Annotated in this window: 31 protein-coding genes, 1 tRNA gene, 2 pseudogenes and 1 riboswitch (2 of these 35 cut by a window edge); of the genes and pseudogenes, 23 read left to right on the top strand and 11 right to left on the bottom strand. The window is 44.2% G+C overall.

Translation table 11 applies throughout. The annotated features are described in order from the left end of the window. Positions 1-1166: the 3' portion of a methyl-accepting chemotaxis protein gene (locus AC0OMA_RS10290; protein ID WP_181219333.1), read on the top strand. The gene continues 520 nt to the left of window position 1, outside the view; only the last 1166 of its 1686 coding nucleotides appear in the window; the start codon falls outside the window, past its left edge; the stop codon is at positions 1164-1166. Between the two features lie 112 nt (positions 1167-1278). Here the strand turns inward: AC0OMA_RS10290 and AC0OMA_RS10285 are convergent, their stop codons facing one another. Both AC0OMA_RS10285 and AC0OMA_RS10280 read right to left on the bottom strand, forming a co-directional pair. After that, positions 1279-1572: a YozQ family protein gene (locus tag AC0OMA_RS10285; RefSeq protein ID WP_014477001.1), complete on the bottom strand. Its 294-nt coding sequence runs from the start codon at positions 1570-1572 to the stop codon at positions 1279-1281. A 43-nt stretch (positions 1573-1615) separates the two neighbouring features. Then, the gene (locus AC0OMA_RS10280; RefSeq protein ID WP_015483307.1) at positions 1616-1738 is read right to left on the bottom strand and encodes a hypothetical protein; all 123 of its coding nucleotides are present in this window, start codon (positions 1736-1738) and stop codon (positions 1616-1618) included. Positions 1739-1806: 68 nt separating this feature from the next. Between AC0OMA_RS10280 and AC0OMA_RS10275 the strand changes: the two are divergent. After that, a pseudogene (locus AC0OMA_RS10275) lies at positions 1807-1933 on the top strand (hypothetical protein). A gap of 68 nt (positions 1934-2001) precedes the next feature. Continuing rightward, positions 2002-2407 (top strand): annotated as a pseudogene (locus tag AC0OMA_RS10270) (UPF0715 family protein). Positions 2408-2809: 402 nt separating this feature from the next. On the opposite strand, the gene AC0OMA_RS10265 reads toward AC0OMA_RS10270, so the two are convergent. Further along, a complete protein-coding gene (locus AC0OMA_RS10265) occupies positions 2810-3103 on the bottom strand; it encodes a hypothetical protein (RefSeq protein ID WP_181219329.1) in 294 nt (97 codons plus the stop codon). A 66-nt stretch (positions 3104-3169) separates the two neighbouring features. Next, positions 3170-5212 (bottom strand): molybdopterin oxidoreductase family protein, encoded by a 2043-nt coding sequence (locus AC0OMA_RS10260; RefSeq protein ID WP_181219327.1) that lies wholly within the window; start codon positions 5210-5212, stop codon positions 3170-3172. A gap of 147 nt (positions 5213-5359) precedes the next feature. After that, positions 5360-5451, top strand: a riboswitch (SAM riboswitch). An 83-nt stretch (positions 5452-5534) separates the two neighbouring features. Between AC0OMA_RS10260 and AC0OMA_RS10255 the strand changes: the two genes are divergently transcribed. The 3 genes from AC0OMA_RS10255 to AC0OMA_RS10245 all read left to right on the top strand — a co-directional run bounded on the left by AC0OMA_RS10255 (position 5535) and on the right by AC0OMA_RS10245 (position 9392). Further along, entirely contained in the window at positions 5535-6569 is a 1035-nt protein-coding gene (locus tag AC0OMA_RS10255; RefSeq protein WP_015383812.1) for a 2-hydroxyacid dehydrogenase, read from the top strand. A 17-nt stretch (positions 6570-6586) separates the two neighbouring features. After that, positions 6587-8050 carry an FGGY-family carbohydrate kinase gene (locus tag AC0OMA_RS10250; RefSeq protein ID WP_015383811.1) on the top strand — a complete coding sequence of 488 codons (1464 nt, stop codon included), beginning with the start codon at positions 6587-6589 and terminating at the stop codon, positions 8048-8050. A 97-nt stretch (positions 8051-8147) separates the two neighbouring features. Next, positions 8148-9392, top strand: a complete 1245-nt coding sequence (locus AC0OMA_RS10245; protein WP_015383810.1) for an MFS transporter — start codon at positions 8148-8150, stop codon at positions 9390-9392. A gap of 78 nt (positions 9393-9470) precedes the next feature. Here AC0OMA_RS10245 and AC0OMA_RS10240 read toward each other — a convergent pair whose 3' ends face one another. The 3 genes from AC0OMA_RS10240 to AC0OMA_RS10230 form a co-directional block, all read right to left on the bottom strand. After that, entirely contained in the window at positions 9471-10004 is a 534-nt protein-coding gene (locus tag AC0OMA_RS10240; RefSeq protein ID WP_015483304.1) for a GNAT family N-acetyltransferase, read from the bottom strand. A 43-nt stretch (positions 10005-10047) separates the two neighbouring features. Next, the gene (locus AC0OMA_RS10235; protein WP_015383808.1) at positions 10048-10818 is read right to left on the bottom strand and encodes a hypothetical protein; all 771 of its coding nucleotides are present in this window, start codon (positions 10816-10818) and stop codon (positions 10048-10050) included. Between the two features lie 66 nt (positions 10819-10884). Then, positions 10885-11193 carry a DUF948 domain-containing protein gene (locus AC0OMA_RS10230; protein ID WP_015483303.1) on the bottom strand — a complete coding sequence of 103 codons (309 nt, stop codon included), beginning with the start codon at positions 11191-11193 and terminating at the stop codon, positions 10885-10887. A 150-nt stretch (positions 11194-11343) separates the two neighbouring features. On the opposite strand from AC0OMA_RS10230, the gene AC0OMA_RS10225 reads away from it, so the two are divergent. The 4 genes from AC0OMA_RS10225 (at position 11344) to proB (ending at position 14879) form a co-directional block, all read left to right on the top strand. Further along, a complete protein-coding gene (locus tag AC0OMA_RS10225; RefSeq protein WP_015483302.1) occupies positions 11344-12060 on the top strand; it encodes a 3-ketoacyl-ACP reductase in 717 nt (238 codons plus the stop codon). Between the two features lie 297 nt (positions 12061-12357). Beyond that, entirely contained in the window at positions 12358-12726 is a 369-nt protein-coding gene (gene rtp, locus AC0OMA_RS10220; RefSeq protein ID WP_003220337.1) for a replication termination protein, read from the top strand. 147 nt (positions 12727-12873) lie between these two features. Further along, positions 12874-13767, top strand: coding sequence for a pyrroline-5-carboxylate reductase (proC, locus tag AC0OMA_RS10215; RefSeq protein WP_010886524.1), 894 nt, complete (start codon positions 12874-12876; stop codon positions 13765-13767). Further along, the gene (gene proB / locus AC0OMA_RS10210; RefSeq protein WP_015383806.1) at positions 13764-14879 is read left to right on the top strand and encodes a glutamate 5-kinase; all 1116 of its coding nucleotides are present in this window, start codon (positions 13764-13766) and stop codon (positions 14877-14879) included. The genes proC and proB overlap by 4 nt, the downstream gene beginning before the upstream one ends. A 50-nt stretch (positions 14880-14929) precedes the next feature. On the opposite strand, the gene gltC is transcribed toward proB, so the two are convergent. Continuing rightward, complete coding sequence (gene gltC / locus AC0OMA_RS10205; protein WP_004399246.1) at positions 14930-15832, bottom strand: glutamate biosynthesis transcriptional regulator GltC; 903 nt, start codon at positions 15830-15832, stop codon at positions 14930-14932. Positions 15833-15978: 146 nt separating this feature from the next. On the opposite strand from gltC, the gene gltB reads away from it, so the two are divergent. Then, positions 15979-20541 carry a glutamate synthase large subunit gene (gene gltB, locus AC0OMA_RS10200; RefSeq protein ID WP_474222096.1) on the top strand — a complete coding sequence of 1521 codons (4563 nt, stop codon included), beginning with the start codon at positions 15979-15981 and terminating at the stop codon, positions 20539-20541. Between the two features lie 16 nt (positions 20542-20557). After that, a complete protein-coding gene (gltD, locus tag AC0OMA_RS10195; protein WP_014476983.1) occupies positions 20558-22039 on the top strand; it encodes a glutamate synthase small subunit in 1482 nt (493 codons plus the stop codon). Between the two features lie 57 nt (positions 22040-22096). Here gltD and AC0OMA_RS10190 read toward each other — a convergent pair whose 3' ends face one another. Next, positions 22097-23086: a zinc-binding dehydrogenase gene (locus AC0OMA_RS10190; protein ID WP_047182699.1), complete on the bottom strand. Its 990-nt coding sequence runs from the start codon at positions 23084-23086 to the stop codon at positions 22097-22099. A 128-nt stretch (positions 23087-23214) separates the two neighbouring features. Here AC0OMA_RS10190 and yofA point away from each other — a divergent pair, with 128 nt between their 5' ends. Then, positions 23215-24072, top strand: a complete 858-nt coding sequence (gene yofA, locus AC0OMA_RS10185) for a LysR family transcriptional regulator YofA (protein WP_047182698.1) — start codon at positions 23215-23217, stop codon at positions 24070-24072. A 163-nt stretch (positions 24073-24235) separates the two neighbouring features. Here the strand turns inward: yofA and ggt are convergent, their stop codons facing one another. Further along, complete coding sequence (gene ggt / locus AC0OMA_RS10180; RefSeq protein WP_322839638.1) at positions 24236-25999, bottom strand: gamma-glutamyltransferase; 1764 nt, start codon at positions 25997-25999, stop codon at positions 24236-24238. A gap of 184 nt (positions 26000-26183) precedes the next feature. On the opposite strand from ggt, the gene AC0OMA_RS10175 reads away from it, so the two are divergent. From AC0OMA_RS10175 to AC0OMA_RS10165, 3 genes are all read left to right on the top strand, one after another. Beyond that, the gene (locus AC0OMA_RS10175; protein ID WP_015383799.1) at positions 26184-26414 is read left to right on the top strand and encodes an excisionase family DNA-binding protein; all 231 of its coding nucleotides are present in this window, start codon (positions 26184-26186) and stop codon (positions 26412-26414) included. A gap of 316 nt (positions 26415-26730) precedes the next feature. Then, the gene (locus tag AC0OMA_RS10170) at positions 26731-27276 is read left to right on the top strand and encodes a site-specific integrase (RefSeq protein WP_003231473.1); all 546 of its coding nucleotides are present in this window, start codon (positions 26731-26733) and stop codon (positions 27274-27276) included. Positions 27277-27328: 52 nt separating this feature from the next. Continuing rightward, positions 27329-27401, top strand: a tRNA-Arg gene (locus AC0OMA_RS10165). A gap of 93 nt (positions 27402-27494) precedes the next feature. Here AC0OMA_RS10165 and iseA read toward each other — a convergent pair. Then, positions 27495-28040: a DL-endopeptidase inhibitor IseA gene (iseA, locus tag AC0OMA_RS10160; RefSeq protein ID WP_014479968.1), complete on the bottom strand. Its 546-nt coding sequence runs from the start codon at positions 28038-28040 to the stop codon at positions 27495-27497. 285 nt (positions 28041-28325) lie between these two features. On the opposite strand from iseA, the gene AC0OMA_RS10155 reads away from it, so the two are divergent. From AC0OMA_RS10155 to ppsD, 7 genes are all read left to right on the top strand, one after another. Beyond that, positions 28326-29717 (top strand): MATE family efflux transporter, encoded by a 1392-nt coding sequence (locus tag AC0OMA_RS10155; protein ID WP_004399508.1) that lies wholly within the window; start codon positions 28326-28328, stop codon positions 29715-29717. Between the two features lie 133 nt (positions 29718-29850). Further along, the gene (gene galM / locus AC0OMA_RS10150) at positions 29851-30828 is read left to right on the top strand and encodes an aldose 1-epimerase (protein ID WP_047182695.1); all 978 of its coding nucleotides are present in this window, start codon (positions 29851-29853) and stop codon (positions 30826-30828) included. 33 nt (positions 30829-30861) lie between these two features. Continuing rightward, positions 30862-32337, top strand: a complete 1476-nt coding sequence (dacB, locus tag AC0OMA_RS10145) for a D-alanyl-D-alanine carboxypeptidase/D-alanyl-D-alanine endopeptidase (RefSeq protein ID WP_474222093.1) — start codon at positions 30862-30864, stop codon at positions 32335-32337. Between the two features lie 381 nt (positions 32338-32718). Then, a complete protein-coding gene (gene ppsA / locus AC0OMA_RS10140) occupies positions 32719-40404 on the top strand; it encodes a plipastatin non-ribosomal peptide synthetase PpsA (protein WP_474222092.1) in 7686 nt (2561 codons plus the stop codon). Positions 40405-40428: 24 nt separating this feature from the next. Further along, a complete protein-coding gene (gene ppsB / locus AC0OMA_RS10135; protein ID WP_474222091.1) occupies positions 40429-48111 on the top strand; it encodes a plipastatin non-ribosomal peptide synthetase PpsB in 7683 nt (2560 codons plus the stop codon). 16 nt (positions 48112-48127) lie between these two features. Beyond that, positions 48128-55795 carry a plipastatin non-ribosomal peptide synthetase PpsC gene (gene ppsC, locus AC0OMA_RS10130; RefSeq protein WP_474222090.1) on the top strand — a complete coding sequence of 2556 codons (7668 nt, stop codon included), beginning with the start codon at positions 48128-48130 and terminating at the stop codon, positions 55793-55795. Positions 55796-55820: 25 nt separating this feature from the next. Further along, positions 55821-57671 carry the 5' end (the start) of a plipastatin non-ribosomal peptide synthetase PpsD gene (ppsD, locus tag AC0OMA_RS10125; RefSeq protein ID WP_474222089.1) on the top strand. 8961 nt of this gene lie beyond the right edge of the window, so 1851 of the gene's 10812 nt are visible here — the first part of the coding sequence; it begins with the start codon at positions 55821-55823; the stop codon falls past the right edge of the window.

Raw genomic sequence — 57671 nt, 5'->3', positions numbered from 1 at the left:
ATGGGAAAATGAGTCAATGGCTCATCATCATTGTCACCGGGATATCAGTTATATTAGGCGTTGTTTTAAGCATAATGCTGTTAAAGTCCATAATGGTGCCCCTAAGAAGTATAAATAAGCAGCTGGAGGAAATTGCACACGGCGACGCTGATTTAACCAAAAAAGTCATTGTGAAAAATAAAGATGAATTTGGCCAGCTTGCCCAATCGTTTAATTCTTTTACTCATTCATTAACTCAAATTGTGAAGCAGATCAGCAGCTCATCTGAACAAGTTGCTGCTTCCTCCGAAGAATTATCGGCAAGCGCAGAAGAATCGAAATCAACATCTGAACATATTTCCCGAGCCATGCAGATGGCTGCCGAAAGCAATGTGAAGCAAAGCTCAATGACAGAAAAGAGTGCGGAATCCATTACTGAATTATTAGACAGTATATCATCTGTTGCTTCAAATACAGGGAACATAGTGGATCTTTCTTCTTCGATGAGAGACAAGGCTGAAATAGGCTCTAAGTCCGTCAACAAGATGTTAGATCAGATGAAATTCATTGATAAGTCTGTAGATTCAGCCGGCAATGGATTGCAAACATTGGTAGCGAGCACAGCAGAAATCAGCGATATCTCTTCGCTTATCACGACGATTTCAGAGCAGACAAATTTGTTGGCACTAAATGCAGCGATCGAGGCGGCCAGAGCCGGAGAGCAAGGAAAAGGATTTGCTGTGGTGGCAGAAGAAGTTCGGAAGTTGGCGGATGAAACAAATAAATCTGCAAACCACATCCAATCGGTGGTAGCGACCATCCAAAATGAATCGATAGAAACGGTAAATAATATTAAGGTTGTTCAAGAAAATGTGAGCTCAGGCATTGTTCTTTCTCAAGAGGCAACAGGAAATTTCAATGAAATACTGAACCTTGTGGAACAGGTCACTTCTCAAATACAAGAAGTCGCAGCGGCAACTCAACAGCTTACATCAGGCGTCGAAGTGATTCAGCACACAGTTCATACATTGGCCGTTGGAACAAAAGAAACGTCTGCAAATACAGAAGCGGTTGCAAATTCATCACAGGAACAGCTTCATTCAATGGGGGAAATCTCCTATGCCGCAGAATCTCTATCTCAGTTGGCAGAAGAACTTCAAACCGTCATTAATCGTTTTAAATATTAAACAGGCTACTTACGTGCAACCTCCATCCTATTCGGTGGGGGTTTGCTACTTTTACTGTGGTGTTTCTAAAAACAGAGCTAACTGACCTTTTAAGTTAGCTCCGTTTGTATGGCTAGTCCAAATTTTGATCGATCGTCCCTTCAAAATAGTCATCGCTGACCTGTTCATGAGTTTCAGCCAATCCTTTTTCTAATTGCGTGCTTCCTTTATAATCTGAGGGCTCAAAGTATTTCCCGGCAACATCTGTTGTGTCATTTTTGTTTTCTTTGTTATGAGTTTGTGTTTCAGTGTTTACACTTTCTGTCTCAGTATTGCTGCTTATAGATTGCTGAAAATCATATTCCTTGTCTAATGAAGAAAATCTTTTATAATCATCAGGTCTGTCGGCTCCATTTTTTTGAGTCACTTTTCTTCCTCCAGATTATTGATATTTTAGTGCGGGTAAGAACTTATTTCGTTCTTTTAGGCTCAGAACCATGTTTTTTAGGATTATCTGCTTTAAAAGCTGTTTCAGTCTCATGGTCATTTCTCATTTGTTCAATACTTGAATTTTGAATTCCCTTTTTACTCATTGGTTTCACTCCTTTACGAAAAGTGTTGAATATCAACTCTTCTTATTTTGTCTGTTGATCAGGTATTCATGCACTTTTTTCATTCGCGCTTTGGCCAATCAGGAGAGGCATTTTCATGCCAGTCGTATTATTTAATAAAAAGTCGTATTTTTGAAACTTTTTATCATCGCATTGTTGGGGAAGACATCTCGATAAAAGAAATACAAAGGTTGTGAATTTATACTAACAGCACTGTGAATAAATCAAACAAGGGGGATGAAAAAATGAAAAAAAGCGCATCATATTATTTAATGACATTAGGGCTATCCAGCCTTACATTTGGTTTGTTTTTAGGGTTTTATTCTTTCGTTATGTATGGCGATATGATAATTGCATTGTTTACGGCAGCAATTGCTTTGTTATACGGTTTTGTGGTGTATGGCCTTTTTGCTGTTCTGCTTCAAATGAAGTTGCAGAAAAAAAGCGAGAACATTCAATGTCATGTACCTATTGATTTACAGTGTGGTTTCATTTATCGCAGCTTTCCTGTTTTTTGTTATCAATGAACCTGCATCAATAGCATGGACATTGCAATCGTACTTTTATTATATGTTAAGTGTTGCAACTGCAGTGATTTACTGGTTATGGGATTCTCTGATCCTTTATAAACGTACAGGTTCCAGTATATAGGCTAAATTTTACCAATCGGAGAAATATGGAGGTTCAATAAAAATTCAGGGTATTGCACTAACATTGCTGCGTGAATCTAAAAGCTTTAGGTTTCATATTTTTTTAAAAAAATCCTCCGCCGCGGATAAAGGCGCAGTATGGGGACACAATGAGAGCACACATTCAAACCGAATAGGTTTTCTAAGTGTTTTACGATACATACGTTCATCAAGAACATCACGTCATCAATGGAATATAAAAACTATTGTTGTGGAACGGGCATCTCGAGCCGTTTGAGGAAAGAACATAGATGGTGGTTTATCGTTTTATCAGCGCTTATGGAACAAAGTTTTGGTGGCGGTCAATCCATACAGCTAAACAGAGGAGAGCGTGACAATGAATCTCGCTCTCCTCAGATTTGTTTTATTCACCCTGATGTTTTTCAACTAATGTGAATGTCCAATCTTTTAACATATGTTTCTGTACATATTTTTTTCCGTTTATTTCGATGTAAGGCAGGTCTGCCATGTCTCCAGCTAACTGTTTTGCTTCAGACGTTGTTATTCCTAAAAAAAGTCCGATGTAAAAGTAAATATCCCGTTCTTTTATAAGCAAGATATCATTTTGTTCATTACCTTTTGTATGGTTCATCTGCTTTAAGCCTTCACCGATAAAATATCCAGCCAAAGCAATACCAATTCCTAAAAAAACGTCCATGTGTATGCCTCCATTATGTCGATGTTATGTTATACGGGCTTGGCATACTCCGGGTTTCATTATTTTTCAAACCTTTTCAATCTGTACACGGCCTGAAAAAAAGGTGGCGCCGCCGCCCATATCGGACAATCGGTCTGGGGTTAGCGCGTTTACAAGCTGTTTTTTTCCTTGTTCATCCGCCCATAATCCTTGGCTGACAACGACACCTGGCAGTACTTGTTCTCCAACTGCAGCGGTCAGCTGGCATTCTCCCCGGCTGTTCCAAATTCGTACAGGTGCCCCATCAACGATTCCGTGTTCTTCAGCATCTTTTGTGTTGATAAAGAGCTTTGGCGTCTTTTCAAGTTTGATGTGTTTTTCATTATTGGAAAATGTTGAGTTTAAGAAATTATGGTTTGGCCCCGGAACATACATAAACGGATGTTCATTATCGGTTACAAGAGGTGTATATGTCGGTAAAGCCGGGAAGCCGTCTTGTTTCATTTGTTCTGAATATAATTCTATTTTTCCGCTTGGCGTTGGAAGTTCGCCCGGAAACAGTGGCTTTTCGCGTTTCGCTTTCATAAATGAATGCTTAGCAAGTGCATCGTAATCAATCTCTGCCAAATGCGGATTATCTGGATGGTCAAGCGCCTGGCGGATTAATTCTTCATCTGAATCTTTAAGCTCCTGGTCTGTGAATCCCATTGCTTCAGCCAGTAATCGGAACACCTCAGTGTTAGACTTGCTTTCCCCATATCTCTTGATCACCGGCTGCTGAAGCTGAATGTAATGGTGCCAGTAGGAGGTGTAAAAATCAGTATTTTCAAAAGCGGATGTTGCAGGCAGTACAATGTCCGCATATGCAGCCGTTTCCGTTAAAAACAAATCATGAACCACAGTAAACAAGTCTTCCCGCAGCAAGCCCTGTCTGACCTTGTTTGCTTCCGGCGCAACGACGGCCGGGTTTGTTCCGTAAATAAAAAGAGAGCGAATCGGCGGGTCTGTTTCCAAAAGCACCTTGCCAAGCTGATTCATATTAAACGAACTCGGTGTGCGCCCTTGCAATAAGTCGGGCCGCTGCAAGGCATTTGTGTTATATTCTAAAATTCCGCTGTTATGCTTAATTGCGCCGCCCCCTGTGTGCAGCCATTGGCCGGTGATCGCCGGAAGACAGGCAATCGTCCTTACAATCATCCCGCCGTTATCGTGATGCTGGGGTCCGTTTCCGATTCTGATAAAAGAAGGGGAGGTTTCCCCGTACATTTTTGCCAGTCGGTAAATATCTTTGGTACTGACACCGGTGATCATCGACACCTTTTCAGGATCATATTGTTTCACGTGTTCACGGAGCTCTTCATAGCCAACCGTGTACTCGGACAGAAATGCTTCATCATGAAGGTTTTCTTTAAATAAAATGTGCATGATGCCAAGAGCAAGTGCACTGTCGGTTCCAGGCTTTATTGGAATAAACCAATCTGCGAGACGTCCTGTTTGATTTTTATGCACATCGATCACTACAATTTTGGCACCTTGTTTTCGCGCTTTTTGGGCGATTGTAATTTGGTGCATGTTTGTGCTGACCGCATTGATTCCCCAAAAAATAAATAGTTTTGTATGAATAGTTTCCTCAGGATCGATTCCCGCGCTTATGCCCATTGTATATTTATAGCCTTCAGATCCCGCTTTGCTGCAAATCGTCCGTTCAAGCTGGCTTGACCCCATGCGGTAAAAAAAGCGGCGGTCCATTCCTTCAGCTGTCAATTTCCCCATGTTTCCGTAAAAGCTGTAAGGAAGTATGCTTTCAGCTCCCTCTTCATCAATCAGCTGTTTCCAGCGGGAGGTGATCGTATCGATTGCCTCTTCCCAGGAAATCGGTTCAAATATCGCTTGGCCTTTCGCACCTGTTCGTTTGAGCGGTGTAGTCAGCCGCTTTTCATCATAGATGCGCTCCGTCATATTCCGGACTTTGTTGCATATGTTTCCAGCTGTGACAGGATGATCAGGGTCTCCTTGCACTTTTACGATTTTCCCGTCTTTTTTATGTATTAACAATCCGCACTGGTCCGGGCAGTCCAGCGAGCAAACGGATTTGAAAATGCCGTTTTGTTGTGTGGCAAAAGATTTCATGGCCCAGTTCCTCTCTCTAGTTAGATATTTTGTAAGAATTATAACATTTCCGATGATAACGTCAATTCTGAAAAAAGAGATTGACATCAATATGAGACTTCTTTATGATAAACGTATTCTTTATTCTGAAAATTACATACTCAACATTTTCTATCCAGAGAGGTGGAGGGACTGGCCCTATGAAACCTCGGCAACATTATTGTGCCAATTCCAGCAAGCGACAGCTTGAAAGATAGGAAAGCAAGGTTTATACCGGCGTCTGCCTGTAACAGAGCGCGCCTATATATGAATCTCTTTCCATCTTCGGAAAGAGATTTTTTTTATGAAAAATACGATGAAAAGGATGTTTTGCACCATGACGGTTTTGGTTACAGCACCGTACAACGAAGAAGGACGAAAAGAGCTAGAAAACTTGTTTGGCTCAGTTGCTTATCAATCTTGGAAGGAACAAGGCCGGGCATATCGGGAAGATGAACTCATTCAGCTGCTAAAAGCAACAAATGCGACAGGCTTGATTACTGAGCTTGATCAGGTAACAGACAGCGTATTTGCTTCTGTTCCCGAACTTTCATTTGCCGGTGTTTGCAGGGGAATGCCCTCCAATGTGGATGTGGCAGCTGCCTCAAAAAGAGGCATACCTGTTTTTTATACACCAGGGCGGAATGCACAAGCCGTTGCTGAAATGTTTATTGGAAATGTGATTACCTTTCTCCGCCATACCAGCGTCTCGAATCAATGGCTGAAGGATGGAAAGTGGGACAGTGATTACCTACAGGCTTATGTCAAATTTAAAGGAAATGAATTATCAGGAAAAACGGTTGGCATGATTGGGTTCGGGGCGGTTGGTCAAAGGATTGCAAAACTGCTGACTGCATTTGACTGTAAAATAAAGTATTACGATCCATACATTCAAGACGATCATCCGCTGTATGAAAAAGTATCTCTTAAAACGGTGTTTTCAGACAGTGATATCGTTTCTGTCCATCTGCCTCGTACTGAGGAAACACTTGGACTTATTGATCGGAAGTATTTTGATCTGATGAAAGAGAGTGCGATTTTCGTCAACACTTCAAGAGCAGTTGTTGTAAACCGTGAAGATCTTTTATCTGTATTAAAAGAACATAAAATCAGAGGTGCGATATTAGACGTTTTTTATCATGAACCTCCAGAGGAATCAGATTATGAATTGATTTCATTGCCTAATGTTCTGGCAACACCGCATCTCGCTGGAGCAACATTTGAAGTGGAGGATCATCACGTGACGATACTGAATGAAGCCCTCAAAAAGTGGAAGGGTGAAAAAACTCTTAATATTCCGACAGTGTATAACAAGGACGAACTGAAAACAGGGGGATAAGAAAGGAGGCTAAGAGAATGAAAAAACAAAAAGGCTATCTCGTTTTTGATATTGGCACAGGCAATGCGAGGGTAGCGGTCGTGAGTGTAACTGGCAGTGTTCTAACAGTTGAACGGGAGGACATTGTGTATTCCACAGAGACGCTTTACCCGGACAGCCGTTATTTTTCTCCTCAGGTGCTGTGGAAGCAGGTGATGAATTTGGCAAAACGTGCGCTATCCCGTTCGCATGATATTGACATCATTGGTTTGACATCGACGAGCCAAAGACAGGGAATTGTTCTGATCGATCAAAACGGCAATCCTTTTCTCGGGTTGCCGAACATCGATAATCGCGGTCGAGAGTGGGAGGCGAGCATTCCCGATCGGGAAGAGATATACAGCCGCACAGGCCGCCTGCCAACCGCACTTTTTTCTGCGCTCAAGCTTTATGGATTAAAACAGCGCCAGCCCTCTTTATGGGAAAAGACTGCAAGCTTTACTAGCATCAGTGATTGGGTGACGTACCAACTGAGCGGAATATTAACATATGAACCATCACAGGCAACAGAAACCCTGTTGTTTGATGTGAAGCAAAACACTTGGTCAGTAGAGATGTGCGACATATTTGGCTTTTCTCCATCTATCCTTCCGCCTCTTGTTAGAGCGGGGACAGCAATTGGAACGATAGCAAATGAATATGCATCCGAATTAGGCCTTTCAATAAATGCTAAGGTTATAGCAGGGGGCGGGGATACACAGCTGGCTGTCAAAAGCACCGGAGCTGGACTTGAGGACATTGTCATTGTATCAGGGACAACAACGCCAATAACCAAAATTACTGCGAATCATGGCGACACAAAACATAAAGCCTGGCTGAACTGTCACACAGATCAAGGGCATTGGCTTGTGGAAACGAATCCGGGAATTACCGGCTTGAATTATCAAAAATTAAAACAGATTTTTTATCCGAATGAAACGTACGAAGTAATGGAGGAGGAGATTTCTGCACTTGCAAAAGAAGACCATGCATGTGTAGCGGCTCTCGGCTCTTATTTATCGGCTGAAAAGAATGCATTAACGAGAGGCGGTTTTCTTTTTGATGCCCCGCTGTCAGCACATTTAAAGAGGGCACATTTTGTACGTGCAGCGCTAGAAGAGATCGCATTTTCAATCAAATGGAACTTTGACATTTTAACAGAGGTTACTCCGTTTGAACGTGACTATGTTTGGGTGTGCGGAGGGGGATTCCAAAGCAAAGCGCTCACTCAATATATCGCGGACCTTCTTCAAAAAAAGGTCTATGTCCAAGAGGGATATCATCAGGCATCTGTTGTTGGAGCTGCAGTCATTTGCAATGAAATCTTTCAATTAACGGAGGAGATGTCAGCAAATGTCCGGGTGATCGAACCGAAGGACTGTCAGACAGAATTGGCTTTATATGAGAAATGGAAGCGAACACAGCGCTTTTTTTCAGGTTCAGAAAGCAAAGTATTAATTTAAGGCGGCATTTCTGCTGTTTTGAGGAATCATTTAATTTTCAACTTTAATAAGGTAATACGGTAATTGATTGATATGAGCATCTAAGGAGGAGACAGATATGTTGGATAAAATAGGAATACCGAAGCGGCTTGCCTGGGGATTTTTAGGGGTTGTTTTGTTTATGATGGGAGATGGCCTTGAACAAGGCTGGCTCAGTCCTTTTTTGATCGAAAACGGGCTCACCGTTCAGCAGTCCGCTTCCATTTTTAGTATATATGGAATTGCGCTTGCCATAGCTTCCTGGTTTTCGGGTGTATGTCTCGAAGCATTTGGCGCAAAACGAACGATGTTTATGGGGCTGTTGTTTTATGTGATCGGTACAGCTGCTTTTATCGTATTTGGATTTGAACAGCTGAACCTGCCAGTGATGTATGTGACTTACTTCGTAAAAGGGTTAGGTTACCCGCTTTTTGCTTATTCTTTCTTGACATGGGTCATTTACAGAACACCGCAAAGCAAACTGAGCACTGCTGTCGGCTGGTTTTGGATTGCATATTGCCTCGGCATGTTTGTGTTCGGCGCTTGGTACTCAAGCTACGCGATCAAAGCGTTCGGTTATTTGAATACGCTTTGGAGCTCTATTTTCTGGGTATGTCTCGGTGCATTTTTTGCATTGTTTATCAATAAAGACCGTTTTGAAAAGAAGAAAAGAAAAAGATCAGAAACAGCCGAGGAGCTTTTAAAAGGGGTTACGATTCTAATTACAAATCCGCGCGTGCTTACAGGCGGAATCATCAGAATCATCAACAGCATTGGTACATATGGTTTTCCAGTCTTTTTGCCGATGCACATGGCCCAGCATGGAATTTCAACCAATGTGTGGCTGCAAATTTGGGGAACGATTTTTCTGGGGAACATTGTGTTTAACCTTATCTTTGGTATTGTCGGCGATAAATTCGGCTGGAAAAATACTGTTATTTGGTTCGGCGGAGTCGGCTGCGGCATTTTCACCCTCTTATTATACTACGCACCTGTTTTCTCCGGCGGAAGCTTAGCGGTTGTCAGCGTGATCGGCTTTATTTGGGGCGGTTTGCTGGCAGGCTATGTGCCTATTGGTGCAATTGTGCCGACGGTGGCAGGAAAAGATAAAGGGGCAGCCATGTCTGTATTGAATTTGGCTGCAGGTTTATCAGCGTTTGTCGGCCCCGCACTCGCTTGGCTGTTCATCGGTCTCGTCGGCGCGCAAGGCGTGGTCTGGATCTTTGCGGCCCTTTACCTTGCAAGTGCGGTCTTGACAAAATGTATTCATATACCTGAGGAAAAAGCAGTTAAGGAGGAAACATCTCCTCAATATGCATCTTAATTAGAAAGCGCCCTGTTTGAGGGCGTTTTTTATCTTTTTAAAGGAAAAGGGATGTGCGCACAGACCAAGAGAATGCCGTCATTCTCTTGGTTTTACAATAGAGTACACATTTGTATCATATGGTGTCCCATTTTGATACATGTACTGTCTTAAAACGCCTTCTTTTTGAAAACCCATTTTTAGAAGCAGACGATTTGATGCTTCATTAGCGGTAAATACAACTGCGCCAATACGCGTCAGTCCAAGGGCAGAAAATCCGTAAGATACGACCTTTGAAATGACTTCTGATGCAAATCCGTTTCGCCAATGCGCCGGGATGATTTCATAACCGATTTCCGCGCGCCTATGTTTTTGGGCCAGAGCGTGAAAGCCAATTGTTCCGATCAGTTCTTTAGTGTCCCGTCTTTCAATTCCCCACCGTATACCGCGTTTTTCTTGATAGAGGGCCGCAAACGTTTGAATCATTGAAATGGCCTGTTCTATAGATTCCATGTTTTCAAGCCCATAATAGCGTGTCACCTCATCGTTTGAGAAACAAGCAAAAATGGCTTCCGCATCCTGATCTGTGATTTGCCTAAGTATAAGCCGATCCGTTTCTAATATAGGAAACATTCAACCACTCCCCACGTTTGTGTTTTTGTTTATCATATCCCTTTTATTTCCTCTTTTCTATAGCGAAATCAACCAATGCAGCAAAGGAACGAATTTGTGTTTCTAGTTGCTCTTTGTTTTTGCTGAATTGTTTCAAACGATGGCCGTTCGCGCCTGATGGATGGGGAAAGCCGTTAAGGCAAATCAAATTCTGGAGGCTGTGCTGTCTGATCAATGTTTCACATACTGTTTCGGCCGCTTTTCCTAACGGAATGAGAAGAGCTGGTCCCGTCACATGGTTAAGCTCCGCAGGGAAGTGCCCAAAAGCATAAGTGCTTAGAATAGGAGAATGAGTGATAGCCGGTTTGTATCCGGTATAGTTTTTTTGCTGGATAAAGACAGGATATTTAATAACGGAAGTTGTATGGAGCATAAGCCGTAATTCTCCAAAAAGCTTTGCGGCGCTTTGAATGCCAAAAGCTTGCGGCAGCCCGCATAAATCCAGCATGGTGATAAGGTTATGTCTCATCGACCCGGAGAAACCCGCTGCTATTTTTGTATCTACCGCCATTTGCTCAAGAGTGCGGCCTTGCCGCAGACTTTCGACTGCTGTTTCGTACGCTGTTTTCATCTGGGAAAAACCCGGCGTGATCCCGGCAATCACAATCGTAGCAGTCCGATTGATATATTCATTATGAGGTGAATAGTAGATGTCAAGTTCATTTTCTTGATGGAGATGGAATGGAGAAATAAGTAAATCCGACTTTGTAAGTGAAGAGGGAAGAGAATGTAGTTTTTCTGCGAACTCCTTTAAGCAACTGTGGTTTACAATCATGCGAAAGCCTCCTCAAAAAATGATATCCCATTGTCCATTCTGATCGAAACAACGGGATATCATTCATCATGACCTGCTATTTAAATGGCCAGCCTGCCACACCTCTTTAACAGCTTTAGGAACTTCTTTTACTTCAGCTGCGGTCTGCTGAAACGCGGATTTTTTCATTTGGACATCCTGCTGCATCTTCTTTTGTTTTTGCGTCAGCAGCTCTGTTTCTGTTTTTAATCCTTCGATTTGTTTTTGCATAGCCTGCGTAACAGAGGAAAGCTCCTTTAGTGCAGGGTCCATTTTTTTCTTGTTTTGAATCACGGTAACTCCTAAGAAGATAATAGAAACTGCTAATACTGCAAGACTGATATAAACTATAATCATATGTTCACTCCTTTTCTTATGTCATTACCCTGTATCCGTTTTTTTAATCAGAAGAAATGATATTTACACAGTTCGTTTGATTTGCGTATTGGATGTATTGTACTTATAATGTGATATCGTACATATGTAAACAAAGAAAGGGTGCTTCAATTGCAAAATTTACAACATAAAACTGCACTAATCACAGGCGGAGGCAGAGGAATTGGCCGCGCTACTGCTTTGGCGCTTGCCAAAGAAGGCGTGAATATCGGGTTAATTGGCCGGACTTCCGCTAATGTAGAAAAAGTGGCTGAAGAAGTCAAAGCGCTTGGTGTAAAAGCTGCATTTGCTGCTGCAGATGTAAAAGATGCCGATCAGGTTAACCAAGCTGTAGCTCAAGTGAAGGAACAGCTCGGTGATATCGATATTCTCATTAATAATGCCGGCATCAGCAAATTTGGCGGTTTCTTAGATCTGTCAGCCGATGAGTGGGAAAATATTATTCAAGTCAACCTAATGGGTGTGTACCATGTGACTCGCGCGGTGCTTCCGGAAATGATCGAACGCAAAGCCGGAGACATCATTAATATTTCGTCTACAGCGGGTCAAAGAGGAGCTGCTGTAACAAGTGCTTACAGCGCTTCTAAATTTGCCGTTCTCGGGTTAACAGAGTCTCTTATGCAAGAAGTGAGAAAACATAATATCAGAGTCAGCGCGTTAACGCCGAGCACTGTTGCTAGTGATATGTCTATCGAATTGAACTTAACAGACGGTAATCCTGAAAAAGTGATGCAGCCTGAGGATCTTGCTGAGTACATGGTGGCACAATTGAAATTAGATCCTCGTATTTTCATCAAAACAGCGGGATTATGGTCAACAAATCCTTAAAAATGAAAACCTGTCTTTCGACAGGTTTTTTTAGTTGAAGAAATCCGTACCGGTAAAATGCGATATGTAAACCTGACAATCGTTTAAATTGAAGATAGCAGTGAATGCAGGCTATAATAGAACTAAGAAAACTATGTACCAAATGTTCAGTTGGAATTTATTTTTTCCGCTACACCTATAATCAGTAAACATAGAATGACTGGACTATCAGTCTTTAATATAAAGAAGGAAAACATTAAAAGAAAATTGAATATTTAGTACATAGTGTTGTCAGTGACAGAAGAAGGAGTGCATATGATGAAAGAAGAAAAAAGGAGTTCAACAGGCTTTTTAGTGAAACAGCGCGCATTTTTGAAGCTTTATATGATAACGATGACAGAGCAAGAGAGACTCTATGGGTTAAAGCTGCTTGAAGTACTTCGGTCTGAATTTAAAGAGATTGGTTTTAAACCAAATCATACAGAAGTATACCGGTCTTTGCATGAGCTTCTTGATGACGGGATACTAAAACAAATTAAAGTAAAAAAAGAAGGGGCTAAGCTCCAGGAAGTCGTCCTCTATCAATTTAAAGATTACGAAGCTGCCAAGCTGTATAAAAAACAGCTGAAGGTAGAGCTGGATCGCTGTAAAAAACTGATTGAAAAAGCTCTCTCAGATAATTTTTAATAGAAACAAACACCCGGCGCAGCAGTGTGAACCGGGTGTTTTCTGCTTTTCATTATACATATTTGTCGAAAAGAAACAATACAAATCAATAATGGCCTTCAAACTTGACATCATTTCCTCACGTGGTAACATTTTAAACGTGTGAAAATGCGAACAAAAAAGCGAACAAAGGAGATGTTACCGATCTTTGATCAAAAGAAAGTAGCCTTTATAGGAGCAGGATCTATGGCGGAAGGAATGATATCAGGTATCGTTCGTGCCAACAAAATCCCGAAACAAAACATCTGCGTTACAAACCGCAGCAATACAGAGCGATTAACTGAACTTGAACTTCAATATGGAATCAAAGGCGCCTTGCCGAACCAACTATGTATTGAAGACATGGATGTACTCATTTTGGCAATGAAGCCAAAAGACGCCGAAAACGCTCTGTCATCACTAAAATCACGTATTCAACCCCATCAATTAATATTGTCGGTCCTTGCCGGCATAACCACCTCTTTTATTGAACAATCATTGCTTAATGAACAGCCGGTTGTCAGAGTGATGCCCAACACTTCCAGTATGATTGGCGCTTCTGCAACAGCTATTGCCCTTGGCAAATATGTGTCGGAAGACCTGAAGAAGCTGGCCGAAGCATTGCTCGGATGCATGGGCGAAGTCTATACAATCCAAGAAAATCAAATGGATATATTCACCGGAATTGCAGGCAGCGGACCCGCGTATTTTTATTATTTAATGGAATTCATTGAAAAGACAGGCGAGGAAGCGGGCCTCGATAAACAGTTATCTCGAAGCATCGGCGCACAGACACTTTTAGGTGCCGCAAAAATGCTCATGGAAACAGGAGAACATCCTGAGATCTTAAGAGATAATATCACGTCACCGAACGGAACGACAGCAGCAGGGCTGCAAGCCTTGAAAAAGAGCGGCGGCGGAGAAGCGATTTCTCAAGCAATAAAGCATGCGGCTAAGCGTTCAAAGGAAATCAGCGAAGATATCGAAAAAACTGCAGCGCCGCTATCAGGAGTGATAAAGTGACGCCTGATACAAGCATGAAAAGAGTCGTTGTGAAGATTGGAAGCAGTTCATTAACAAGCCTTCATGGAGAAATCAGCATTCGAAAATTAGAAGCGTTGGTCGACCAGGTCGTCAAACTCAAAGACGCCGGTTATGAAGTGATTTTGGTTTCCTCAGGCGCAGTGGCGGCAGGATATCGGAAGCTCGGATTTATCCAAAGGCCCGAGAAGCTTCCAGAAAAACAAGCATCAGCTTCAATCGGCCAGGGATTGCTGATGGAGGCTTATTCAAAGCTGTTTTTGGCACACGGCTATGTCGCATCCCAAATTTTAATTACGAGAAGCGATTTTTCTGATGAATATCGATACAACAATGTCAGGAATACAATGAATGTACTGCTCGAGCGCGGCATTATCCCGATCATAAACGAGAATGACACAGTTACTGTCAATCGGCTCAAGTTTGGCGACAATGATACGCTCGCGGCAAAAGTCGCAGGTTTGATTGATGCAGATATGCTTGTGATTTTATCAGATATAGACGGATTATATGACGGCAATCCGCGCACAAATCCAGAAGCGAAAAGGATACAGCGGGTAAGTGAAATAACACCTGACATCGAAGCATGCGCAGGTGACACTGGAAGCATCGTTGGCACCGGCGGCATGCGTTCTAAGCTTGATGCGTTTAAAATCGTAATGGCGTCTGGCATTAAAGGTTTCCTAGGTCAGGCAGATGCCGGCGATATTTTATACCACGCCGTTCATGAACAGGCGGAAGGCACCTATTTTGAAGCAGAAGGAACGCTTCCGTTGAATCAAAAGGAGCAATGGATCGCTTTTAATTCCGGCCCGGAAGGTGAAATGTTTTTATCAGATGATTGTTCACGAAAAATAACAAACGGCCAATCGAGTTTATACCTGGACGGTGTACAGAAGATTAAAGGGAAATTCAAAAGCGGTTCAGTTGTTCGGCTGATGGATTCAAAAGGGACGGAAATCGGCCTTGGAATCGTCAATTACTCTTCTGTACAGCTTCAAGAACCGGAAAAGAAAAAGGAATTGACAAACAGAGCTCTAATTGATCAAGAAGCATTTGTTTGCCATGTGGATTTTTCTTTACCTGTAAATTAATTTGCAGAAAAAAACCCGAAGCTTCTATATAGAAGCTCGGGTTCATTTTTTTATTGATACTGCTCCAGCTTAGAGAAAAATTGAATGACAAACTCATAAAAATCATTCGCAGAAGGCGCAAGCTCTCTATTTTTCGGTTTAATGATTCCAACAGTCCGTTTTACTTGAGGGAACTCAATTGGAATTTTCACAGTAAAACGAGGTGTTGTTTCAGCAAAAGTACTTTCAGGCAGAAGGGTAACGCCCATTCCTGCGGACACTAACCCTTTGATAGCATCCAAATCCTCACCCTCCGTGGAAACGAGAGGAGCAAAGCCTGCTTGTTTGCAAGTATCAATTGCCATCTCTCTAAGTACAAATCCTTCCGGGAACAATACAAATTGGTCGTTGCGCAAATCGATTAAATGAACCGTTTTTTGTTTAGCAAGCGGATGATTTAATGGAACAAGCGCGTAAATTTTTTCAGTAAATAATATTTTTCCCGTTATGTCAGAGAAATTCGTCGGCACCGGCCCTAATAAGGCCAGATCAATATCGCGGTTTCTGACAGCTTCAATCAGAAACTTATAGGAGCCTTGGCGCAGCAAAAATTCGACGTGCGGATATTCTTCTTTAAACGCTGAAATGACAGTCGGCAAAAGCTGGCTGGCGAGGCTTGTAGGAAAGCCGATCTTTACCGTTCCGCGATGCGGGTCAAGATACTCATCAATTTGTTCTTTCGCATAATCAATGGCTTTCATCGCCGTTTTTACATGAATCAAAAATTCTTTTCCGATTGGCGTGAGTTTGATATTTCTCCCTTCACGCTCAAATAAGGTCACATTTAATTCTTCTTCAAGATTGGCAATTTGTCTGCTGATTGCTGATTGGGCCACATGCAAATGATCAGCGGCTTCTGAAACGTGTTCTCTTTCAGCCACCTCCATAAAATAACGCAGTTGGCGCAGCTCCATGTTTGTCTCACATCCATCTATCTCATTTTGAGATTCTTTTGATCTAAATTATATATTGTTTATATCGTTTTGAAAACCTACAATGATTATAGAGTTGTTAGATTTTATGACCGGTATTATCGGAAATTGATCGGGGGAGAGGAATTATGACGTACAATCAAATGCCAAAAGCTCAAGGTCTCTACCGTCCTGAATTTGAACATGATGCATGCGGAATCGGCCTATATGCACACTTAAAGGGCAAGCAGACTCACGACATTGTCAAACAAGGACTTAAGATGCTTTGCCAGCTAGACCATAGAGGAGGGCAAGGCAGTGATCCGGATACAGGAGACGGAGCCGGCTTACTGGTTCAAATCCCTGATGCTTTCTTTAGAAAAGAGTGCAAAGACATCAATCTGCCAGAAAAAGAACGTTACGGGGTAGGAATGGTCTTTTTCTCACAGAAAGAAGATGAAAGAAAAAAAATTGAAAAGCAAATCAATGCACTGATTGAACAAGAAGGCCAAGTCGTTCTTGGATGGAGAACTGTACCTGTAAATGTCGGAAAAATCGGAACAGTGGCGCAAAAAAGCTGTCCGTTTGTCCGTCAGGTATTTATCGGCGCAAGTTCTGATCTAAAGGACAATTTATCTTTTGAACGAAAATTGTATGTCATTCGTAAACAGGCTGAAAATTGGGGAGTAACGGAAGGTCTTGATTTTTATTTTGCCAGTCTTTCAAGCCAGACCATTGTTTACAAAGGCCTTTTAACACCTGAACAGGTTGATGCATTTTATTCTGATCTGCAAGACGAAGCATTCGTTTCTGCTTTTGCGCTCGTTCATTCACGCTTCAGTACCAACACATTCCCTACATGGGAAAGAGCGCATCCTAACCGCTATTTGGTTCACAATGGTGAAATTAACACCCTTCGCGGAAATATCAACTGGATGAGAGCACGTGAGCAGCAATTTGTTTCTGAAAGCTTCGGTGAGGACTTAAACAAGATTTTGCCGATTCTCAATGCTGATGGCAGTGACTCTTCCATTTTGGATAACGCATTTGAGTTTTTTGTGATGGCTGGACGCAAACCGGCACATACGGCAATGATGCTCATTCCAGAGCCTTGGACGGAAAATACGCATATGTCCAAGGAAAAAAGGGCGTTCTACGAGTACCATAGCTCCCTGATGGAGCCTTGGGACGGACCGACAGCTATTTCATTTACTGACGGTAAACAAATCGGGGCGATCCTTGATCGGAATGGTCTCCGTCCGGCCCGTTATTATGTCACAAAAGATGATTATATTATTTTCTCATCTGAAGTAGGCGTTATTGAAGTTGAACAGGAGAACGTTTTATATAAAAACCGCCTTGAGCCTGGGAAAATGCTTTTAATCGACTTGGAAGAAGGCCGTATTATCTCCGATGAAGAAGTCAAAACACAAATTGCAACTGAGTATCCGTACCAAAAATGGCTTGAAGAAGAGCTCGTACAAGTGAATCCTGATCCGGAGTCAAGAGAAGAAGAACAATTTAGTGATCTTCTTACTCGCCAGAAGGCATTCGGATACACATATGAAGATATCCAAAAGTATCTAATTCCTGTTATTAAAGAAGGCAAAGATCCCCTTGGTTCAATGGGGAATGACGCGCCGCTTGCTGTACTTTCTGACCGAGCGCAATCACTGTTTAACTACTTTAAACAGCTGTTTGCACAAGTAACGAACCCGCCAATCGACGCGATTCGTGAGCAGCTTGTCACTTCAACGATGACTTGGCTCGGTGCGGAAGGCGATCTTCTTCATCCGAGTGAACGAAATGTTCGCCGGATTAAACTGTATACACCTGTTTTATCTAATGAACAGTTCTACGCATTGAAAACGATTGTTCATCCTGATTTAAAAAGCCAAAAAATTGATGTGCTGTTTTCAGAGGATCTTGAACGCGGATTAAAGGACATGTTCACACAGGCAGAGAAAGCCATCAGCCAAGGCGTAAGTTTGTTAATTTTATCAGACAAAAAGATGAACGAACGACTGACACCAATTCCGCCGCTTCTGGCAGTAAGCGCGCTGCACCAGCACTTAATCCGCAAAGGGCTGCGTACGAAGGTCAGCATTATTGTGGAATCGGGAGAAGCACGTGAAGTGCATCACTTTGCAGCGTTAATCGGTTATGGCGCAGATGCGATTAACCCTTATCTCGCTTATGCGACCTACAAGCAGGAAATTGATGAAGGCCGTTTGGATATCAGCTATGAAGAAGCGGTCAGCAAATATGGAAAAAGCATTACTGAGGGCGTCGTAAAAGTGATGTCCAAGATGGGAATTTCAACTGTGCAAAGCTACAGAGGCGCCCAAATCTTTGAGGCGGTAGGAATCAGCCGCGATGTGATCGACCGCTATTTCACAGGTACTGCATCACAGCTCGGCGGCATCGATTTACAAACAATTGCAGAAGAGGCACAGCGCCGCCACCGGGAAGCGTATCAGGATGATTACAGCAAAACGCTTGAACCGGGAAGTGACTTCCAATGGAGAAATGGCGGAGAGCATCATGCGTTTAATCCGAAAACGATTCATACTTTGCAATGGGCGTGCCGCAGAAATGATTACAATCTGTTTAAACAGTATACAAAAGCGGCTGATGAAGAACGCATCGGATTTTTGCGGAACTTGTTCGCATTTGACGGAAACCGCAAGCCTTTGAAGTTGGAGGAGGTTGAATCCGCTGAATCGATTGTCAAACGTTTTAAAACGGGTGCGATGTCATTCGGGTCCTTGAGTAAGGAAGCGCACGAAGCTTTAGCAATCGCAATGAACCGTCTTGGAGGAAAAAGCAACAGCGGTGAAGGCGGAGAAGATCCCAAACGCTTTGTTCCAGATGAGAACGGCGATGATAGAAGAAGTGCGATCAAACAAATTGCATCCGGACGGTTTGGTGTCAAAAGCCATTACCTCGTCAATGCTGATGAGCTGCAGATTAAAATGGCTCAAGGTGCTAAGCCGGGTGAAGGCGGGCAGCTTCCTGGCAACAAGGTATATCCATGGGTTGCCGATGTCCGCGGGTCAACGCCAGGTGTCGGATTAATCTCACCTCCGCCACACCATGACATTTATTCGATTGAGGATTTAGCCCAGCTGATCCACGATTTGAAAAATGCCAACCGTGACGCAAGAATCAGCGTAAAGCTGGTGTCAAAAGCAGGTGTAGGAACAATCGCTGCAGGTGTTGCCAAAGCGACTGCAGATGTCATTGTGATCAGCGGCTATGACGGAGGTACAGGCGCTTCTCCGAAAACCAGTATTAAACATACAGGGCTTCCGTGGGAGCTTGGCCTTGCAGAAGCACATCAAACACTAATGCTGAACGGACTTCGTGACCGTGTTGTATTAGAAACAGACGGAAAGCTCATGACGGGCCGCGACGTTGTGATGGCTGCCTTGCTCGGCGCCGAAGAATTTGGTTTCGCAACGGCTCCGTTAGTTGTACTCGGCTGTGTCATGATGCGTGCCTGCCATTTGGATACATGCCCTGTCGGTGTAGCGACACAAAACCCAGAGCTTCGCAAAAAGTTCATGGGAGATCCTGACCATATTGTGAACTATATGCTGTTCATTGCTGAAGAGGTTCGTGAGTACATGGCTGCGTTAGGCTTCAAGACATTTGATGAAATGATCGGCCGCACTGATGTACTTCATGTAAGTGAACGGGCGAAGGGGCACTGGAAAGCAAGCCAGCTTGATTTGTCTACACTTCTTTATCAGCCTGAAGGGGTGCGGACGTTCCGATCGCCGCAAAATCATAAAATTGATCAATCACTTGATATTACAGCGATTCTCCCGGCCGTACAAGAAGCCATCGAGTCTGGAAAAGAAGCGGAAGTTTCTATCGAAATCAACAATACAAACCGTGTAGCCGGAACGATAACCGGCAGTGAAATCTCAAAGTACTACGGAGAAGAAGGGCTTCCTGAAGATACAATCAAGCTGCACTTTACCGGATCAGCCGGCCAAAGCTTTGGAGCTTTCGTTCCTAAAGGGATGACGCTTTATTTGGACGGAGACTCAAATGATTACGTCGGAAAAGGGCTTTCTGGCGGAAAAATCATCGTCAAGTCACCAGAAGGATTCAACTCTGCTTCGGATGACAATGTCATTATCGGCAACGTGGCTTTTTACGGTGCGACAAGCGGAGAAGCATATATTAACGGACGTGCTGGTGAACGCTTTGCCGTTCGAAACAGCGGTGTGAACGTAGTTGTAGAAGGTATTGGCGACCACGGCTGTGAATACATGACTGGCGGCAGCGTTGTCGTTCTCGGTGATGTAGGCAAAAACTTTGCGGCAGGTATGTCCGGCGGAATCGCTTATGTACTGGCCGAAGATGTCAAAGCGTTTAAACGCAAATGCAACCTTGAGATGATTTTATTTGAATCATTAGAGGATGAGAAAGAAATCCAGCAAATCAAAGCAATGCTTGAAAGACATACTGCGTATACAAACAGCCAAAAAGCAGAAGATCTGCTTGATCAATGGGAAGACAGTGTGAAAAAATTCGTCAAAGTCATTCCGAAAAACTATAAACAAATGCTCGCAAGCATCCAAGAGCAAAAAGCTGCAGGTTTATCAGATGAAGAAGCCATCATGTTCGCTTTTGAGGCCAACACGAAGCCAAAGCAGAATACAGCAGCATCGGGACAAAAACAAGCGGTAGTACAGTAAGGAAGGGGAGAGGAACATGGGGAAACCAACTGGATTTATGGAGATCAAACGAGAAAAACCTGCGGAGCGGGACCCTCTCACTCGCTTAAAGGATTGGAAAGAATATTCTGCTCCTTTTTCAGAAGAAGCATCGAAACGGCAAGGGGCGCGGTGCATGGATTGCGGTACACCGTTTTGCCAGATCGGTGCTGACATTAACGGATTTACATCCGGCTGTCCGATTTACAACTTAATTCCTGAATGGAATGATCTTGTCTACCGGGGCAGATGGAAGGAAGCATTGGAACGTCTGTTGAAAACAAACAACTTTCCTGAATTCACAGGGCGGGTATGCCCTGCTCCTTGTGAAGGATCATGCACTTTAGCGATTTCAGATCCGGCCGTATCAATTAAAAACATCGAGCGGACCATTATCGATAAAGGATTTGAGAACGGCTGGATTCAACCTAGAATTCCAAAAAAACGAACAGGCAAAAAAGTGGCCATCGTCGGGTCAGGTCCAGCCGGACTGGCGAGTGCTGACCAGCTGAATCAAGCGGGACATTCCGTCACTGTTTTTGAACGAGCAGACAGAGCGGGCGGCCTTTTAACATACGGCATTCCAAACATGAAGCTTGAGAAGGGCATTGTAGAACGCCGAATTAAATTGCTGACACAAGAAGGAATTGATTTTGTCACGAACACAGAAATCGGTGTTGACATTACAGCTGATGAACTAAAGGAGCAATTTGATGCTGTGATCCTATGCACAGGCGCTCAAAAACAGCGGGACCTCTTAATTGAAGGACGCGACTCAAAAGGAGTCCATTACGCGATGGACTACCTGACACTTGCAACAAAAAGCTATTTAGATTCTAATTTTAAAGACAAGCAATTCATTGATGCCAAAGGGAAAGATGTCATCGTAATCGGAGGCGGAGATACAGGAGCTGACTGTGTGGCTACTGCTCTGCGTCAAAAAGCCAAAAGCGTGCACCAATTCGGCAAACACCCGAAACTTCCGCCAGCCCGCACGAATGACAATATGTGGCCTGAACAGCCACACGTCTTTACGCTTGAATATGCATACGAGGAAGCAGAAGCAAAATTCGGAAGAGATCCGAGAGAATACTCCATTCAAACGACAAAAATGGTCGCGGATAAAAACGGAAAGCTAAAAGAACTTCATACCATCCAAATGGAAAAAGTGAAAAATGAGCATGGAAAATACGAGTTCCGCGAGCTGCCTGGAACGGAAAAAGTATGGCCTGCTCAGCTTGTCTTTATCGCTATCGGCTTTGAAGGCACAGAACAGCCGCTGTTGAAACAGTTCGGTGTTGATTCAGTAAATAACAAAATCAGTGCAGCATATGGGGATTATCAAACAAATATCGATGGTGTATTCGCCGCAGGGGATGCAAGAAGAGGCCAAAGCTTAATCGTATGGGCGATTAATGAAGGCCGTGAAGTGGCGCGTGAAGTGGATCGATATTTGATGGGGAGTTCAGTTCTTCCGTAAATAAAGGGGATTATCATATAAGAGAAACCGGTCTGGCTGCCAGGCCGGTTTCTTTTTTTATTCCATTACGATCCCGATGTTTCCAAACTGTCTGCCTTCCTGCATTCTTTTATATGCTTCACATGCTTTTTCTAAAGGATATATCCGGTCAATTACAGGCCGAAGCTTATGTTTGTCAATGAAAGCGAGCATAGCTTGAAATTCCTCACCGCTTCCCATCGAGGTTCCCAAAACATTGACCTGAGGAAAGAATAGAGAACGCACCGGAAAACTGAGATTATCCCCTGAGCTTGCCCCAAAGCTGACAATGCGGCCATTTGATTTTACATGGCGGAAGTATTCCGAAAAGAGGGCAGGTCCTATGCTGTCAAGAACAACATCTATCTTTTTTCCCTGCAACTGCTCATCCCAATTGCTGTAGCTGTCAAATGCGTAATCAGCACCTAATTGCAGCGCCCTTTTTCTTTTCTCCTCACTGCGGGAGGTCACGCTTACTGTTGCCCCAATCGCTTTAGCCATCAATAAAGCGTAGGTTGCAACCCCGCTTCCGATGCCGGGTATCAATAGTTGCTCGCCTTTTTTTAATTGCCCCTTTGTAAACAAGGCCCGATATGCAGTTAAAGCGGATAAAGGTAAAACGCCCGCTTCTTCCCAAGATAAATAAGCAGGTTTTTTGATTGCATTTTGTGAAGGAATGATCACATATTCAGCAAGTGTTCCGTCTGAAGGACCTCCCAGAATCTCAGGTACAGGTGGAACATTCTCTGTCAAATCCCAGTTCAATGTCGGGAAAATGACTACTTCTGTCTGAACAGTAGCATTTTTCACGCCTTCACCAATCTCTTCAATGATACCCGCGCCGTCAGAACCGAGGATCACGTGAGGATCTTGTTCAGATTTGTTTTTCATAAGAAACAAGTCACGATGATTCAGACCCGCAGATTTTAATCTAACCTTTACCTCTCCGTATCCAGGCTTTGTTGATGGAACGTCCTGAACTGATAACCCCAGAAGACCGGCTTTTCCGTTGTGAATTACAGCTTTCATGCTGTCTGCCTCCTCATTGAATTGTATTTTCATATCTTTACATATTTTACATAGCGGTTTTCTTCGAGTAAAATGAACAAATATGATAGCTAATATCACTTTTCATCATAGCAAGCAGGTGAGAGCGCGTGGAAAGCGGAGATTTAAAGATTTTTCAGGCTGTTGCCCGCGAAGGAAGCATAACGAAAGCAGCCCAAATGCTGAATTATGTTCAGTCGAATGTGACAGCCAGAGTGCATAAGCTTGAGGAAGATTTGAATATCAGGCTTTTTCATCGAACGAATCGGGGGATGAAGCTGACTGCTGCAGGAGAAAATCTTTTACAATATGCAGATCAAGTATTATCGCTGTTAGACAAAGCTGAAAAATCGACCCGAATGAGCAGGCAACCAAAAGGGCCTTTGCGGATCGGATCACTGGAAACGACGGCGGTAACGCATCTGCCTGAGCATGCAGCATCCTTCCTCAGGCGTTTTCCTGAAGTGGATTTATCAGTGAACACAGCTGATACGCATCATTTGATTCAACAGGTTCTTGATCATAAAGTTGATGGCGCTTTTGTATATGGGCCGGTTGAACACGCTGCAGTTAGACAACTCCATGTTTCCCATGATGAATTAGTTTTGATTTCATCACGAGAAGGGACGGCAGAAGACATGCTTCAGCAGCCGATGCTCCTTTTTGGGGCTGGCTGTTCTCATCGTGACAGGGTCAAAAGATTACTAGAGGAAGCAGGCATACACAATCAAAAAATCATAGAGTTTGGCACATTGGAGGCAATTATAAAAGGTGTTTCCGCCGGGATGGGTACGGCGCTGCTCCCAAAGTCCGCTGTTGACTGCTCCGAGCATCGTACAAATGTGTGGATTCATCAACTGCCACCAGCATATCAAGACTTAGAGATCGTCTTTATATACAGGAAAGACTTTTTTATTACGAGTGCGTTTCAGACATTTCTTGATGAGATAAACGAAATGAAAAGATGAAGATAGACGGGCATTAGCAGAATAAAGACGTTTGTCAAAGAAGCAGTCATCATTCTGTCATTTTGGATTGCAATCAGGGATACAGAGCATCAGCAATGCCCGTTGTTATTAAAGATCTGCATAAAAAACTGTACTCATTTGAAGCGAGTACAGTTTTTTCTTTTTATTTGCGTTTTAAATTAATGCCGATCGCTGCGCCATTTCTGCTTGAATCAGCTACGCCTTTAAAGGTGCCGTTTTCATGGTCGATCGATATGCTTTGTACGTTTCCGATTTCCACCGGACTTGTGCCGAATTTGTGGCCCATGCCGTTTAGCTTGCTGAGGACATCTTTAGGAACTCCGTCCTCGTAACGGTAAGAGCTCATGCTGTTTGTGTAAATTCTCGGCTCTTCAACAGCTGCTTTTAATTCCATACCATATTCAATGTGGTAGAGAATGGTTTGCAAAACGGATGAAATAATCGTGGCCCCGCCAGGAGATCCAACAGTGAGGACAGGCTTGTCATCCTTAAATAAAATCGTCGGGGTCATGCTGCTTAAAGGCCGTTTGTTTGGCTGTACTTCGTTAGCTCCGCCTGGTATCGCATCAAAATCCGTTAATTCATTGTTTAGGATGACTCCGTAATCAGGGACCATAATACCCGTTCCGAACAGCTGTTCGATTGTTGTTGTATAGGAAACAACATTTCCCCAACGGTCAGCAACTGTAAAGTGGGTTGTTTGGCCTTCTACTTTGTCTTTCGGCTGTTCAACTTGTTTATAGTTTGCTGATCCTTCTTGGTATTTCCAAGGGTCACCGGCTTTCGGTTTTTTATTCACTTGATCTAGGTTGATTAATTGCTGGCGTTCTTTAATATAATCGGGGTGAAGCAGGCCTTTGAGAGGAACATTTACAAATTCGGGATCACCTGCGTAAGACGCACGGTCGGCATATGACAAATGCATCGTTTCAGCAAGCAGCTGATATTTTTCCCATGAGCGGACATCGTATTGTGAAAGGTTAAAATCATCAAGGATTTTCAGCATTTGCAATAAGAAAATACCGCCGGAGCTTGGAGGAGGAGTAGTAGCGATTTGATAGCCTTGATAGTCTCCCCAAATCGGTTCATCAATTGTAATGTCGTAATTTTCTAAATCTTTTTTTGTCATTGATCCGCCGAAATCCTGGACAGTGTCAGAAAGCGCCTTGGCGAATTTTCCTTTATAAAAAGCGTCAGTGCCTTTGGAGCGAATAAGCTTAAATGTTTTAGCCAAATCCTTTTGAATAAGGGTATCTCCTTCTTTAAGCGGTTCGCCATTTGGCAAAAATACATCTTTTGCGGCAGTCCGTGAAAGTTTTTCCTGATAATCAGAAATGGCATCTGCCAACACTGAATCAATCGGAAAGCCTTTGTCAGCGAGTTTAATAGAAGGGGTAATTAATTGCTTCATTGAACGGGTTCCCCATTTATCCAAGGCTTCTTCCAACCCTTTCAGCGTGCCTGGAACACCAACGGCAGTACCTTTTGTCACACGTTCAGAGAAGGGAATTGCTTTGCCGTTTTCATCCAAAAACATGTCAGGGGTTGCGCCTGCTGGAGCACGCTCACGGCTGTCGATTATCGTTGTATCCTTCGTTTTTCCGTCATACACCATCATAAAACCGCCGCCGCCAATACCTGACATCATCGGCTCTGTTACATTGAGTGCAAATTGAATGGCAACCGCTGCGTCAATAGCATTTCCTCCTTTTTTCAGCACATCAGCACCGATTTCAGAAGCAAGAGGATGTGCGGTCGCAACCATGCCGTCTTTTCCAACATCTACTTGTTTGTACTCATCGTAGCTTTTGGGCGGTTTTTTAGCTTCCGCGTGAAAAGGGACACTTCCAGCGACTAACAGAACACTAAGCAGAGCTGTTAAACAGACGTTCCACGTTCTTTTCATGTTCTCCCTCCTATATGAAGCTGTATTGTTACAATCTTAGCGTAAAAAAATTACAGCGTTTTCACAAGTGACAAATGGTATATTATATAGTACATAAAGCCGTTTTTCTGTGCAAAATTGATTATATTGATATGAGCCATGTGCTATATTAGAATCAGCATACGGATTAAGAAGGGACTGCTATATGTATTTAACGATTGAAGAAACAGCAGAATATACAAATCTTTCAGAGGATTATATTAAAAGCTTGGTGCTCGAAGGGAAAATCAGAGCCGTTCATGACGGGGAGCAATTTTTGATTTATAAGGAGCAGTTCAAAACACATCTCGAACAGCTGGAGAATTACAAAGCACAGGTGCAGGAAATATTAAATGAACCAATCCCGGAAGATATTGATGTAAAGGATGAAGATTAGGACACAATTTGAAATTGTGTCTTTTTTTGTATGTTTTTTGCGGAAGCTCCAGAAAATTAGGAGCGTCAGATTTCGTTTTAAGAGTTTTTTTGATGATTAGTAGGGGGATAAGTATCCAAGAGGTTAAAAGCTTTATAAGAGGCTTTAAAGCTTATTTTATAGGGTGAAGGTTTGAGGAAGCTTTTTTAAAAGCTTATGTAACACTATGTATATTATGTTACATAAATGCCGCCGCACTTTGACATTCAACGTTTTTCAGATATAATAGTAACATAGATCTCAAAACGTTACATAATGGTTTTTAAGGAGTTTTTTGATGCATATTGTACAGCCGATTCGCAGTCTAGAGAAAATCCAAGAAGTCAAACAGTATTTGCTTAACAAAAACAAGCGGGATTATTTTCTGTTTATTTTCGGCATCAACAGCGCGCTCCGCATTTCTGATATTCTGCCGCTGCAAGTGAAGGACGTTCAAAATAAAGATCATTTATGGGCGACTGAAAGCAAAACGAAAAAGAAAAGAAAGATTCTTATTTTAGAATCGCTGAAACAGGAAATATACGAGTATACGAAAGACATGAAGGAAAACGAATATCTTTTTAAATCAGTGCGGACCAGGAAGCCGATTTCCCGCATTCAGGCCTACAGAATTTTAAGAGAGGCCGCTGCGGCGTGCGGACTTGAGGAGATAGGGACGCATACACTCCGGAAAACGTTTGGCTATCATTTTTATCAGCGAACGAAAGACATCGCCGAGCTGCAGAGAATACTAAATCATTCATCACCATCAATTACAATGCGGTATATCGGTATTGATGAAGATACGACAAGAGCCGCATATAAGGTTTTTGGAGGGCTTTAATACAAATCGCTTGAAAATATTGATCATCAGAGCTACTATGTAAATACCAAAAGCTCTAGTAGCACAGCGGATAGTGCAGCAGTTTCCTAAACTGCAGGTCGGGAGTTCGAATCTCTCCTAGAGCGTTATATTCACCAAAAGACAACAGGCACTTTTTGCCTGTTGTCTTTCTTTATGCAAACCAAATAAAAAACGCCCGCTTATCCCGGGCGTTTTTCTTATATAACTGCGTCAAATTGATTGACTTTCCATTTTTTATTTTCTTTCACGAATGTCACTTTCCGTTTTGCAGAAGGGGATCCGTCTAAAGTAGGGACGGTAAATTCGTATGTGATTGTGCCGCCTTTTTTAGAGACCAGTTTAGCAGTTGATTTTTTCCAATTCAAAAGATTGTCTCCGTCACCGATTGGAACAGCAAGTTTTCCTTTTGAAACAGTGAAATGATAATCTTTAAAGCCTTTTTCGATTGCTGTTTTTGTAAAAATAGGAGTTAAGTAATTCACCGCTTTTGCTTTAGTGCCTAGATCACTGCACATGTATACATATTGAAGATTTTGATACTCGAATGTGCCTGATGGGCAAACTGCTTTTTTCACCTTCGGATTGTGGCCGCTCATGGTGTTCCAAAAATGTTCTCTAGCGGATAATGCCAACTGTAATGCTTGTTTTTGTGATAAATCGCCTGATGTATTTTTCGCAAATGCATTTGTGCTTAATGACAGAATAAGTGCAATGGTTGTTAGAAATAGAAGACATTTTTTCATTATCGCTCTCTCCTTCAAAATCTCTTTCTCTTATGTTACAAATGTTACAATAATTACGGGTAGATTACAATACTTTTGCATAAATTATTTTTTATTCTTTTACTCACAAAAAATACGCCATTACTTGCTAGTTTATTCTTCATAAGCTAAAAAGATGTGTAAAATTAGAAGAATCGGGAAGGGTTTCATATGTGCAGTGATGAATAATAACATGTTACATATCCTGTTTTTGTCAAAAAATGAGGGCATGTTTAAAAACGATTTCAAATAAAGGAGTCCTTTAATATGGAAACATCACAAGAACCTCTTGTAACTCAAAAGAAAAGCAAACCATCAGTTTGGCGGTCGATGTCACTCTTTTTGGTGCCGCTTCTGCTGAGCAATGTGCTGCAATCAGTCGGTCAGCTAGTCGGGATGATGGCTGTAGGCAGATGGCTCGGTGTTGATGCAGTGGCAGCTGTATCATCCTTTTTCCCGTTATTTTTTCTTTTAATCTCATTTACGATTGGGATCGGTTCAGGAAGTTCGATTCTGATCGGACAAGCTTACGGAGCGAAAAATGAGGAACGGCTAAAGGCTGTTGTCGGGACGACGCTCACGTTTACATTTTTATTAGGCGTTGTGTTAGCCGTTATCGGCAGTATTTTCACCCTGGATATCCTTCGTTTAATGGGAACACCTGAAAATGTCATTCATGTCAGCGCTAACTATGCACGTATTTTATTTTATGCTATGCCGTTTATGTTTTTATATTTTGCATATACTACCTTTTTGCGCGGAACAGGAGATTCCAAGACACCGTTTTATACGCTGATTGTGAGCACGGTCATCAACATCGCGCTTTTGCCTGTTTTAATCCTTGGCATGTTTGGTTTTCCGAAACTGGGCATATACGGCTCGGCATATGCAACTGTCATTTCCACGATTGCGACTTTTCTCGTGTTAATGGTGTATTTACGAAAACGAAAACACCCGCTGCAATTTGATAAAACAGTGCGTCGTTATTTGAAAATGGATAAGGAACTGCTGGTTCTCCTGCTGCGTCTTGGGGTCCCAGCAAGCATCAATATGATTCTTGTCTCATTATCAGAAATAGCGGTTATTTCATTCGTCAATCATTACGGCTCTAATGCAACAGCTGCATACGGAGTGGTCAACCAGGTGGCCAGCTATGTACAGATGCCGGCCGTCAGCCTTGGTATTGCGGTTTCTATTTTCGCTGCGCAATCGATCGGGGCAAACGAGTTTGACCGCTTAAAGCAGGTCATTCGCGTGGGGATTTGGCTGAATTATATCATTGGCGGCGTACTGATTATTCTGATCTATGTTTTTTCACATCAGATTTTATCGTTATTTTTAACCGAGCAAGAGACGCTTTACATTGCGCACCGTCTTTTAATGATTACATTGTGGAGCTATTTGCTGTTTGGAAATGCCCAAATTATTTCTGCAACGATGCGGGCAAGCGGAACGGTTTTATGGCCGACCGTCATCAGTATTTTTGCAATCTGGGGAGTAGAGGTGCCTGTCGCTTTCGTCCTTTCTCACTATACAAAGCTTGAAATACTCGGCGTCTGGGTTGGTTATCCAGCTGCGTTTGCCGTCAGCTTGCTGTTGATTTATGGGTATTATCAATTCGTCTGGAAAAAGAAACAAATCACACGTCTCATCCAATAGCCTCCGAATCACACCGTTCATAAGTTTGAACGGTGTTTTTTTATTTGATAGGGGAAAATATAAAATGGAGGAAATATGGTACAGTACATTGAATTCTTATACTAGCAATGAATCAAGGAGAGGTTGAGTAAACATGGCAAACTTTATTGAGAAAATCACGTATTTGGGAACGCCGGCCATCAAAGCGGGCAACGAACATCTAGAAATGATTGTTGTCCCTGAGTGGGGGAGCAACGTCATTTCTCTCGTGGACAAAACAACAAAAGTCCAGCTTTTGCGTGAACCGGAAACAGCAGAAAGTTTTCACGACACACCAACATTGTATGGCATTCCAATCCTGTTCCCGCCTAACCGCATAAGTGACGGTACATTCAGTTTCCGGGGCAGAACGTATCATTTTGATATCAACGAGAAGGATAAACACAACCATCTTCATGGGTTTCTTTACCATGAAAAGTGGAACGTAGTGACCGCGAAGAAAACTGATGAAGAAGTGATTGTTGAAACAGAAATTGATCTTTCTGAGCTCCCCCATGTGTATAAGCAATTTCCTCACCATGCCGTCGTTCGGATGACATACACGGTAAAAGGGAATACTCTGTTTAAACATGCGACGGTCATGAACAAAGGAAAGGAAGCGTTTCCTTGGGGAATTGGTTATCATACTACATTTGTGTTTCCGGCAGAAAGCTCGTTATTCTCCCTGACAGCAGATCAGCAATGGGAGTTGGATGAACGCCTGCTGCCGACCGGGAAACTGATGGATGTACCGAATAAAGAAGCTTTGCATGAAGGAATGGATTTGCGCCACAAGCAGCTGGATGATGTCTTTTTATCTTCTTATCAGAAGAGGGGCGGAGAAAACCAGGCAGTCATTTATCATCAGCATGCACATATCAGCATTATTTATAAGGCAGATGAACAGTTTAAACATTGGGTTGTATACAATGCGGACGGAAAACAAGGGTATTTATGCCCTGAACCTTACACATGGGTGACAAACGCAGTGAATCTTGATTTACCTTCGTCACTCACTGGTTTACAAGTGCTGGAGCCGGGAGAAGAAACGACAGCTAAAAGCAGTATCACCATTGAACTGAATCATCAATAGCCAATGATGAAGCGCAGAGAGGCGGGGAAATTAATGAAAAAAAGCATAAAGCTTTATGTTGCTGTTTTACTGCTTTTCGTCGTTGCTTCGGTGCCTTATATGCATCAGGATGCGCTTGCCGCTGAAAAACAAGATGCACTTTCCGAGCAGATCGATAAGATTTTAGCTGATCATCCTGCCCTCGAAGGCGCAATGGCCGGCATCACCGTTCGCTCTGCGGAAACAGGTGCTGTTCTATATGAACATTCAGGAGACACCCGAATGAGACCTGCCTCTTCTCTAAAGCTCTTGACAGCGGCCGCGGCACTTTCTGTCCTTGGCGAGAACTATTCTTTTACAACCGAGGTCCGGACGGATGGCACACTGAAAGGGAAAAAGCTGAATGGTAACCTTTATTTGAAAGGGAAAGGTGATCCGACACTTTTACCATCTGATTTTGACAAAATGGCTGAGAAATTGAAACATTCCGGCGTAAAAGTAATTAAAGGCAATCTGATCGGTGATGATACGTGGTATGATGACATGCGATTATCACCTGATATGCCTTGGAGCGATGAATACACATATTATGGCGCGCCAATCTCCGCTCTAACAGCGTCTCCAAATGAAGACTATGATGCAGGCACTGTGATTGTTGAGGTCACCCCAAATCAAAAAGAAGGGGAAGAGCCTGCCGTGTCTATCTCTCCGAAAACCGATTATATAACGATAAAGAACGGTGCTGAAACGACTGCTGCCGGTTCAGAGAAAGACCTCACAATCGAAAGAGAGCATGGAACAAACACGATTACAATTGAAGGGAGCGTACCGGTTGACGCAAACAAGACAAAGGAATGGATTTCTGTCTGGGAGCCTGCCGGATATGCCTTAGATTTATTTAAGCAGTCACTAAAAAAACAAGGTATTACTGTGAAAGGGGACATCAAGACGGGTGAAGCACCTAGTTCTTCAGATGTGCTGCTCTCTCATCGCTCAATGCCTTTATCGAAACTTTTTGTGCCGTTCATGAAATTAAGTAATAACGGACATGCCGAAGTGCTCGTAAAAGAGATGGGGAAAGTGAAAAAAGGAGAAGGGAGCTGGGAAAAGGGGCTCGAAGTGTTAAACAGTACGCTTCCGGAATTTGGTGTTGATTCTAAATCACTCGTCTTAAGGGACGGATCAGGAATCTCACATATTGATGCTGTATCCTCAGATCAACTTTCACAGCTGTTATATGACATTCAGGATCAGAGTTGGTTCTCGGCTTATCTAAATTCTTTACCTGTTGCGGGCAATCCTGACAGAATGGTGGGCGGAACGCTGAGAAACCGCATGAAAGACACTCCTGCACAAGGAAAAGTAAGAGCAAAAACCGGATCGCTCAGTACGGTAAGCTCTCTATCTGGGTACGCAGAAACAAAGAGCGGAAAAAAACTTGTTTTCTCTATTCTTCTAAATGGATTGATTGATGAAGAGGATGGAAAAGATATTGAGGATCAAATCGCTGTCATTTTGGCAAATCAATAATAGCGGCAGACCTGTTTTCCAAGAGAAAACAGGTTTTTTTATGTCTGTAATAACGCTTTGTCGAACCTTCCAACAATTAGAAGAATGATGAACAAAAGAAAATTAGTTCGATTAAAAAGTAGTGTATAAGACCTTATGTAAAACAATACTTTTATCACTTTATATTCGGAAATTTGATAAAAAAAGAAACGAAAAATAAAGAAATAATACTATATTCAAAAAAATGTTATAAAAATTTAATGTTTTTTATTGTACTTTAAAAAATATCCGTTAATATAGTGCATATATGGATTATATAGTCATATAATTTCTTTTATTGACATTTTTCTGTTTTTTTCTACTTTTTCTTATCCTCTTATTATGAGAACTGGAGGGAATCCGTTGAGCGAACATACTTATTCTTTAACCCATGCCCAAAGGAGAGTGTGGTTTACCGAACTGCTGGAGCCAAATACCAGCATTTGCAATCTCACAGCCTGTGTGAAATTCAAAGGCAATATTGAGCTTGATACTCTGGAGGGAGCGCTGAATCATTCCATCTCCCGCAACGACGCCATTAGATTTCAGCTGTTAGAAGGAGAAGAGCTTGAGCCGCGATTGCACCTTACTGAATATAAATATTATCCACTTAGAATAATTGATTTTTCAAATGTTGAAATGATAGAAATAGAGCAATGGATTCAGGATCAAGCGAGCATTCCATTTAAACTGTTCAACTCGCCTCTTTATCAATTTTACCTCCTTAGAATTGACTCTCATGAAGTTTGGCTATTTGCGAAATTCCATCATATCATAATGGATGGAATCTCTTTAAACGTGATGGGAAATCAAATTATAGATCTTTATCAAAAAATGAAAAAGAAAGATCCTTTACCTGATCAGCCGGAACCTTCTTACTTGAGCTACATCGAAAAAGAGAGTCAATATCTACATTCTCCGCGGTTTGCAAAGGACCGTTTATTTTGGACGCAAACCTTTGAGCACCCGTTGGAATACCACTCGTTAGCCGACCAGACGTCCTTACAAAAACAGAGCACATCTGCATCCAGAGACACCATCATTCTTTCACCTGATCTAGAGCAAACGATTCGAATCTTCTGCGAAGAACACAAGATCAATATCATTTCCTTATTTATGGCTTCATTTTACATATGCATCAGCCGAATCACTACTAAAAAAGATCTTGCCATTGGCACCTACTATGGCAACAGAGGGTCAAAGGCTGAAAAAGAAATGCTCGGCATGTTCGTTAGTTCTCTTCCAATCAGAATAACGGTTGATCCTGACACAGATTTCCTTTCCTTTGTCCGCACAATAGGCAGGGAACAGCTTTCTGTTATGCGTCATCAACGGTTTCCTTATAATTTGCTTGTAAATGAATTAAGAAATGAACAGAAGGATTTACACAACCTTATCGGTATATCTATGCAGTATCAGCCACTTCAGTGGCATAATGCAGATGATTTTGACTATGAAACAGCGCTTTATTTCAGCGGATACACCGCGAACGAGCTTTCAGTTCAAATACAAGAACGGATAGACAATGGAACCATTCAATTAAATTTCGACTATCAAAATACCTTGTTTTCTCTTGAGGATATTAAACGAATACAATCTCATCTGCTTACCATACTGGAAAACGCCCTTCAATATCCGCACAGCTTTATAAGAGAATTAGATATGACGAATACAAGAGAAAAGCAAAAATTGTTGTGTGAGTTTAACAAGACGGAAGCTGTTTCGCCTAAAGCTTTCACCCTGCATGGGCTGTTTGAGCGACAGGCAGCTTTCACACCGGAGCGGCTGGCCATTCGCTTTTCAGGCGGTTCGCTGACATACGCTGAGCTTGACATGTACGCCAGCCGACTGGCTGCGCACCTTACGGCACGCGGCGTCACAAACGAAAGTATCGTCGGGATCCTGTCTGAACGCTCACCTGACATGCTGATCGCTGTCCTTGCTGTCTTGAAGGCCGGAGGGGCGTATTTGCCGCTTGATCCTGCGTATCCAAAGGAGCGGCTGAGCTACATGCTGAAAGACAGCGGGGCATCGCTCTTGCTGACACAGCCGGGATGCTCCGCACCGAACTTTTCTGGCGAAATGCTTGAAGTGGACATGACATCTCTTGATCGTGAAGAAGTAAAACGTCATGTGTCTGCTTCTGTTAGCGACGGATCTCTCGCCTATGTCATCTATACATCGGGCTCTACCGGGCAGCCGAAAGGGGTAGCTGTTGAGCACCGCCAGGCTGTTTCTTTTCTGACCGGCATGCAGCACCAGTTTCCGCTTTCAGAAGATGACATTGTCATGGTGAAAACCTCTTTTTCCTTTGATGCGTCCGTGTGGCAGCTGTTTTGGTGGGCTCTTTCCGGTGCTTCGGCGTATCTGCTTCCGCCCGGCTGGGAAAAAGACTCCGCATTGATCGTAAAAGCCATTCATCAGGAAAAAGTGACAACGGCTCATTTTATTCCGGCTATGCTGAACAGCTTTCTCGATCAAGCGGAAATGTTAGCGCTCGGTGACGGGACAAACCTAAAGCGTGTATTCGCCGGAGGTGAACCGCTTGCGCCGCGTACGGCAGCCCGTTTTGCTTCTGTATTGCCGCAAGTATCATTAATCCATGGTTACGGACCGACAGAAGCAACGGTAGACGCGACATTTTACGTATTGGATCCAGAACGGGACAGGGATCGTTTGCGGATTCCGATTGGGAAGCCCGTACCTGGTGCGCGTTTGTATGTTTTAGATCAGCATTTAGCCGTACAGCCTTCTAGTGTCGCCGGCGAACTGTACATTGCCGGAGCGGGTGTTGCCAGAGGTTATTTGAATCGTCCGGCATTAACGGAGGAGCGTTTTCTTGAGGACCCGTTTTACCCGGGGGAACGCATGTACAAAACAGGGGATGTGGCGCGCTGGCTCCCTGACGGGAATATTGAATTCCTCGGGCGGTTGGATGATCAGGTGAAAATCCGCGGCTACCGGATTGAGCCGGGAGAAATTGAAGCGGCACTAAGAAGTATAGAAGGTGTAAGAGAGGCGGCCGTTACCGTACGGACAGACAGCGGGGAGCCGGAATTATGCGCTTATGTAGAAGGGCTCGGAAGAAACGAAGTCCGAGCGCAGCTTGAGAGACTGTTGCCGGGCTACATGGTCCCAGCCTATATGATAGAAATGGAACAGTGGCCGGTTACACCAAGCGGAAAGCTCGACCGAAACGCCCTGCCAGCTCCTGACGGAGCGGCAGATGCGGAGACCTACACGGCGCCGAGAAACGTGACTGAGATGAAGCTTTCTCAGCTGTGGGAGGACGTGCTGAAAAATGGCCCTGTCGGGATTCACGACAACTTTTTTGACCGCGGGGGACATTCCTTAAAAGCAACGGCGCTTGTCTCACAGATCGCCAAAGAATTCGATGTACAGGTGCCGCTAAAAGATGTGTTTGCCCATCCGACAGTAGAAGGACTGGCTACCGTTATCCGTGAAGGAACGGACAGTCCATATGAAGCGATTAAGCCCGCTGAAAAACAGGAAACCTATCCGGTTTCCTCTGCCCAAAAGCGGATTTATGTCCTTCAGCAGCTGGAGGACGGAGGGACAGGCTACAATATGCCGGCTGTGTTAGAGCTCGAAGGGAAGCTCAACCCTGAAAGGATGGACAGAGCTTTCAAAGAGCTGATCAAGCGCCACGAGTCGCTTCGAACCGCCTTCGAACAGGACGCAGGAGGCGATCCGGTGCAGCGCATCCATGACGAGGTGCCGTTTACGTTACAGACTACAGTTCTCGGCGAACGAACCGAACAGGAGGCCGCAGCCGCATTTATCAAACCGTTTGATCTCAGCCAAGCGCCGCTGTTCCGTGCCCAAATCGTAAAGGTATCAGATGAGCGGCACCTGTTGCTGGTTGATATGCATCACATCATTTCAGACGGTGTTTCCGTCAACATTCTGATTCGGGAATTCGGCGAGCTGTACAATAATCGGAAGCTTCCGGCACTGCGCATTCAATATAAAGATTATGCCGTATGGCAAGAAGGATTCAAAACAGGAGACGCGTACAAAACGCAGGGAGCGTACTGGCTGAAGCAGCTCGAGGGCGAGCTGCCTGTGCTGGATCTTCCGGCTGATCATGCCCGCCCGCCGGTGCGAAGCTTCGCGGGTGACAAGGTCTCATTTACGCTGGATCAAGAGGTTGCATCAGGCCTTCACAAGCTGGCACGAGAAAACGGAAGCACACTGTACATGGTGCTCCTTGCGGCTTACACCGCGTTCTTGTCACGCTTAAGCGGACAGGAAGATATCATTGTGGGCTCGCCAATTGCCGGCCGGCCGCACAAGGATCTTGAGCCGATACTCGGCATGTTTGTGAACACGCTGGGGCTTCGGACGCGCCCGGAGGGCGGGAAGCCATTCGTACAGTATTTGCAGGAAGTGCGTGAGACAGCATTGGAAGCCTTTGAGCACCAGGATTACCCGTTCGAAGAACTTGTTGATAAGCTTGAATTGACACGAGATATGAGCCGGAACCCAGTGTTTGATGCGATGTTTATCCTTCAAAATGTGGAAAAACAAGACATAGATCTGAGAGAAATAAAAGTCCGGCCTGCCAATTTCTCGCATCACATATCTTTATTTGATATCACATTAATAGCTACGGAAATAAATGGATCTATTTGCTGCGAAATGGAATTTAGTACAGAAGTATTCCTGAAAGCTACGATTGAACGCTGGGCTGATCATTTTATCGAATTTCTGCATGAGGCACTTTCAACTCCTGAAACAAGCCTTGCACAAATAAACATACTTAGTGATAAAGAAAAACAAAAAATAGTCTTTGGATTTAACAAAACTCAGGTTGAATTTGCTCAAAAAGATGTTCCTTTTCATCGCATATTTGAAGCGAAAGCTGAAGAAATTCCAGAACATATAGCTGTTATTGATAACGAAACAGAGATTAGCTATCGCCTTCTAAATGAAAGAGCCAATCGTCTGGCACGAACATTGCAAAACAGAAAAGGACCGAAGCCAACTGTGGCTGTTTTAGCCAAGCGGTCCATCGATGCAATTGTTGGAGTGCTGGCAGTGATGAAAGCTGGCGGAGTGTATATCCCGATCGATTCACATTATCCAAAAGCTCGTATTGAATACATTCTTCGTGATAGCGGGGCAGATATTCTTCTTTTACAGCAGGAGTTGAAGCATTTGATTTCAAACTTGCCTGAATCTGAGATGTCTCCCATCTGCCTTGACGATGAAAGCTCTTATGAAGAAAATAGCTGCAACCTTAACTTATCTCCTGCTCCTGAAGAGCCGGTATATATCATTTATACGTCAGGAACGACGGGTGCGCCTAAAGGCGTCATTGTCACCTATCGGAACTTTACTCATGCTGCTCTTGCATGGCGTCAAATATATGAGCTGGATCGGAAGCCTGTCAGACTGCTTCAAATCGCGAGCTTTTCATTCGATGTCTTCTCAGGAGATTTGGCGAGAACATTGACCAACGGCGGGACTCTAATCGTTTGCCCAGATGAAACACGGCTGGAACCTGCTGAAATATATAAAATCATGAACTCTCAGAGAATCACGGTGATGGAGTCGACACCGGCTCTCATTATCCCGGTGATGGAGTATGTATACCGTAACCAGTTCAAGCTTCCTGACTTAGACATACTGATTCTTGGCTCCGACATGGTGAAAGCTCAAGATTTCAAAACATTGACAGATCGCTTTGGCCAAAGCATGCGCATTATTAATAGCTATGGTGTCACAGAGGCAACCATTGATTCGAGCTTTTATGAGACCAGTATGGGTGGAGAGTGTACGGGAGATAACGTACCAATCGGCAGCCCGCTGCCGAATGTACACATGTACGTACTCAGCCAGACTGATCAAATTCAGCCGATCGGTGTTGCCGGCGAGCTGTGCATCGGCGGGGCAGGTGTTGCGAAAGGCTATCATCAGAAACCTGACTTAACGCAAATGAAATTTACAGAAAATCCATTTGTCTCTGGAGAAAGGCTGTACAGAACCGGTGATCGAGCATGCTGGCTTCCAAACGGAACGATCCGGCTTCTTGGCCGAATGGATTATCAAGTAAAGATAAATGGATACAGAATTGAAACAGAAGAAATTGAAAGTGTTCTGCTTCAAACGGGGCTTGTCAGAGAAGTTGCTGTTGCCGTTCAGCATGATAAAAATGGACAGGCTGGTTTGGCAGCATATATTGTGCCTTCAGACGTCAATACGAATGCTCTCCGTGCTGCTTTATCAAAGGAGCTGCCAGCGTATATGATTCCTGCACATCTGATTCCTTTAGAAAACATGCCGCTAACCCTAAACGGAAAGCTGGACAGAAATGCCTTGCCGGCTCCAAATAATGTGTTATCGCGTCCATATACCGCACCAGTTAACGACATACAAAAAACGATGGCGTATATATGGGAAGATGTACTGAGCATGTCACGAGTCGGCATTCACGATTCCTTTTTTGAGCTTGGCGGAGACTCAATTAAAGCATTACAAGTGGCAGCACGTCTGGCAGCTGAAGGCTGGAGCATGACAATACGCGACTTATTCCGTTATTCAACGATTCAGGAACTATGCGGACATATCACACCATTGGCATCTCAAGCGGACCAGGGACCTGTGGAAGGTGAAGCTGAACTCACCCCGATTCAGCGAAGATTTTTCGGACAGGTACATGCTTTTCACTATCATTACAACCAGTCCGTCATGCTTTTCAGTGAAAAAGGATTCAATGCTAACGCGCTTCATCTAGCGCTGCGTAAAATAACCGAGCATCATGATGCCATTCGCATGATTTTCCAACGTGACCAAAACGGCCATGTCATTCAGTTTAATCGCGGAATCAATCACAAGGATCATGAACTGTTTGGCCTTTATATTTCAGATTGGACAAAAGCATCGCTGGAAAGGGCTCACCTTGATGAAAAACTTGCCGCTGAGGAAACCGTCATTCAAAGCAAAATGAATGTAGAAAAAGGGCCTTTGCTGCAAGCAGGTTTGTTTAAAACGGCAGAAGGGGATCATTTGCTGATTGCACTTCATCATCTTGTGATAGATGGCGTTTCTTGGAGAATTCTGCTTGAGGATTTAGCTGCAGCATATCAACAGGCCTTAGAAAAGAAAGAAATCCAATTACCGCCAAAAACGGATTCTTATTTATCCTACGCCGATGGTCTTACCCAAATAGCTGAAAGTAAGCAATTGCTTTCAGAGAAAACGTATTGGCAAACGATTTTAGACGCTCACACTGCTTTTCTTCCTAAGGACATAGAAAATGTGCCGGACAGACTCCAAATGAACAGCGACGCAGCAGCGTTTGTACTATCTGGGGACTGGACTGAAAAATTGCTGTTTGAAACCCAGCAAGCCTATGGCACTGATGCCAACGAACTTTTGCTTACGGCTTTAGGAATGGCGCTTTCTGAATGGGCTGGGCATGACCAAATCGTGATCAGCACTGAGGGACACGGTAGAGAAGGGCATGTGCCAAACATTGATATTTCAAGGACAGTTGGATGGTTTACTTCCATTTATCCTATTCTGCTAGACATGGGTATTCCCGAGCCTTTCGAGGATCAGCTCGCATACCGAATTAAGACGACAAAAGATATGCTGAGAAGAGTACCGAACAAAGGAACTGGATACGGATTGTTAACACACATAGGAGAACTGCGGCATAAAGAGCCTGAGGTCAGCTTTAATTATCTCGGTCAATTTAGCGAAGAGAAGGAAGCTGAAACGTTTCAATTATCATATTACCAGCCCAGTTACGAAATAGCGGGTGAGAGAGAACGAGAGTATGAGCTGGACATCAATGCTCTCATTACGGACGGACGGCTTCAAGTAAAAGCGGTATACACCCAAGTGTTCAGCAAACACTCAATTGAGTGCTTTATGGATCGTTTTCACAGGCATCTTATCGAGACGATTGAGCATTGTTCGCAGAAAAAAGCACGCGAAAAAACACTGAGCGATTTCAGCAATAAGGAATTAACGTTGTCTGCATTATCTAGCATCGAAGATCTCGTGAAAGATCTTTAACTTTTGAAAAGGTGTGTGGAATTGATGGCACAATCGGCACAAATTCAAGATATTTACCCGTTATCGCACATGCAGGAAGGAATGCTGTTTCATTCACTAATGGATTTCAGCTCGAAAGCATATATCGAACAGACCTCGTTTACGATCACAGGGAATCTATGCGTCGACTCGTTTCAAAAGAGCTTAAACCTTCTTGTTTCTAGATATGATATTTTCAGAACGATTTTCATTAAAGAAGTACCAGATCTTACAGGTCCGCAGCAGGTAGTCTTATCAAACCGGGAATTGACAGTATATAGAGAAGATATTTCTCGCCTGGCTGATCAAGAACAGCAGACGCTGATTGATGCTTTTATGACTAAGGATCGGGAAAAAGGATTTGATTTGCAAAAAGATCCTTTAATGCGTCTTGCCCTTTTTGATAGAGGAGACAGCCAATATACATGTGTCTGGACACATCACCATATCATCATGGATGGCTGGTGTCTCGGTATTATTCTTAAAGAGTTTTTCAGCATGTATGATTCGCTCAAAAATAACTCACCTGTACAGCTTGGCAGCACGGTGCCGTACAGCCGTTATATTGAATGGCTCGGAGAACAAGATCAAGAAGAGACTGCTGCCTACTGGAGCGAATATTTGAAGGAGTACGGCAATACTGCTTCTATTCCCCGGATAAAGCGCTGCACGGCAGACGGGGATTATAAAGCCGACCAGGTCAGCTTTTCATTAGCGCCGGAAATGGTTGAGAAACTGACAGAGGCTGCCCAAAACTGGGGAGTGACATTAAACACGCTGTTTATGAGTATTTGGGGCGTGCTGCTCCATCGATATAATGCTGCAGATGATGCCGTTTTTGGCTCCGTCATTTCGGGACGCCCGTCAGCGATTGACGGGATTGAATCAATGGTCGGCTTGTTTATCAATACTGTTCCAGTGCGAATCCGATCTGCGGAAGGCATAACGTTTTCTTCGCTGGTCAAAGCCGTGCAGGAGGATATTTTATCATCTGAACAGCATGGGTATTATCCGCTTTATGAGATTCAAAACCATAGTCCATTGAAGCAAGGGTTGATCGATCATATTTTTGTTTTTGAAAATTACCCTGTACAGCTTCATCAGGCATTAAGCGTGGAGAGTGAAAATGACGAAGGCGCTCTGAAGCTGAGTGACATTTCAATGTCGGAACAAACCAATTACGACTTTAATATCGTTATCGTTCCGGGAGAATCATTTTATATCAAATTCAGCTACAACGCAGCCGTTTATGAACGGGAAGAGATGCTGAGGATTCAGGGGCATCTAAAACAAGCACTAGATTGCATTTTGGCACATCCCGATATTGCCGTCAGTGACATCAATATCGTCCCGCCGGAGGAGCAACAGGTTATCCAATTGTTTAACGAAACTGAGCGTCCTTATGTGAACAAAACGATATCCCAATTGTTCGAGGAACAAGCCCGCAAAACACCTGAAGCGGCTGCATTAAAAATGGGAGACGATTGCTGGACCTATCGCCAATTAAATATAAGAGCTAATCAGATTGCGCACGCCCTGATAGAAAAAGGCGTTGGATCTGGAGATATCGTGGCTGTGATGATGAACCGGTCAATGGAAATGCCTGCAGCTCTACTTGGGATTTGGAAAGCAGGCGGCGCTTATATGCCGCTTGATCCACATTTTCCAGCAGAACGTCTTTCTTTCCTGCTGAAGGATAGTCAAGCGGCTCAATTGCTGATAGAAGAAGACCTTATTTCCTTGATCCCTCCGTCCTATGAAGGAAATACGATAACGATAGAACATACAGAAAGTTACCAAACAGAAACTCCAAATATGCCGCCAGGTGACCTGGCCTACTTGATCTATACGTCGGGAACGACGGGGCGCCCTAAAGGGGTTTTAGTTGATCATCACGGTATTGCAAATACATTGCAATGGAGACGAGAAGAGTATGGCATGACCGAACAGGATATATCCCTCCATTTGTTTTCGTACGTGTTTGACGGCTGTGTAACGAGCTTATTTACCCCGCTTTTGTCTGGTGCGTGCGTACTACTGACAACAGATGACGAAGCGAAGGATGTGCTGGCCCTTAAGCGAAAAATAGCCCGTTATAAGGTCAGCCACATGATCATTGTTCCTTCCCTGTACCGGGTGTTATTGGAAGTGATGACTGCTGACGATGCAAAAAGTCTTCGTATTGTGACATTTGCGGGTGAAGCGGTCACGCCTGATCTGCTTGAGTTGAGTCAAATGATTTGTCCTTCTGCTGAACTGGCAAATGAATACGGGCCCACAGAAAACAGTGTGGCAACAACAATATTGCGGCATCTGAATGAAAAAGAGAGGATTACGATCGGACACCCAATCAGAAACACAAAAGTATTTGTTTTGCACGGAAATCAAATGCAGCCGATCGGCGCGGCGGGTGAACTGTGTATTTCCGGCGCGGGTCTTGCGAGAGGATACTACAAACAGCAAGAGCTGACACAGAAAGCATTCTCCGATCATCCATTCCTTGAAGGGGAGCGTTTATACCGAACAGGTGATACAGGCCGCTTTTTGCCTGATGGAACGATTGAATATATTGGACGTTTTGATGATCAAGTAAAAATTAGGGGTTACCGTATTGAACTGAGAGAGATTGAAACAGTTCTTCGACAAGCACCGGGGGTAAAAGAAGCAGCGGTACTGGCCCGTGATGTTTCTGCTGAGGAAAAGGAGCTCGTTGCTTATATCGTTCCAGAAAAGGGAAACAGCCTCCCAGATTTGTATCAGCATCTTGCCGGGACATTGCCGTCCTATATGATCCCAGCAAGTATTATCAACATCAGCCGGATGCCATTAACATCCAGCGGCAAGCTTGACAGGTTTGCGCTTCCTGAACCAGAAAACAATACGAGTGTCACATATATGGCGCCCCGAACCTTAATCGAAGCTGATCTCGCACATATTTGGGAAGATGTGCTGAATAAACAGCACATCGGCATTCGTGATGATTTCTTTCAGTTAGGCGGACAGTCCTTAAAAGCGGCCGCACTAGTATCAAGAATACATAAAAAGCTTAATGTCGAGCTGCCGCTCAGTGAGGTGTTTTCATATCCGACAGTTGAAAGCATGGCGGGCAAATTGATGAGCTTAAAAGAACACGCTTTTACACAGATTGAACCTGCGGATCAAAGAGATGTCTATCCGCTGTCTTTCTCGCAAAAACGATTATATGCTCTTCATCAGCTGGCAGATGACAGCACAGGCTACAACATGCCAGCTGTACTTGAATTACGCGGAAATCTGAATCGCCAGCGGTTGAGAAGCGTTCTCACAGAACTTGTAAATCGGCATGAAGCATTACGGACTGTTTTTGTGCTTGACAGAGACGAGCCTGTGCAGATCATTTATCAAGAGATAGCTTTTGATCTAAAAGAGCTTGAAATGGAATCAGAACAAATGCTTGAGTCTGCAATCGAGACCTTTATCAAACCGTTTGATCTATCATCCGGTCCGCTTTTTAGAGCATGTGTCATTACAATGGGCAATCACCGCGGCTTTTTGCTGCTCGATATGCACCATATTATTGCCGACGGTGTCTCGATGAGCACTCTTGTCCAAGAATTTACTGACTTATATTGCGGAAAGGAGCTGCCGGTTTTAAATCTGCATTATAAGGATTTTGCTATTTGGCAGCAAGAGAACTACCCGAAAGAGCTATACAAAAAACAGGAGGCCTACTGGCTTGATCAGCTTGGCGGGGATCTTCCTATATTAGAATTACCGCTTGATAAAACAAGGCCGCGCCTCCCTGATTTCAGCGGTGGAACAATTGAAGTCAGCATTGATAAAGACACGGCTGATGAGCTGCACCGTTTAATGGCTGAAACGGGAACAACATTGTATATGATTCTTCTGGCTGTCTATTCTATTTTGTTATCTAAGCTAAGCGGGCAAGAGGATATTGTTGTCGGTTCGCCTGCTGCCGGAAGACCACACGCCGATCTGGAGCGCGTCATCGGGATGTTCGTCAATACATTGGCGATGCGCAGCAAGCCCGAGGGCCACAAAACGTTCAGCTCCTATTTGCAGGACATTCGCCACCTGGCTCTGACCGCTTACGAGCATCAGGATTATCCTTTTGAGGAGCTGGCAGATAAGCTCGATACAAATCGAGAGGTAAATCGCAACCCGCTGTTCGATGCGATGCTTGTGCTTCAAAGCAGTGAAGATTTCCGGTTCGAAGTGCCTGGTCTGTCGATTTCGTCTGTCACTCTTAAACATGATATTTCTAAATTCGATTTAACGTTACACGCTGAGGAGCATCCGAGTGGAATACGCTGCCGTTTTGAATACAGCACTGCTCTTTTTGAAGAAGAAACCATTACGCGGTGGGCATCCTGTTTTATTGAATTGGTCAAAGGGGTAACGGCGGATACCGAGATGAGAATTTCGGACATGCAATTGCTTCCTGCTGCAGAGCGTAGGTTGCTCCTTGAAAAAATGGGGCAGTATGCGGCTTATCCCAGAAATGAAAACATAGTAAGCTTATTTGAAAAGCAAGCCGCTCAGCATCCGGAGCATATCGCAGTGGTGTGCGGCCATTCTCAGCTTACGTATCGAGACCTGAATGAAAAAGCCGAGCGGGCAGCTGCTATGCTGATCAAACAAGGAGTCAGCACTGGGGATATCGTCGGTCTGATGCTCGATCGGTCACCTGATATGATCATTGGCATTTTATCGATTTTAAAAGCTGGAGGGGCCTATTTGCCGATTGATCCTGAATATCCTCAGGAGCGTATTAGCTTTATGCTCAATGACAGCGGAGCAAAACGGCTGCTGACAGAGCGCGGTCAAAACAAACCTGCAGACTACACCGGACATATTTTGTATATCGATGAATGTGAAAACGACTCAATTCCGGCTAATGTAAACATTCAAGAAATAGTAACGGATCAGCCCGCATACGTGATATACACATCTGGAACGACTGGCCAGCCAAAGGGCGTCATTGTCGAGCACCGCAATGTGATCAGTCTTTTAAAACATCAAAACCTGCCTTTTGAATTTAACCATGAAGACGTCTGGACGTTATTTCATTCTTATTGCTTTGATTTCTCTGTATGGGAGATGTTCGGTGCACTATTGAACGGAGGTACATTAATCGTGGTCTCTAAAGAAACAGCCCGTGACCCCCATGCATTCCGTTTATTGTTAAAAAAAGAGCGCGTCACTGTACTCAACCAGACCCCGACTGCTTTTTACGGCTTGATGCTTGAAGACCAAAATCATACAGATCATTTAAACATCCGCTACGTGATTTTTGGCGGCGAAGCCTTACAGCCCGGATTGCTTCAAAGCTGGAATGAAAAATATCCTCATACTGATTTGATTAATATGTACGGTATTACAGAAACAACGGTCCATGTAACATTCAAAAAATTGTCTGCTGCAGACATTGCAAAAAATAAAAGCAATATCGGCCGGCCTCTTTCTACTCTGCAGGCTCATGTGATGAATGCCCATATGAACCTGCAGCCGACCGGAGTTCCAGGGGAGCTGTATATAGGCGGCGAAGGTGTGGCACGGGGATATCTCAACAGAGATGAGCTGACCGCTGACCGTTTTGTATCCAATCCTTATCTTCCGGGAGACAGATTATACCGAACAGGAGATCTTGCTAAGCGCCTGTCAAATGGCGAGCTGGAATACTTAGGCCGCATTGATGAGCAGGTGAAAGTCAGAGGGCACCGAATTGAGTTAGGCGAAATCCAAGCGGCACTTCTTCAGTATCCAATGATTAAAGAGGCGGCTGTCATTACCAGAGCAGACGAGCAAGGGCAAACAGCTATATATGCTTATATGGTGATAAGAGATCAACAGGCTGCGAATATATCAGACATCCGGGCTTCCTTAAAAAACGCCTTGCCTGACTTTATGCTGCCTGCCCGTATGATACAAATTGACAGCATCCCGGTGACTGTTAATGGAAAGCTCGATCAGAAAGCCCTGCCAGAACCTGAAAAACACGCTTATACAGCTGATGATATCAGTCCTAGAAATGAGATTGAAACGGTCATGGCTGAAATTTGGGAGGAGCTCCTTAATGTAGATGAGCTGGGTGTAAGCGCCAATTTCTTTGAGCTTGGCGGAGACTCTATTAAAGCGCTGCAGGTTTGTGCCAGACTGAAGCAGCGCGGATTTGAAACGACAGTACGTGAGATGTTTGAACATCAGACTCTTGGTGAACTGTCCGCCCGGGTTCGAAAAAACGTACGCGCCATTGATCAAGGCCCGGTCGAAGGCGAGATTACTTGGACACCTATCCAGCAGTGGTTTTTCTCGCAATCTCTGGAAAGCCATCATTTTAACCAGTCCGTTATGATCTACCGGGCTGAACGATTTGATGAGGCTGCGCTTAGAAAAGTACTAAAAAGCCTTGTGACTCATCATGATGCACTGAGAATCGTATGCCGGCATGAAGATGGCAGGCAGGTGCAGATAAACAGAGGGATAGATCTTTCAGATGAGGAGCTATATGCACTTGAACTGTTTGATGTAAAGGATAGCCTAACAGAAGCACGGAACACGATTGAGGAAGCAGCCAGCCGGATGCAAGAACATATTCGTTTGGAAACCGGCCCCTTGCTTCACGCTGGATTGTTTAGAACCGAGAATGGTGACCATTTATTTCTGACGATTCATCACTTAGTTGTTGATGCGGTTTCCTGGCGAATTTTGTTCGAGGATTTTTCAGGTGCTTACAAACAGGCAGTCTCAGGAGAATCTATTAAAATGCCGCAAAAAACAGATTCATATTTAACGTATTCACAAAGAATAGCTGACTACTCTAAAAGCCGCCAGGTGCAACGCGAAGCAGCGTACTGGGATGAGTGCGAGAACCGTCACATCCAGCCTATTCCAAAAGATAATGACGCTGCATCTAACACATTCAAAGATACAGAAGTGATTGATTTTGAGCTATCTCGCCATCACACAGAATTACTATTAACGGCTGCACATAAAGCTTACAGCACGGAGATGAATGATATCCTTCTGACAGCTTTAGGTCTTGCTTTGCAGAAATGGACGGGAAATAACCAATTTAAAATCAGCATGGAGGGCCATGGAAGGGAATCATATCTTGAGGACATCGATATTAGCAGAACTGTTGGCTGGTTCACCTCCATTTATCCTGTGTGGCTTGATATGAGAGATTCCGATCATAAGGACAAAGAAGAGCGGCTGGGCCACCTTATTAAACAGACAAAAGATATGCTGCACCGTATACCGCATAAAGGCGCAGGCTACGGCGTGCTGAAATATATCAGCAAAAGATGGGGCTCTCAGAAAAACAGCCCAGAAATCAGCTTTAATTATTTAGGCCAGTTTGATCAGGATATTCAATCAAATGCCTTTGAGGTGTCTGACATCAAGCCAGGAAATGAGATCAGCCCGAACTGGGAGCGTCCTTATGCACTGGATATCAGCGGCGCCGTTTCTTCGGGGTGCCTGAACATGCACATCATCTATAACAGGGTTCAATTTGAGGAAAAAACAATCCAAACATTTTCCAGGCATTTTAAACAGACTCTGGAAAACATCATTGAGCATTGTACCGGCAAAGAAAACCGAGAGTGGAGCGCATCTGATTTCACTGATGAAGACTTAACGCTTGATGAATTGAGTGAGATCATGGGAGCCGTCAACAAACTATAGGAGAGGAGATTCACTGATGCCGCAGCAACCTGAAATACAGGATATATACCCTTTGTCATTTATGCAGGAAGGGATGCTTTTTCACTCATTGTATGATGAGCAGTCGAGAGCTTATTTTGAACAGGCTTCTTTTACGATCAATGGACAGCTTGACTTGGAGCGTTTCCAGAAAAGTATGGATGCTGTTTTTGACAGGTACGATATCTTTCGAACAGCATTCATCTATAAAAATGTAGCCAAACCTCGTCAAGTCGTGCTCAAGCAACGTCATTGCCATGTTCATGTTGAAGATATTTCTCATCTCAATGAAAAAGATAAAGAACATTGTACAGAGGCATTCAAAGAACAGGACAAATCAAAAGGCTTTGATCTCCAAACGGATGTACTGATGAGAATATCTATTTTAAAATGGGCGCCTGATCATTATGTCTGTATCTGGAGCCACCATCATATTTTAATGGATGGCTGGTGTTTAGGCATCGTCATTAAAGACTTTCTCCATATTTATCAAGCGCTTGGAAAAGGGCAATTTCCTGATTTGCCTCCCGTACAGCCGTACGGGACGTATATTAAATGGCTGATGCAGCAAGAGCGTGAAGAAGCAGCTGAGTATTGGAAAAAGAGGCTTCAGCATTTCGAAAAAGCTTCGCCTCTGCCTAAAAGAACAGATCAAATGTCGGATGGGACATTACAGCAGATCACGTTTACCATTCCTGAAAAAGAAACCTCCGAATTACAGAAAATCGCTGCAGCATGTGGTGCGACACTTAACACTGTTTTCCAAGCTTTATGGGGAATCATGCTCCAAAAGTTCAATCGTCGCGACGATGCTGTATTCGGATCAGTTATATCAGGCAGACCTTCTGAGCTAAAAGATGTGGAAAATATGGTCGGACTTTTTATCAATACTATTCCTATTCGAGTCCAAAGTGATTTTCTGTCTTTTTCTGACCTAGTCAGCAGAATGCAAAAAGACATGACTGAGGCAGAAGCTTATAGTTACTTTCCCTTATATGATATTCAGGCGCAGAGCGCTCTTAAACAAGAGCTGATCGATCATATTATCGTATTTGAAAATACACCTACTCAACAAGAGATTGAAGAGCTGAATCAAGCTGGATCATTTGATTTCTCCGTGAAAGATTTTGAGATGGAAGAGGTAACTAATTATAGATGCAGTGTCAAAGTGATCCCAGGGCGTACTTTGTACGTTCGGATTCATTTTCATACAGGCGCTTATCAACCAAATATGATGTCTGAAATAAAAGATTATTTACAGCACATGATCTCTGACGTCATCTCTGATCCATCTCTTCCTGTGTCAAAGATGACATTGTTAGATGAGGACAAAACATGGAAAATCGTTTCTCAAAATAACAGGACAGTATCTGTTTCACCTGAAGCCCCAGCCTTGCATGGGCTGTTTGAACGACAGGCGGCAGTCACACCGGAGCGGCCGGCTATCCGCTTTTCCGGCGGTTCGCTGACATACGCTGAGCTTGACATGTACGCCAGCCGACTGGCTGCGCACCTTACGGCACGCGGCGTCACAAACGAAAGTATCGTCGGGATCCTGTCTGAACGCTCACCTGACATGCTGATCGCTGTCCTTGCTGTCTTGAAGGCCGGAGGGGCGTATTTGCCGCTTGATCCTGCGTATCCAAAGGAGCGGCTGAGCTACATGCTGAAAGACAGCGGGGCATCACTCTTGCTGACGCAGCCGGGATGCTCCGCACCGAGCTTTTCTGGAGAGACGCTTGAAGTTGACATGACATCTCTTGATCGTGAAGAAGTAAAACGTCATGTGTCTGCTTCTGTTAGCGACGGATCTCTCGCCTATGTCATCTATACATCGGGCTCTACCGGGCAGCCGAAAGGAGTGGCCGTTGAGCACCGCCAGGCTGTTTCCTTTCTGACCGGCATGCAGCACCAATTTCCGCTTTCGGAAGATGACATTGTCATGGTGAAAACCTCTTTTTCCTTTGATGCGTCTGTGTGGCAGCTGTTTTGGTGGGCTCTTTCCGGTGCTTCGGCGTATCTGCTTCCGCCCGGCTGGGAAAAAGACCCCGCATTGATCATACAAGCCATTCATCAGGAAAAAGTGACAACGGCTCATTTTATTCCGGCTATGCTGAACAGCTTTCTCGATCAAGCGGAAATGTTAGCGCTCGGTGACGGGACAAACCTAAAGCGTGTATTCGCCGGAGGTGAACCGCTTGCGCCGCGTACGGCAGCCCGTTTTGCTTCTGTATTGCCGCAGGTATCATTAATCCATGGTTACGGACCGACAGAAGCAACGGTAGACGCGGCATTTTACGTATTGGATCCAGAACAGGACAGAGATCGTTTGCGGATTCCGATTGGGAAGCCCGTACCCGGTGCGCGTTTGTATGTTTTAGATCCGCATTTAGCCGTACAGCCTTCTGGTGTCGCCGGCGAAATGTACATTGCCGGAGCGGGTGTTGCCAGAGGTTATTTGAATCGGCCGGCATTAACGGAGGAGCGTTTTCTTGAAGACCCGTTTTACCCGGGGGAACGCATGTACAAAACCGGGGATGTGGCGCGCTGGCTCCCTGACGGGAATATTGAATTCCTCGGGCGCACGGATGATCAGGTGAAAATCCGCGGCTACCGGATTGAGCCGGGAGAAATTGAAGCGGCATTAAGAAGCATAGAAGGTGTAAGAGAGGCGGCCGTTACCGTACGGACAGACAGCGGCGAGCCGGAATTATGCGCTTATGTAGAAGGGCTCGAAAGAAACGAAGTGCGGGCACAGCTTGAAAGACTGTTGCCGGGCTACATGGTCCCAGCCTATATGATAGAGATGGAACAGTGGCCGGTTACACCAAGCGGAAAGCTCGACCGAAACGCCCTGCCAGCTCCTGACGGAGCGGCAGATGCGGAGACCTACACGGCGCCGAGAAACGTGACTGAGATGAAGCTTTCTCAGCTGTGGGAGGATGTGCTGAAAAATGGCCCTGTCGGGATTCACGACAACTTTTTTGACCGCGGGGGACATTCCTTAAAAGCAACGGCGCTTGTCTCACGGATCGCCAAAGAATTCGATGTACAGGTGCCGCTAAAAGATGTGTTTGCCCATCCGACAGTAGAAGGACTGGCTACCGTTATCCGTGAAGGAACGGACAGTCCATATGAAGCGATTAAGCCCGCTGAAAAACAGGAAACCTATCCGGTTTCCTCTGCCCAAAAGCGGATTTATGTCCTTCGGCAGCTGGAGGACGGAGGGACAGGCTACAATATGCCGGCTGTGTTAGAGCTCGAAGGGAAGCTCAACCCTGAAAGGATGGACAGAGCTTTCAAAGAGCTGATCAAGCGCCACGAGTCGCTTCGGACCTCCTTCGAACAGGACGCAGGAGGCGATCCGGTGCAGCGCATCCATGACGAGGTGCCGTTTACGTTACAGACTACAGTTCTCGGCGCACGAACCGAAGAGGAGGCCGCAGCCGCATTTATCAAACCGTTTGATCTCAACCAAGCGCCGCTGTTCCGTGCCCAAATCGTAAAGGTATCAGATGAGCGGCACCTGTTGCTGGTGGATATGCATCACATCATTTCAGACGGTGTTTCCGTCAACATTCTGATTCGGGAATTCGGCGAGCTGTACAACAACCGGAATCTTCCGGCGCTGCGTATTCAATATAAAGATTATGCCGCATGGCAAGAAGGATTCAAAACAGGAGACGCGTACAAAACGCAGGAGGCGTACTGGCTAAAGCAGCTCGAGGGCGAGCTGCCTGTGCTGGATCTTCCCGCTGATCATGCCCGCCCGCCGGTGCGAAGCTTCGCGGGTGACAAGGTCTCATTTACGCTGGATCAAGAGGTTGCATCAGGCCTTCACAAGCTGGCACGAGAAAACGGAAGCACACTGTACATGGTGCTCCTTGCGGCTTACACCGCGTTCTTGTCACGCTTAAGCGGACAGGAAGATATCATCGTCGGCTCGCCAATTGCCGGCCGTCCGCACAAGGATCTTGAGCCGATACTCGGCATGTTTGTGAACACGCTGGCGCTTCGGACGCGCCCGGAGGGCGGGAAGCCATTCGTACAGTATTTGCAGGAAGTGCGTGAGACAGCATTGGAAGCCTTTGAGCACCAGGATTACCCGTTCGAAGAACTTGTCGATAAGCTTGAATTGACACGGGATATGAGCCGGAATCCGCTGTTTGACGTAATGTTTGTTCTTCAAAACATAGATCAGGAATCGTTGGAGCTGGATGAACTTTGTCTCAAACCTGCAGCAAACAATGGGCATCAAACGTCCAAATTTGATTTAACCCTATATGCCCAGGAACAGCCCCACGGTTTGCTGACGTTCCAAATGGAGTTTAGTACTGACTTATATAAGAAAAAAACGATAGAAAAGTGGCTTCAATACTTCATCAATATGTTACTCTCCATCATCAAAGACAACAAAGCCGCTCTCGGAACAATAAATATCCTGAATGAGGATGAGACCCATTACCTTATCCACGAGCTCAATCGTACAAAAATAGATTATCCAAGAAATGAAACCATCAGCAGACTCTTTGAAATGCAGGCTGAACAAACACCTAATGCTGTAGCTATTGTCAGCGACACCCAAGTATTCACTTACGAGGACCTGAACAGCTGGGCAAATCAAATTGCCTCAGTTCTACAGATTAAGGGCGTAGGGCCTGATAGTGTTGTAGCCTTGTTGACAGGCAGAACACCAGAACTCATTGCAGGAATGCTGGGCATTCTGAAAGCCGGGGGAGCCTATCTGCCTATTGCTTCTGATCTGCCTGTTGAACGAATAGCTTATATGCTGTCAGACAGCGGGGCGGCTTTACTCCTTCAATCTGAAAAAACAGAAAAACAACTATTAGACATTGAATGTGAACAAATCATAATCGAAGATATTCAAAAGCAAGGAGAAACGAAGAACGTTGATTCTTCAGCAGGGTCACATTCACTTGCATATATCATTTATACCTCTGGATCAACCGGTAAACCAAAGGGCGTCATGATTGAGCAGCGAAGTGTAATTCGTCTTGTTAAAAACAGCAATTATATTACATTTACACCTGAAGACCGCCTTCTGATGACATCATCAATCGGTTTCGACGTTGGGTCATTTGAAATTTTCGGACCGCTGCTAAATGGTGCCGCTTTGCATCTGTCCGATCAACAAACATTTCTCGATTCCCATCAGCTTAAGAGGTACATAGAACATCAAGGAATCACAACGATTTGGCTGACATCTTCTCTATTCAATCATTTGACAGAGCAAAATGAACAAACATTTTCACAGCTGAAACATTTGATTATAGGCGGAGAAGCTTTGTCGCCGAGCCACGTCAATCGAATCAGAAATGTCTGCCCTGAAGTATCTATATGGAATGGATATGGCCCTACCGAAAATACAACTTTTTCGACATGCCTTCACATTCAAAAAACATATGAACTTTCCATTCCGATCGGGCGGCCGGTTGGTAATTCCACCGCTTATATCTTAAATCAATGGGGAGTGCTGCAGCCGGTCGGAGCTGTCGGTGAACTTTGTGTCGGCGGAGATGGCGTCGCCAGAGGATATTTGGGCCGTCCTGATTTAACGAAAGAGAAATTTGTCCCACATCCATTTGCACCTGGCGATCGACTGTATCGCACAGGTGATCTGGCGCGCTGGCTTCCTGATGGCACAATTGAGTACATTGGCCGTATTGATGATCAAGTAAAAGTCAGAGGCTATCGGGTGGAGCTGGGTGAAATCGAATCAGCACTTCGTCAAATAGACGGGGTCAAAGAAGCCGCAGTGTTAGCACGTACAGCCCAGACCGGGAGCAAAGAGCTGTTTGGCTATATCAGCGTAAAAGCAGGCACGAATGCTGAACAAGTACGTTCACTTCTCGCGCGTTCGCTGCCAAACTATATGATCCCGGCGTACATTATTGAAATGGAGACTCTCCCGCTCACATCAAACGGCAAATTGAACCGAAAAGCACTTCCTGAACCAAATTTCACATCTAAACAAACGTACGCTCCACCTCGAAATGACCTTGAAGACCAACTTGTGTTGATCTGGCAGGAGGTTCTCGGCATCCAGAGGATCGGAATAGAGGATTCGTTTTTTGAATTGGGCGGAGATTCAATCAAAGCCCTTCAAGTTTCTGCACGCCTTGGGCGCTATGGACTAAGCTTGCAGGTAAGTGATTTATTCCGTCATCCAAAGATAAAGGACTTATCACCATTTATCCGTAAGTCAGAGAGAATCATAGAGCAAGGACCCGTTCAGGGAGACGTTCCTTGGACGCCTGTTCAGCAATGGTTTTTTTCACAAGATATTGAAGAAAGACACCATTTCAATCAGTCTGTCATGCTATTCCATTCTGGACGTTTGTCTGAAAACGCCATTAGACCAGCCTTGAAAAAACTGGCGGAGCATCATGATGCGCTTCGGATGGTTTATCGCAACGATGATAGGCGATGGATTCAAATCAACCAAGGCATTCATGAGTCACAGCTATACAGCTTAAGAACCTCTGATCTTTCACAGTCAGAAAGCGGCTGGGGGACGCAAATCAAACAAGAAGTTGCAGATCTTCAGCAAAGCATCAATTTGCAGGAAGGACCATTGTTGCACGCCGCTTTGTTTAAAACACTGACCGGAGATTACTTGTTCCTTGCGATCCATCACCTTGTCGTTGATGGTGTCTCATGGCGGATTTTGCTGGAGGATTTGTCAGCCGGATATCAACAAGCTGCTGCAGGCCAGACGATCCAGCTTCCGCCTAAAACGGATTCCTACCAGGAATACGCAAGACGCATACAGGAATATGCCCAAAGCAGTAAGCTGATTCGCGAAGAGGCGTATTGGCGAAGTGTAGAAGAACAGCAAGCCGCAGAACTGCCCTATGAAATACCGCATCATGTGAACATCGACTTCAGCAAAAGGGACTCATTAAGCTTTTCACTGACTGAAGCAGACACCGCCGTCTTGCTGCAAAACGTCAATCACGCCTATGGCACAGATACACAAGATATTCTGTTAACCGCAGCATCCTTGGCGATTTGTGAATGGACAGGAGGAAGCAAGCTCCGTATCGCTATGGAAGGACACGGGAGAGAACACATTCTGCCAGAGTTAGATATCAGCAGGACGGTCGGCTGGTTTACATCCATGTACCCGGCCCTCATAAGCTTTGAACATCATAGGGATGAGCTCGGAACCTCAGTAAAAACCGTTAAAGATACACTGGGCCGGATACCAAACAAAGGGGTAGGTTACGGTATGCTGAAATACCTTACACACCCTGAAAATAAAAGCATTACGTTTTCAAAAACACCTGAAATCAGCTTTAACTATTTGGGCCAGTTCAACGACATCGAAAGACAGGACACCTTCCGCCCATCAAGCCTTGGGAGCGGAAAGGATATCACTCATACATGGAAGCGTGAGCAAATCATCGAGATGAGTGCAATGGCAGCAGACAAAAAGCTCCATTTCAATCTTAGTTATCCGCCAGCCCGCTTTCATAGAAACACAATGGAGCAGCTTATTAACAGGATTGAACACTTTTTGCTGGACATTATGAAACACTGCGCCGGTCAACAGAAAGCTGAAAAGACACTGAGCGATTTCAGCAGTCAATCATTAACGGCAGAGGATCTGGACAGCATATCCAGCTTGGTGGAAGAATTGTAGAAAATCGTGACAGGGAGACATGAACATGACAAAAGCGAATTCAATTCAGGATATTTATCCGCTGTCTTACATGCAGGAAGGGATGCTTTTCCATTCCCTCCTGCAAAAAGATTCACAGGCGTATGTTGAGCAAGCTTCTTTTACAATAGAAGGGAAAGTCAACCTGCAGTTTTTTCAAAACAGCATCAACGCTCTTGTAGAAAGACATGATATTTTCAGAACGATTTTTATCAGCCAAAATGTTTCCTCCCCCCAGCAGGTTGTTCTGAGAGAACGAAATGTCATCGTACTGGAAGAAGACATTACTCATTTAAACGAGGCGGAGCAATCACAGTTTATCGAGCAATGGAAAGAAAAGGACCGGGACCGGGGGTTTCATTTGCAAAAGGATGTACTCATGCGCATCGCTCTGATTCAAACAGGAGAGAGCCAGTACTCTTGCATTTGGACCTTTCATCATATCATGATGGACGGTTGGTGCCTCAGCATTGTGCTAAAGGAGTTTCTGCATATTTACGCATCTTATGTAAATGCATCCCCTATAACATTGGAGCCGGTCCAGCCATACGGAAAGTATATCAAATGGCTGATGGAGCAAGACAAAGAGCAGGCAGTTTCTTATTGGGACCATTATCTTTCCGGCCACGAACAGCAAACCGTGCTCCCGAAGCAGAAAAAAACAAAGGGAAAAAGCAGGCAGGAACACGTTACATTTTCATTCTCTAAGGAAGAAAGCAGCAGGCTTTCAGAGCTTGCTGCTAGAGAAGAAGTGACACTCAGTACGATTTTTCATACCATTTGGGGCATTCTGCTACAAAAATATAATAATAACGATGACGCCGTATTCGGTTCTGTCATTTCAGGAAGGCCTGCGGAAATCGAAGGCATTGAACATATGGTAGGTCTTTTCATTAATACGATGCCGGTTCGGGTGCAGGGAGCAAAAACGCCATTTCTTCAACTTCTAAAAGATATGCAAAAAGACCGTCTTGCCGCTGAAGCGTACAGCTACCACCCTTTATATGAGATTCAATCCCGCTCAGCTGTTAAGCAAGGGCTGATTGATCATATTCTCGTATTTGAAAACTATCCGGTGCAGCAAGAGATTCAAATGCTGAACAAACAGGAACATGCTTCTGATCTTTTTCAGATTCATAATTTCACTGTCGCAGATGAAACCAACTACAGCTTTTATCTTATGGTGGCGCCAGGGGAAGAAATTCATATCAAAATGAACTATGATGCGGAGCAGCACGATCGGTCTTTTGTGCTTTCTGTCAAAGAGCATCTTCTGAATGCTGTATCACAAATCTTAAATAATCCGAATCTTCCACCTGAAGAAATCGATATCACGACAGATACTGAAAAGCGGCAGCTGATTGGAGAAATCACAGATCGAACACCAGTTTACGAAACCATCCATGCCATGTTTGAAAAACAGGTGGAAAAGACACCAGATGCTCATGCTGTAAAGGATCAATTCTGCTCGTTAACATACAAAGAACTGAATAAATCGGCTAACAGATTGGCACGGCATTTACGAATGAAAGGCGTTGTGAGACAGGAACCCGTTGCGATTATGATGGATCGCTCTGCGGCGTTTATCACCGGCGTTCTTGGAATCTTAAAGGCAGGCGGCGCCATTGTTCCGGTTGATCCGCATTACCCGGCTGACAGAATCCGTTATATTCTGCATGATTGCGGCTGTTCGCATGTTGTTTCACAAGCGCATCTCTCCTCATCGTTAGAAGACAATTACATTATCACTCATCCAGAAGATATCGAAAGCAAAGTAGACGGGAGTAACATAAAGTCAGTCAACAATGCTGACGATCTGCTGTATATGATTTATACATCAGGCACAACAGGTAAACCA

The organism is Bacillus sp. AMCV2 (assembly GCF_056033925.1).
Note: the sequence above shows the minus strand (reverse complement) of the source record. Positions and strands in the feature narration are given on the sequence as shown.

Coding starts and splice junctions, on each gene's coding strand:
- AC0OMA_RS10280 (WP_015483307.1), bottom strand. CDS start 1,738: ATGAGTAAAAAGGGAATTCAAAATTCAAGTATTGAACAAATGAGAAAT.
- AC0OMA_RS10265 (WP_181219329.1), bottom strand. CDS start 3,103: ATGGACGTTTTTTTAGGAATTGGTATTGCTTTGGCTGGATATTTTATC.
- AC0OMA_RS10260 (WP_181219327.1), bottom strand. CDS start 5,212: ATGAAATCTTTTGCCACACAACAAAACGGCATTTTCAAATCCGTTTGC.
- AC0OMA_RS10255 (WP_015383812.1), top strand. CDS start 5,535: ATGAAAAATACGATGAAAAGGATGTTTTGCACCATGACGGTTTTGGTT.
- AC0OMA_RS10250 (WP_015383811.1), top strand. CDS start 6,587: ATGAAAAAACAAAAAGGCTATCTCGTTTTTGATATTGGCACAGGCAAT.
- AC0OMA_RS10245 (WP_015383810.1), top strand. CDS start 8,148: ATGTTGGATAAAATAGGAATACCGAAGCGGCTTGCCTGGGGATTTTTA.
- AC0OMA_RS10240 (WP_015483304.1), bottom strand. CDS start 10,004: ATGTTTCCTATATTAGAAACGGATCGGCTTATACTTAGGCAAATCACA.
- AC0OMA_RS10235 (WP_015383808.1), bottom strand. CDS start 10,818: ATGATTGTAAACCACAGTTGCTTAAAGGAGTTCGCAGAAAAACTACAT.
- AC0OMA_RS10230 (WP_015483303.1), bottom strand. CDS start 11,193: ATGATTATAGTTTATATCAGTCTTGCAGTATTAGCAGTTTCTATTATC.
- rtp (WP_003220337.1), top strand. CDS start 12,358: ATGAAAGAAGAAAAAAGGAGTTCAACAGGCTTTTTAGTGAAACAGCGC.
- proC (WP_010886524.1), top strand. CDS start 12,874: ATGCGAACAAAAAAGCGAACAAAGGAGATGTTACCGATCTTTGATCAA.
- gltC (WP_004399246.1), bottom strand. CDS start 15,832: ATGGAGCTGCGCCAACTGCGTTATTTTATGGAGGTGGCTGAAAGAGAA.
- gltB (WP_474222096.1), top strand. CDS start 15,979: ATGACGTACAATCAAATGCCAAAAGCTCAAGGTCTCTACCGTCCTGAA.
- gltD (WP_014476983.1), top strand. CDS start 20,558: ATGGGGAAACCAACTGGATTTATGGAGATCAAACGAGAAAAACCTGCG.
- AC0OMA_RS10190 (WP_047182699.1), bottom strand. CDS start 23,086: ATGAAAGCTGTAATTCACAACGGAAAAGCCGGTCTTCTGGGGTTATCA.
- ggt (WP_322839638.1), bottom strand. CDS start 25,999: ATGAAAAGAACGTGGAACGTCTGTTTAACAGCTCTGCTTAGTGTTCTG.
- AC0OMA_RS10175 (WP_015383799.1), top strand. CDS start 26,184: ATGTATTTAACGATTGAAGAAACAGCAGAATATACAAATCTTTCAGAG.
- AC0OMA_RS10170 (WP_003231473.1), top strand. CDS start 26,731: ATGCATATTGTACAGCCGATTCGCAGTCTAGAGAAAATCCAAGAAGTC.
- iseA (WP_014479968.1), bottom strand. CDS start 28,040: ATGAAAAAATGTCTTCTATTTCTAACAACCATTGCACTTATTCTGTCA.
- AC0OMA_RS10155 (WP_004399508.1), top strand. CDS start 28,326: ATGGAAACATCACAAGAACCTCTTGTAACTCAAAAGAAAAGCAAACCA.
- galM (WP_047182695.1), top strand. CDS start 29,851: ATGGCAAACTTTATTGAGAAAATCACGTATTTGGGAACGCCGGCCATC.
- dacB (WP_474222093.1), top strand. CDS start 30,862: ATGAAAAAAAGCATAAAGCTTTATGTTGCTGTTTTACTGCTTTTCGTC.
- ppsB (WP_474222091.1), top strand. CDS start 40,429: ATGGCACAATCGGCACAAATTCAAGATATTTACCCGTTATCGCACATG.
- ppsC (WP_474222090.1), top strand. CDS start 48,128: ATGCCGCAGCAACCTGAAATACAGGATATATACCCTTTGTCATTTATG.